Origin of the sequence: Bacillus sp. AF62, assembly GCF_050312695.1 — a bacterium.
GTDB lineage: Bacteria > Bacillota > Bacilli > Bacillales > Bacillaceae_G > Bacillus_A > Bacillus_A cereus.
Map to the genome: position 1 here is coordinate 1 of NZ_JBNPJZ010000069.1, position 57,671 is coordinate 57,671.

Consider the following 57,671-nt stretch of genomic DNA (forward strand, 5'->3'; position numbering starts at 1 on the left):
TTACTTGTATAATTATGTATCATAGAAAATATCCTTTTTTGTACAGATTATATCATAGATTCTAAACAGGTTCTTAGGTATTATCAATAAGAACCCAATTTAAAATTCTCTTGGATGCAAGAGAATTTTTTTATTGGGAATAGTAAGGGGGAGGGGAGGTGCATTACATATGGGAAAAGGTAGAAGTAATAATGCTGGTAAAAAGCAACCGAATTTTGATGATTCATCTAATTTTGCTAAACAAAGCCAACCGACAGAAAAGAAGAAGAAATAAGAACAGGAGCTCTCTTGATAAAGGGAGCTCCTGTTAAAAGTGGATTGACGTTTCACAATAACATATCAATGGATTAACCCAATAGCCATAAATACAAGGTTTTAATTTTTACGAAGGGCACCTAATTTAATATTATTGTCCCGCTTTTTTATACTTATTGACGCGTTAAATCCATTTGAGATGCTCCTTAATGGCGTTGGGCGTGACCTTAATTAAAATTTTTTAAACCTAATGGGACTTACCATTAAGAGGGCGAGGATTAAAGTAATCCATGCATTACTATATGAAAACAATGCCATACCAGCCAATGATAATCCTGCAGCTGGAATAGGTAATCCCTTAAAATATCCAATAGTTGGTTTAATACTAAATTTAGCTAATCTTAAAGCACCCATTGTTGGGAATAGGATAAATGCCAAAGAAGTTAAAATAGAAGGTGTTGCTATCGTATGAAATAAAAGCGCAGGAGCGACGCCGAAACTAACAATATCAGCTAAGGAATCCAATTCTACGCCAAACTCACTGTTCACTTTTAATTTTCTCGCAATTCTTCCATCAAGAAAATCTAAAACAGCTGAAAAGAAAATGAGAATGGAGGCTGTTCCTAAATATTCACTCATATTCAAGGTAATTGAGAAAACACCGCACAATAAATTTCCAATCGTAAATAAATTCGGTATAATTTTTACAAGCTGATTAAACAAGTTTGTTCCTCCTAAATTAATTAAACTTCACATTTCTGTAGCAATTTCTATATATTCTTCCGTTATTCTTAAAAATATATGACCACTGTATTACTGTAAGCTAATTAAATTTCGATAAGAGAAAAATTGATTTCTTAAATGTTCCACTGGTTTATAAAAATGTTTAATCATTTTCAGTACGCGTTATTGAATATTAGCACTTGATAGTTGATATTTCGAGTAGTTAGGGATTTTCCGGTTCTGGTGCAAAAAATTCAAGGTAATTAAAAATAATCTCTAAAAAGGAGACATAATGATACTATTATTTTAAAAAGGTTCGTGGTTGGTATCGAATATAAAAAATAGAATTTTTATACAAAAATCACCCGAAAGGGTGCCTTTTGTACCTCTTAAAATGACTGAAGATGTGTTTACTTGAGTTCATTAGGTAGTTAGAGGTTGATAGACTATCTTTAACGAAAATGTTGAGTAGTTCATCTTCATTATATATCAATTTAATAATGATTGGGGATTTAGAAAGTTCCATGGAAAGTACATATCAACCTGATTGGAAGATTGGAAATTTAATAACTAGTGATACATTTTCCTTAACGCAACATTTTGGTGCGCAAATGAAAATTTTTAAAGTCCACACAAATGGTACCCTAGAACGATTCCAAACAATAGAACCAGAACCAGAATTAAAATAAAATTTTTGCAGGATCAATTAAATTCATTCCTTGTTATGCAAACACATTTTCAGCGGAAATAACTTCTTCACTATTTTGCACTAGACAGACTTTGCAAAAAATGGTTAAATTTTCTGATCTTGAAATAATCCTTTCAAATTGCAATCCTACTTTTTCTACAAATTTTACTGCATCAACAATATTTATAGAAGTAAATGCTACAAAATTTTTTCAAATGAAATTTATAAAAGCTTGATAGGCAATACCAAGGGGAAAAGACCGTAGCTACCATATGTGCAGTCCATTTAGGAATATTTAAATTCAATACGGTATTGTACAAGATTCCATATACGATACAAATGATTAATACAAATGCAATGAATTGAAGCGCTAACAAAAATAGTGGTTGTTCCATCTATTCTCACTTTCTTTGTTTGATATATTAATATAATTTATTTAGAGGTGGAAGTTTTATTTCTATAAAGTTCCAAAAATGTGATATGAAAGGAATATTAGTAATCACAAGAATTGATGCAACTATAATGTAACTAAAAATAGTATTACAAAATCAGTAAAATAGTAAAGAAGGTCACCATTCACGGCGACCTTCTTTACTATGCGTTATAACCAAATAATTTTAAATCTTCTCCTGAATCTGAAATGATTTTCTCAAATCGTAATCCTACTTTTTCTAAAAGCTTTCCTGAGGCGATGTTATCTATAGAAGTAATTGCTACAATTCGTTTCATGCCGAGCTTTTGTACACCGTATTCGATTATCGCAGAAGCTGACTCGTAGCCATATCCTTTTGAACGGAATGTTTCTAAAAAGGCAAATCCAATATCAACGTCTTCTAATGAATCTCTTTTAATAAGGCCACACATACCAAGTGGAGTGAGATCTTCTTTTCGTTCTACTAAGTAAAGGCCAAATCCGAGTTTGTTATACATATCGATGGGACCGTTTACAATATAATTTTTTGCATCTTCTAAGTTTCTAACTCCTTTGTCACCGATAAACTGAATCCATGCAGGATCGTTTACTAACTCAAGAATAAAAGGAGCGTCTTTTATATCAAACCAACGAAGGTTAAGACGTTCGGTTTCAAGAACTATCAATTATTACACCACCTTTAAAAAGTTATAACAATTAGTATGGATTGTGTAAAACAAAAGTGCAACATATTTTAATGGGGCTTTGTTTGTTCACATAAAGTTCGTTTGTTTTGTATAGAGAGATATTTTATAATTAGGATTGATTGTAAAGAGTGAGATGCTTATACAATGACTCCTAGGTGACTAGGAGTTTTTACTATATAACTATCATTATTACTAAATATGACACACTACACATTCTACTCAAGGAGGTACATAATGAAGAAATTATATAATGCATCGTTTACGTATTTGATTATCGGTTTATTATCAGGGATTTTCGCTAGGGAGTATGGTAAGTATAAAGGGATTTTAGGATCTACTTTGTTAAATCTTTTGCATACACATACACTTGTACTTGGCTTTTTCTTCTTTTTAATTGCTTTAGGATTAGCAAAAGTATTCGCGTTTCATGAAGTGCAAGGGTTTAATAAGTGGTTTGTTTTACATAACATTGCATTAACATTAATGTTAGGTTCGCTAGCAGCGAGAGGGCTTCTTCAGTTAAATGGAGCTGACTTTAAAGGGCTAACTTATATTGTAGGATTTTCTCATTCGTTGATGGCAGTTACTTTAATTTGGTTTATGTTGTTAATAAAGAAATCGTTTAAAATGTAGTAAAAAAAGAACTTGTAGCGTGTGCTGCAGGTTCTTTTTTGTATGTTCAGATTTTAATAATCTCATTTTTCTAATTATTTTGTATAAAGATGGTATACTTGTTTTAAAATTAAAAAGGAGAGTTGATTATGGAAATAACAATTGAACATGTAGTAAATGAATTAAAAGGCATACTTCCTGAAGATCGAGTAGTAATAAATATGACAGTAAGAGAGTTACATAGTAAAGATGAATCTTACCACGTTAGTAGTTTACCTGATGTAGTTGTTTTTCCAAAAACGACCGGAGAAGTTAGCGCGATAATGAAAATAGCGAGTCAGCATGGGACAGCTGTCGTTCCATTTGGAGTAGGGTCCAGTTTAGAGGGACATGTAATCCCTTACGAAAAAGGAATTACAATGGACTTTTCTCTTATGAACAAAATACTTGAAATAAGAGAAAAGGATTTTCTTGTGAGAGTACAGCCAGGGGTGACGCGCTCTCAGCTTAATAAAGAATTGAAAAAGTATGGATTATTTTTTAGTGTAGACCCAGGAGCTGATGCAACGTTAGGAGGAATGGCTGCTACAAATGCGAGCGGAACGACAGCGGTAAAGTATGGGGTAATGCGTGATCAAGTTCGAGATTTAGAAGTCGTTCTTGCTGATGGAGTAGTAATACATACCGGGAATTTAGCGGCGAAGTCATCATCAGGTTATCATTTAAATGGTATTTTCGTAGGCTCAGAAGGAACACTTGGATGTTTCACGGAGTTAACTTTAAAAGTATACGGTATACCAGAACATGTTATGGCTGCGAGGGCATCGTTTCCAACTATAAATGATGCAGTAGAAGCTGTAATTAACATATTACAAGCAGGTATTCCAATTGCGAGAATTGAACTCGTTGATGAATTATCTATGAAACAAGTAAATCATTACAATGAAACAAGTTACAGAGAAGAACCGACACTGTTTTTAGAGTTTCACGGCAATGAAGCAGGGTTAAAGCAAGATATTGAATTTGCGAAAGAAATCGTTCTTGATCATAAATGTATAGAAATTGCGTTTGAGATGGAAACAGCAGCGAGAAATAAACTGTGGGATGCAAGACATAACTTAGCGTACTCTTACGTGCATAGTTATCCTGGTAAAAAGCTAATGAGTACAGACGTATGTGTGCCAATTTCGGAATTAGCTGGAGCAATTCAACATGCGAAAGAGGTATTAGATAAAGTAGGGCTTATTGGCGGTATTCTCGGTCATGTTGGGGATGGGAATTTCCATATACTCTTAATGATTGATACAAATGATAAAGAGGAAGTGAAGAAGGCAGACGAAATAAATGAAAGTATCGTTCAGTATGCTCTTAAACGAGGAGGAACGTGTACAGGAGAACATGGCGTTGGAATCGGAAAACGAAAGTATCAAGAAGAAGAGCATGGGGCAGCATTATTTGTAATGGAGAAAATAAAGAAAGCTCTTGATCCGCAAAATATTTTGAATCCGAATAAGGTGTTTCAATTAAAAGATAGGGGCTGATTGGATGAAAGTACTAGAAGCGATAAGTAATATAGCTGGAAAGTATTTTGCATTGTGGACCGGCTGCTGCACTCCCAAGTGTATTAGCGGCAGTATGGCATAACATTGCAGGGCCAATATTAGCAACCATCTGGTCAAAAAATGCAAAGAATGCAAAGAATACTTTTAGCGATGAAAATGTATTAATAAATATAGAAAAATAGGAATGATAAATAATGCAAAAACGTATTGTACATCTTGAAGGAATGGTTGTATTTTTAGCCACGATTTATATGTATTCGATATATGAGTTTAGTTGGATTATATTTTTTGTATTCCTTTTAGCGCCGGATCTATCAATGTTAGCATATGGGATTAATAATCACGTTGGTGCGAAAATATATAATGTATGTCACACATATATCATATCCATATTAATTGTTCTAATAGGTGTCTATTTTAAGATAGATACCGTTATTATGATTGGTTTAATATGGACAGCACATATTGGAATGGATCGAATGTTTGGATATGGGTTGAAATATGAGACGGATTTTAAGGATACCCATATTCAAAGATTATAATTGCTTTTGAGGAGAGGGATACGTTGAAACAGAGAATTACTATCGAAGAATATAACATCAAATGGGAAAGTGAATTTAATAAGCTACAAACTCTCATTAACGATGTGATGGAAGACAGCATTTTATCCATTGAACATGTTGGGAGTACATCTGTTAAAGGGCTTGCATCAAAACCAATACTAGATATTGATGTTGTAATAGAAGAGTACGAAATTTTTCATGAGGTAGTAAAAAAACTTGAGAAGATAGGGTACTATCATCAGTTAGAATGGAGCTTTAAAGGAAGAGAGGCGTTTGGAAGAAAGGATATGTTCGTTCCATGGAACGAGGGAAATACAGTTTGGATGGAACATCATTTATATGTGTGTGATAAAAATAGTGAAGAGTTGAGAAGGCATATAGCGTTTCGAGATTACCTTCGTGAACATACTGAAGTAGCTAATGAGTATGGAAACTTGAAGGAAGAGTTAGCAAGAGAGTCGAAAAATCGATTTAGTTATATTGAGGGTAAGACCGTATTTATTACAAATATATTAGAAAAAATAAACTAAAGCAGCATGGAATACATGCTGCCTATTGTTTTGAAATAGAAAGCTGCCATTATAAAACAAATGCAAACTGGCCCTGTTGATTGATGCGGTTACTAAATATAATAGGAAATAAAATAGAAAAGAGCGGAAAAGAGGGAGCTTATGTACATACCAAAATATTTCGCAATACAAGATGAAGAGATGAAGTACGAAATAATGGAACAAAATAGCTTTGCGACATTATTTTCTCAACATAACGGAGAACCATATGCAACGCACTTGCCGTTGTTATTAAATAGGGAGACCCTTACTTTACATGGTCACTTCGCACGGCCGAATGAACAGTGGAAAGATATTGGGACCCAGCAAGTACTAGCTATATTTCAAGGACCACATAGTTATATCTCTCCGTCATGGTATGAAACAAACAATGCAGTACCAACATGGAATTACGTTGCAGTGCATGTATACGGTGAATTAGAAATTGTTGAAGATGAGAAGACATTAGTAGATTCTCTTCAAGATTTAGTAAATAAATATGAAGATCCAGAGAGCACCTACTCACTTAATGATGTAGATCCAAATTATATGGGAGGATTAAGTAAGGGAATAGTTGGATTCAAAATAAAGATAAATAAAATAGAAGGAAAAGCGAAGTTAAGTCAAAATCATTCTGTAGAGAGACGAAATTTAGTTGTGGAGAAACTTGAGAAAGTTGGTAGTGAGGGGAGTAAGAGGATTGCGGAGTTGATGAGAAAATAAAGTCTACATGAAAGGAAAATATTCTAAATAAGCGTATTTAAAAAGACCTTCTTAATTGAAGGTCTTCCGTTTTTTAAAGTGCTTTTTCAGTTGTTGTTGAGTTGTAGTCTTTACTTACGTCAACGGATTGAACAAGGTCAGGTCTTTGGGGTGCCGGGAAATCCGCATGACCTGCTTGATATGTAAATGAACTATTTAGACCAATAGATACAATACTTAGTACAGATAATCCTAAAACGATAGAACTAATTTTTTTTATCATTTTAATGCCCCTTTCTCAAACGTTTTTTCTTTTGCTTGTAACGCTTTATGAAAATACTCACTTGCTTTTATATGGTTATTTTCATCGTAAAGTTTAACGGCTAACTTTTCTGAATATTCTTGAGTATAGTTATATAAAGATTCTTTGTCGAAATACGTAATTCCTTCAAGAATAATTTTTTCTAAGTCTTCAGTTGACTCGTTATTGTTAAGGGACTCTAAAATTTTAAAGTGAAGCATATATTCTTCATTGTTAAGTTCTGTACAAATTTTTAATCCTTTTTTAATAAATTCTGAAGCGATATTTATTTCACCAAGTTTAGAATGTTCTCTTGCTTGTAAGAAAATTGCTTTAAAATGTGTAGGCATTTTTGTTGTCACTTCAGATAAATGACGAATAGCTAATGTTGATAAGTTTTGATTAGCATATAGCCACCCTAAGTTATTACGTACTCTTAACAGTAATGATTCTTCATCCTGTTTCTGTAAAATGTTGATTGCCGAATTATATTTTTCCTCTGCTTGCTCGTATTGTTTTAAATATACAAATGCTGCGCCTAATACGCTTTCACAAGAGGCGACATTCTTTTCATACCCTACAGCTTTTATGAAGAATTCTTTCGCTTTGGTTGCATATTCAATAGCCTCAATTGGCTGGTAAAAATGATAATAGAAAATAGCCATTCGATAATTAAATTCCCCTTTTTCTAGATCATCAATGGCATTTACCAGTAGTCTCGCAGCTTTTTCATAATGTTCACTTGCTAAATTATAATTTGTTGTTAAAGTAGCATGAATTGCTTTAAATAAATGATAGTAGTAAGAAAGTTGGTGATTAGGTGAAATCGCGTAAGAATCTATCTTATTAAAACTGTCTTTTGTGATACTTAAACCATCAGTTAAAACTTTGAAACGAAAATTTAGTAGAGAATAGTATAATGCTAAGTTTTCATCTTCTTCAAAGTTTAGTTCCTTTTCCTCAATTTCATGCTTTAAGTTTGTCGCTTGGGACACATCTTGTTTTAGCATAGCCAAATACCAGTCATTAAATAATTTTGTAATTTGTTCATTACCTTGTAGTTGAACGTTCATGAAATCCCCTCACTTTTTGAATATTCTTATAAAATATAGTATCAAAAATAAAAATATTTAGAAATGATGTTTTATATTTCTCAATATTTGTTTAACAAGCTTACGAGTAAGTCTATTGGAATAGTATAGAATTTGTTTTGGATTAAAGAAATGGCATCGGGGGATGTGCATTTTAAAGTTTTAGTTGAGTGGGGGGATATAAAAAGGGTGCGTTCACACAATTTATATGAACGCACCTTTTTACATATTAAACAATCAAGTCCCACAAAAAGTACGATAAGGGCGATTCGTCGGTGCAGGCGGAATGCAGTATTCTTCTTGATCTGTAGAATACGCATAAGGATTTGATAAAGCTTCAAGGAGTTTCTCCAATACGCTATAGTCGTCATTTGTAACAGCTGCTTCTAGTGCTTCTTCTACACGGTGGTTCCTCGGGATGATTGATGGGTTATTATTTTTCATCATCTCGTAGGCGTTTTCTTTCGATTCTTCTTGTTTTTCTAATCGAGATTGCCACAGTTTGTACCAGTCTTTAAATTCAGGACTATCGAATAGAGGGGTATTTTCTAACGTATCAAGAGTTAATGAACGGAATGTATTAGTGTAATCTGCTTTATATTTCTCCATCATTTTTAAAAGTTGCTCAATAAGTGATTGATCTTGTTCTTCGTTGCTAAATAGTCCTAATTTCTTTTTCATTCCAAGGAACCAATTGTTTTCATACTGTACGCTAAATTTCGAAATTTCGTCTTGAGCGATTTTTAGTGCTTCTTCTTCATCTTCGTGCAGAATTGGTATTAAAGATTCTGCTAATCGGGCGAGGTCCCATGCGGCCATATATGGTTGATTTCCATATGCATAACGGCCTTGTGTGTCAATAGAGCTAAATACGGTTCCTTGGTCGTAATTGTCCATAAATGCACAAGGACCGTAATCAATTGTTTCGCCACTGATCGTTATATTGTCAGTGTTCATCACGCCGTGAATAAATCCAACAAGTTGCCATTTTGCGATAAGACTTGCTTGTTTTTTAATGACTTCTTGTAGTAATGCAGTATATCGGTTTTCATGGGATTCACTTTCTGGGTAATGTCTTTTTATCGTATAGTCAGCTAGCGATTTAAGGTCCTCTATTGCACCACGAGCTGCAGCATATTGAAATGTACCGACCCGTATATGACTACTAGCGACTCTAGTTAAAATTGCTCCAGGTAATTTTGTTTCACGATATGTTGGTTCCCCGGTTGTAACAACTGCTAAACTGCGAGTAGTCGGAATATCAAGTGCATACATTGCTTCACTAATAATATATTCACGTAGCATCGGACCGAGTGCAGCACGGCCATCTCCTCGGCGTGAATAGGGAGTAGGGCCAGAACCTTTCAGTTGAATATCGAAACGCTCACCTGAAGGAGTAATTTGTTCGCCAATTAAAAGAGCACGACCGTCGCCTAACATATTAAAATGTCCGAATTGATGACCAGCATATGCTTGAGCTAATGGATGAGCTCCTTCTGGAAGTCCATTGCCAGCGAAAATGGCAATTTCAGCTTCCTTTTTCAGTTCTTCAGGGGTTAAGCCAAGAGATATCGCTAATGAATGGTTTAGTTTAACTAACTCCGGTGAACTTACGGGAGTAGGGGGGATTTCTGTATAAAATGATTGTGGTAAAGTCGTATAACTATTATCTAAATTCCAACCTGTTTCATTATTTTTAGTCATTGTATCTCCTCCTTTTTGTATTTTAAATTATGTATTTGTACGTATATATTCTTTGTAAAGTTAACTAAAAGTATAATATAATATTTCCCCTTGCAATCTATTGTAAGGACTTCATTGCACTATGTCTATTTAACAGCAAATACAAAACTCCATTTTTAAAAAAAAGGAGTTTTTATTATTACTTAATTTTTACGATTATTTTCCCTTTTGCTCTTCCAGACTCTGAATATTCCATTGCTTTTTGCGCATCTTCAAAAGGAAAAACTCGATCGATTACAGGTTTGATTTGTCCAGCTTCAATATAGTTTGCAATAGTACGTAATTGATCCCCGCTTGGCTTCATAAATAAAAATGAATATTGAGCATTATGCTTTTTTTCAAGTGCAGTAAGTTTTTTGCTGGCTAATGAAAATAAGAGAGTTTTAAAGAATCCTGAACCAAATTCTTTACCGAAGCGAGCATTCGGCATACCTGAAACGGAAACAATGTTTCCTCCGCTTTTTATAATATTGAATGATTTTTCAAGTGTTGCACCGCCGATTGTATCAAATACCGCATCATAATTTTTTAGTATATCTTCAAATTTTTCTGTTTTGTAATTAATAATTTCATCTGCGCCAAGAGACGTTACTAAATTCGCACCAGCTTCACTAGCAGTCGTTGTAACAATGGCACCCATTATTTTTGCTAGCTGAATAGCGAAAGTACCAACACCACCGGATCCGGCGTGAATTAAAATCTTTTGTCCTTTTTGTAATTGCATGATGTCATGTAATGCTTGATATGATGTTAAGCCAACGAGTGGAATAGAAGCAGCTTCCTCAAAACTTAAATTTTTCGGTTTTAAAGCTATATCATCTTCATGAATGGCTATATACTCCGCGAAAGTACCAATCTTATTTTTTCTTGGACGAGCATATATTTCATCACCAACTTTAAAACGAGTTACTTTTGATCCAACCTTCGTGATGACACCGGCAAAGTCGTTACCAAGGATTAGGGGCATTTCATATTTCAGTAACATTTTTACTTTTCCTTCGCGTATTTTAAAATCAATTGGGTTAATACTAGCTGCATGAATTTCTGCGAGCACTTCATACTCATTAATTTCAGGAGTAGGTACCTCTGCCATACGCATTGGGACTTTTCCATATCTATCAATTATCATTGCTTTCATTTCTTATACCTCCAAGTTTTAATAAAAGTTTTGCAATAGCTTCTCAATATCTAATACAAGATTTTTTAATAAACCTAATTTTGTACGTATATCAATATAATAAAAATTCTTTGTACCTTCTTTTCTCATTAAAATAATGCCAGCTTCTCGTAAAATCTTAAGGTGATGTGATACTGCTGGACGGGAAAGATGTGTTTGCTTCGTGATTTCTCCTACACGTAATCCTGTTTGACATTCCGTTTCCATTAGCACTAATAAAATAGCTTGACGCGTTTCATCACCAATTGCCAATAATACTTTTTGAGAATCAATAAAATCTTTTTTTATAATATTTAATTGTTCTTGTTTATTCATTTCAATCACTTTGCCTCCAGGTAATTAGTCGAAAGGTTTAAGATGATGAACCATTACTTCGATACGGTAATGCTACATGATTGTTGTATGAGGTGCAATATTGAGAAAGAAAATCGAGACGAATGAATTTTTTATTGTTGAAAATTATAGGGAGATAGAAAAGGGATTGGAAGGATTACATAACACAATAGATGAGGTTTTAAAAACAAAAAATGATGTAACAATAAAATAAGCGGTCGTAACCTTGTATAATCCATAAGGTTACAATCGCTTATAATGTTTGTATTATTTTTGATTTTTACGATAGAACATGGTTCAACGTAAAGTACGTTCTTTTGTTTTACACTTTCATACAGACACAATTCAGGTGGATTATAGATGTATGAAAAAGTAAAAGGAATTTTGGGGCATAATCTATCTATATGATAATTCAAAATAAAATATAAGTCTATATTTTAATGTTTTTTTTGATTATATTTATGTCACTGAGCTCAGAACAATGATGTGGAGGGTAAATATATGAAATCGAATTATGTACCAGTTTTAATTGTTGGAGGGGGATTATCTGGGTTAGCGTCTGCGTTATTTCTTGCAAAACATAACATTGAGTACTTACTTATTGAAAGGCATCCGTCTACTGCCATTCATCCGAAAGCAGGCGGTCTTACTTTACGTACAATGGAGTTGTTTCGAGAATTAGGCTTGGAAAAAAGAATTAAATTGGCAGGTAAAGCATTAGAGAACTGCCGAGGAAGAATAGCAGTTCATACAATAGCTGAGGCGAATAAAGAAGAATTGGAACAAATGAGAGCGACGCAATACGGAAACGATGAAGAGTTACTTCAAAAAATAGAAAAGATTAGTCCATCAAAACAAACTGCTTGTTATCAAATTATTTTAGAAGAGATGATGTTACAAGAAGCGAAAACATTAGGCGGGCAACTATCTTTTTATCATGAATTAGTTTCATTTGAACAAAATGAAAACGGGGTAAAAGCAAAGATTCGAAATCGTGAAACAGAAAAAGAAAGTGTCATACATTGTGACTATGTAATTGCAGCAGATGGAGCGAAAAGTAAAATACGTGAGCAGTTAGGGATTAAAACTGAGGGGCGTGGAACCATTGGTGGCTATTATATGAATATTTATTTTGAAGCAGACTTAAGTGAGTTTATACAAGGAGACGCATTCGGTTTTTCTATGGTAGTTCATCCAGAGGTTCTTGGTGCACTGATTCCAGTAGATAACGTGAAAAAATGGATTTACCATGTAGCCTACGATCCATTAAAAGGAGAGGAACCAGAGGATTTCACGATGGAACGTTGTAAACAAATTATTGAAATAGCAATTGGAAGTACAAATGTTGAGTCAGAAATATTAAGTGTTTTACCGTGGGAAGCGGCCGAAAGTACAGCAATGAAATTTCAAGGAAATCGAGTCTTTCTAGTTGGAGATTCAGCACATATTATGCCGCCAACAGGCGGATTTGGTTCAAATACAGGAATACAAGATGCGCATAACTTAGCTTGGAAATTAGCGGCTGTTATAAAAGGGAAGGCAAAACCAAAATTGTTAGAAACATATCATGAAGAGAGACACTCTGTTGCAAAATTAACGACAGCTTATGCAAGTAGTTTACTGTTTCGTGCTGCGAAGAGAGAGGAAGGCAGTTTGAATAATATGGATGGTTTAGCTGTTACAGTTGGATATCAGTATTGTTCAGAGGCGATTATAGATAATTCAGTCACTCCACATAGAATGGATAGCATAGAGTTGAACGGAAGACCTGGAACGCGAGCGCCACATTTATGGGGAACGTATGAAGGAAAGGAAGTTTCTATATTAGACTTATTCGGTAACAGTTTTGTATTACTTACAAGAGTAGAAAATAGTTCTTGGGCTGAAGCAGCACATACTGTTTCAGCTAAATTAGGAATAAATATAAAAGGGTATCGTGTTGGCTTAAGTGGAGACTTTATTGCTCCAGAAGATATTTTTAGCAAATTATATGGTATAGGGAATGGAGGTGCTGTATTAATTAGACCAGATGGCTTTATCGGATGGCGTTCGGAAAAAACGGTAGTAAATCCAGATATAGTATTGGAAGAGGTAATGAGAAATTTATTATGTGATTTTTAAGTGAAAATAGAAGTATTGTCTTATATGGGACAATACTTCTATTTTTTTAGCTGACAAAATAAAAATTATGAAGTGAAAAGACATTATTATTATAAAAATATGTATTAATTCTCTTTCTTTTTTTGTTGTTAGAATGTTTTTAGTTTTTAGTTTTAAACGTTGGTAATTACTAGATTGAATCATTTTTTTATTGTATTATATTTCCTAGAGATTACATATTACACTAGGGAGTGGGACTACTTGACTATTGAACCTCTTATTTTATCAAATAAAGAAGTATATGTATTAACTGGTATATTTGACCATGAAACGATGATTGGAATTGAGAACCCCTTTGAAAATTGGTCAGATGAGGAAATAGACAAAGAATTGGATGTAATGTACGAGAATTGGACAAACGAAGAGCTACTCATAATAAAAGAAGATGAAACATTATGTGACAAACAACTTTTAGAATATTTTCGTATTTGTTTAACTACAGGATTTGTTATTGAAGTACAGGATTTGTTATTGAAGTACAGATAAGTAAAAACAGCGCTTTAGAAAAAAATATTTTCTATTTTAGTGAAAAAAAAGTTATACAAAATGTAATAACAGATGCTAACGGTGAAAAACAATGTACATTTAAAGAATGCGGGACACCAGAGGTAGCTTGGCAATTTATATATCAAGCATTACAGCCTAAAAATACTTTCTCTCGTCCAAATTATACATTTAAAATCCCTTCTTCTGCATATAAGGAAAACATTTTAAATCAATCAAACAAGCAATTAGTAGATTACTTAAAACTTTACTTAGATGATGAAGCTTCCTTAGAGTTAGCAAACATTATACATAATCGTGAAGAGTTAAATACTGTTCAAGTTCATTATTATATAAAAGACTCATGGTCTACAGACTGTATTCAGTTTTTATATAGTCAAAATCAATATTGGCTAATCCAAAAAGTTTTAGATAATGAGCAAACACAAACGAATTTTATTTGTCTTGACACCTTTACAATTACTGAAGAGATAAAGAAAATGGTACTTTATCTTAAATCATTAGGCGGTGAAACAAGGTGAGTGGCGAAATTAAGGTTACTCCTGACCATTTAAGGAAATTGTCTTCTAATATAGAACAAACAGCTCATGAGCTGTTTGAAACATATCAACGTATCAATCAGCAGTTATTTGATATTCCATTCCAGGTATCTGGAAGAGATGCTGTGTTGAATCAATCCCAATATGCAGGCTCAGTGTTAGCTACTATAACGACAGTTTTAAAAGAACAAAGTGATGCATTAAGAAAAATTGCTGATCGTTTTGAGAAGGTTGATCAACAAGAAGTTTCATTTGGGGAAGAAGCAATTGATATTAATTGGTTTGCACCGATGGGTGGCGATATTGATGATTGGAAAGATAACCCTACGGGATCTTTATTTACTTTACTTGGTACTGTAACTGAAGGTGCAGCTGCTTACAAGTTGGCAGCTTTACATAATAAAGGTTTGCGTGTAACACCTTACAAAAATAACAAAGGAAAAGAAATGGTAAGATTTCAAAATCGCACCGTACTAAAGGATAAAAATGGACTTAATGTGATAAGGCGTACAAAATTACCTTTAGCTGAAGTAAAGCAAATAGACGATGTAAAAAGACATGTTTTATCACCAAAAGAAATTCTGAAAGATTCATTGAAATTAAAAACAAATGCTTTAGGCTATGCAGCTGTAGGATGGGATGTAATTAATGATACAAAGGAAAATATTGAAAATAAAGCGTCAAAAACTAAGATAGCTGGTGATATTATTGGTGATGCAGCAATTGGGGTTGGTACAACTGCTGTAAGTGCCTTTGCGGGAGCCAAGCTAGGTGCAGCTGTTGGAACTGTTTTTGGCGGTCCAATCGGAACTGTTGCTGGAGCTTGTATTGGCTTTGGTGTTTCTATAGGAGCTAGTATAATAACAGATGGAATTAAGTTTAACAAAGGTGATTGGAATCATGATGGTAAACAGGATTCAATAAAAGATAGAGTTAAATCTGGAATCGGAGCAACTTTAGATAAAATTTTTTAGTTTTTAGGAGAGTAATATGGAAAAATACCACGGAAAAAGCACAGAACAAATTATTCAGAAATTGATGCCTGGCAGTGTAAGATCGAGTGTCGTTATGGTATGGGTAGTTATTAATTTTATGATTTTAACCCCATTTTTATTTCCTCCAACCTTTACTATATACTTATACGTGATTTTACCTTTTATTTCCATTTCTAATATATGGGGAGTATGGGTATTTTTTTATAAACCAAATGAGCCAAGGTTGGTACACATTTTATATAATGGATTTATGGGGCTAACTTTTTCTTTTGGAAGCTTTATAGTGATTCAAAAGATTGCATATACTTTTATTAAAATTGAAACACCTCTATTTTTTATTGTTACTTTTCTGCTTTACATTCTTACAATCTATAAATTGATTTCTATTGGAATGAAAAGTTTTTTAAGGCGATTAAACAATGAAGAAAATGAAAATATAAAAATTTCTCCAATTGTTTATTTATCAGGATTGGGATATGTTATTGGACAAATATGTATAGGTACATTATCACAAAACGGTTTAGCGACGGTCTTAATTTTAGTCTTTTCTTTATTGGCTGTTGTGTCTAGTATATATGGTATATATATATTTATATATATTGATTTAAAGAGATGGAAAACCAATCTAGATTCCTTAAATTCTTAAAAAAACAATTAATAAGGAGGAGGACATACAATGAATTCGCAACTTTTTCCTATAGGATCTATTGTAATTTTAAAAGAAGGTACAAAGAAACTTATGATTTTTGGGCGAAAACAAAAAGTAGCAACAGATGAGGTAAGAAAATTCGATTATATGGGATGTCCTTATCCAGAAGGCTATATTAATCCAGATTTCACTTATTTATTTAATCATGATGATATTCAAGAAGTTGTTTCAACTGGATATGAAGATCAGGAAGAGCGTACTTTCCAAAAAAATGTATTATCTAAAATAAAATAAGAAATAATGTAAAAAACTGTTTAAACAAGCAGTTTTTTTTACATTATTTCTTATTAGTGATGCAGCAAACGGATCTTTTATTGGAGTGGAATAAGCTTGGATGTTTTTATAGAAATTAATATAGAAACTGATGGAACCAAATTTAACAAAGGTGATTGGAATCATGATGGTAAACAGGATTCGATAAAAGATAGAGTTAAATCTGGAATCGGAGCAACTTTAGATAAAATTTTTTAGTTTTTAGGAGAGTAATATGGAAAAATACCACGGAAAAAGCACAGAACAAATTATTCAGAAATTGATGCCTGGCAGTGTAAGATCGAGTGTCGTTATGGTATGGGTAGTTATTAATTTTATGATTTTAACCCCATTTTTATTTCCTCCAACCTTTACTATATACTTATACGTGATTTTACCTTTTATTTCCATTGCTAATATATGGGGAGTATGGGTATTTTTTTATAAACCAAATGAGCCAAGGTTGGTACACATTTTATATAATGGATTTATGGGGCTAACTTTTTCTTTTGGAAGCTTTATAGTGATTCAAAAGATTGCATATACTTTTATTAAAATTGAAACACCTCTATTTTTTATTGTTACTTTTCTGCTTTAGATTCTTACAATCTATAAATTGATTTCTATTGGAATGAAAAGTTTTTTAAGGCGATTAAACAATGAAGAAAATGGAAATATAAAAATTTCTCCAATTGTTTATTTATCAGGATTGGGATATGTTATTGGACAAATATGTATAGGTACATTATCACAAAACGGTTTAGCGACGGTCTTAATTTTAGTCTTTTCTTTATTGGCTGTTGTGTTTAGTATATCTGGAGCGTATATATTCATATATATATTGATTTGAAGAGAGAGGAAATGGATGGGATGCATAATGGACAAATATAATGGCAACAACATAGTGGATTGTATACGAATATTAATACCATTTGATATAAGGAATGTTGTAGGGGCCTTTATGTGGGTTATCATGAATTTTATGCTACTTATCATTTTATTCATATTTCCACCGTTCAATATATACTCTTACGTAGCCTTACCATTTTATGTGATATGTAATCTATGGGGAATTTGGGTTTCTATTCATAAGCCTCGGCAGCCTCAATTGCAACATTTACTATATTCTGGATTTGTTGCTTTAAGTATTTCATTTTGTAGCTTCATAGCTGTACAAAAGTTAGCTTACGAATTCGTAGAAATAGAGTCACCTTTATTTTTTACTCTATCGCTTATTGCATATAGTTTAATTGTTTATAAATCTGAATTATTCTGGATTAAATATTTTACAGCCCGCTTAAGGGGGACAACTGATCAAGATGTAAAAATTCCTAAAATTGTATATTTTTCTGGTTTAGGTTATATGATTGGTCAAGTTATTATTGGGATTTTGAGCCAAAAAGCTATGGCGATTGTGCTAATCGTTATATTGTCATTTATTTCAGTTGTTTTCCTAGCGCTAAGTACACATTTGTATTTTTACTTTGATTTCAAAAAACAAGGTATTACTTCGCGACATTTAAAAAAATTACATTCTCAAAAGAAGCCTAGACTGTCAAGAAAGGAAAGGAGACAATCCACGGCTGCTTCGGGACATGTAAATATACCACATTCTCAAAAGAAACCTAAACTTACAAGAAAAGATATACGAAATTAAGAATTTGTAATTAAATAAAACCTAGGTTTACGTAAATATCACGTCAAATGATAATAGAATTTTATCTTGTATGAATGGAAATTAAAGAAGTTAGATAGGAATCAGGCTGTACAGAAAAATTCGATAGGTTCAAATACTAATTAGTATGAGATATATAACTTATACTGGTTAAAGCTTCGTCGTACTGAAAAAATAATATTCACAAATATTAATAGGTTTGGTATGATTAATTTCGACAAGTTAATCGAGGCCGGAGATATTTGAGATAAGCCATACATTTATTTAGGGATACAGAAGTGTCCTCTAAATAAATTATGGCTTTTTTTATTGATGAACTGTAATCAATAAGGAGTTACATGTGAATAGGAGGGATATGGAAAATAAATAGTATAGTAATAACATAGGGGAATTGTATTTGTAAGATTGGAATTTTCATATAAGCTTATAAAAATAATGAAAGTATATCTTCTATTTCGTGTAAATCTCATTAACTTGTTGAAATTTGCAACGTAGGAAGGGTTAGAAGGATGAGAAAAATTATTAGCGTTTTAGTTATTTTCTTTATGACGGGAAGTATCTTTGCTGGGGGAGCTGTTCATGCGAAAGCAGAAGGGAAGCATGAATGGAATACGAATAAGTTTTTAAATATTGCACATCGCGGAGCAAGTGGACATGCACCTGAGCACACTTTTGCTTCTTATGATTTAGTGAAAAAAATGAAAGCGGATTATTTAGAGTTAGATATTCAATTAACAAAGGATGGCCAATTACTTGCAATGCATGATACAGCGGTTGATCGCACTACAAATGGAACAGGCGAAGTACGTGATAAAACGTTAAGCGAAATAAAGAGTTTAGATGCAGGATCATGGTTTAATAAAGCGTACCCAGAAAAGGCTAAGCAAGAGTATGTTGGGCAAAAAGTTCCAACTCTTGAAGAAATTTTTCGAAAGTATGGAAGAAGTATGAAGTATTATATTGAAACAAAATCACCAGATGTGTATCCAGGAATGGAAGAGAAATTGTTGGCGTTGTTACAAAAATATAATTTAGTAGGTCAAAACATGTCTTCTAGCCGTGTTATGATTCAATCATTTAGTAAAGATAGTTTGAAAAAGATTCATAGTATGAATGAAAATATTCCGTTAGTTCAATTGCTTTGGTATTATCCAAATGAAAACAATGAAATTGTCGAATGGTCTGGCATTACACATGAACCGAAAAGTGTAACGAATGATGATTTTCAAGAAATTAAAAAGTATGCAGCTGGTATTGGACCAAACTTACGTAATGATAACGGAGAACTAATTATTGATGAGTCATATATGAAAATGGCTAGGAAAAATGGACTGTTAATTCACCCTTATACAATTAACGAGAAACCAGATATGAGATTGTTAATCAAATGGGGTGCTACAGGAATGTTTACAAATTATCCGGATCGATTACATAGTGTATTGAAGGAAAAATAAGTGGAAAAGGGTATACCAGTGTTTTAGGTATACCCTTTTAATTTAACTCCCCGATAAACAGAATCTCTTTTTCATAGCATTCATCTAAATCATAAATAATTTCTTGAAAGCGAAGTGTTTGGAAGGAATGATAAACTGAAATTTTCCATGTCTCCCAAAAATCAATTTCATTTGAAAGAAGAATCCATTTTTGAAATTCACTATTTCTATTAAAGAAATTATGAAAGTAGTCCTCATTTTTAAATATAATGATTTGCGAATCACACAAATTATTTATAGAAATCAAAACAACAACTCGATATGTATATGTATCGCTCGGTTTCATATTTATTAAATGATTTGCTTGATTTAATAAGGTTTGAATACATAATCGCTTTACTTTTCTAGGTGTTTTACGAGAGTCAATAAAAGCTTGCGAAACTGGCAATAGCATATTCCAATATTCATCGTTATAGAAAGTAGAAGGGAACGTTTTTGTATGTTCCTCAATTCGTTTTATCATAGTGTTTGTTTTTCGTTTCATACCACGTATTTTCTTTTCACGCATTGAGAGTCATCTCCATAAATTTTTGTAATGCAGCAGAGTGATATATATCTTTTCTAGTAATAAAAGTAGTAGGAACTTTTTTGAAGCTATTTGGCAAAGGGTTGAATGATATGTCATGTTGATGACCATTTAAAATAGACTTCATCATAATTGCTACGCCCATACCTGATTTTACACATGCGAGTATCGCTTCAATTGTTCCAAACTCTAATACTCGTTTAGGTGAAATTCCTTCTTCTTGAAGCCAATTTTCTAATAAATTTCTATAATAGCACCCGTGACTAAATGCAAGTAAATTCATGTCTCCTATGTCTTTAAAGGAAGATAAAGGCTTTTTGCTAATGAGAACTAATTCTTCTTCACGAAATATATTTGTATGAAGTTCAGCATGCTGAGTAGAGCCAGCTATAAACGCTCCATCCAGTTTTCGTTCCAATACAAGCCTAATCAATTGTTCCGTCGTATTTGATTCTAAAATCAATTCGACTTTTGGGTATTCCTCATAATAGGCCGTTAATATAGATGGAAGTCTTACAGCGGTTGTAGATTCTGTACATCCAATTTTTAAAGTGCCTCTTGGTTCGATCCCATTACTTTGAACTGCTTTAACAGACTGATTCATTAAGTGGATAATTTGTTTGGCGTATGTTAATAAAATCTCACCGTTAGAAGTTAAAGTTACACCTTTTCCGTTTCGGTAAAATAAAGGCACACCTAATTCGTTTTCTAGTTGTTTCATACGCATTGTCACGCCAGACTGTACATAGTTTAAATTTTTAGCTGCGTGAGATATGTTTTTTTCTTTCGTAACTTCGTAAAATACAGTTAAATCTTTTATATCCAAGTATCATCCCTCCAGAAAAGGTATCATTTTTTTTGATGGATCACATGATAAATCTTTATTTTATATGATATCAGAACTTTCATACAATGGAAGGGGATGGAGGGATTATTGTGTTAATGGAAGAAAGGGTGAATAGTACTTATAAGTGGGTTATGTTAATTTTTGCGACGGTTGCTCAAACTACAGCGACACTTATAACGTATGGTGTTGGAGCGTTTGCTTTATTTTGGAAAGAAGAATATGCACTTACGAATACGGAGATTGGATTGTTAGTAAGTGTTGTAAATATAGGACCGCTATTTTGTATGCTTTTTGTCGGGCGGCTACTTGATCAATACAATGAAAAGTTGTTAATTTCGATAAGTTCATTTTTACTAGGGGGTTCGTTTTTACTGACTAATATGGTCAATGGATTTAATGGGTTACTCTTTGTACTTTTATTAGTAGGAACGTTTTATAGTGTTTCGCAGCCAGGAGGAAGTAAGGTGATAATGAAGTGGTTCTCAAAAGAAAATCGCGGGTTAGCGATGGGGATTAGACAAGCCGGTATACCGATTGGTGGTACATTAGCGGGAGTATTGATCCCGTTTCTTACAATAAAATATAATATGGCCTATGCGGTAAATAGCATTGCATGCATTTGTATAATTGGAGGGTTTTTATTTTTTATATTTTATAAGGAACCATATATTCAAGAGAAAGTTAAACAAGAACGTAGTAAACTTTCTTTTTGGATGCAGTTAAAAGAAGTGATGTGTAAAAAAGAGTTGTATGCAATTTATATAACTGGCATTTGTATGATTTCATTGCAAATGGTGTTAGTTGCACATTTTATAAAATTTTTAGTATTGGAACAATCAATCACGCTAATTTTAGCTGGAAAAGTATTTTCCGTTATGTTCTTTTCTGGAATGGTTGGTAGGGTTATATTAGCAGCTACTAGTGATTTATTTTATAAGGGGAATAGGCGTACCCCCTTATTTATAACTGTTTGTATTTCTATTTTCTTCATTCTAATATTAGTAATGAGCATACATACAATAACGAATGTATTGTATGGCGTAAGTGCATTGTTAGGGTTCTTTTCAATTGGATGGTTTAGTCTTTTTATAACTGAAGTTGCGGAATCAGCAAGTGCAGAATCGGTAGGGATGACAGTGAGTTTTGCACTTACATTAAATCAAATTGCTATTATTGTTGCGCCTGCTTTATTTGGTTATATTGTAGATAAGAAGGGATATACGTACGCGTGGTTATGCATAGTTGTATTACTAACTATTTCAGCGGTTAGCTTATATAGGAAGTATAGAAAATGAAGGAATGTTAGCAATGTAAATTTTTTATGAAGAAAGTCTAAAGAAATGTTGAATGAGCGACATTTCTTTTTTATTTGTTGTATAATCAAAATGTAAATGAGATTCGTTTTCAATTTCGTTCATTACTTCTTTTGAAATTACCTGTAATTTTAGCCATAATTAGCTGTTTTTCTTTATCGTTATTTGCATGATTTATTTTATTTAAAAATTTTTCAGCATCATTTCCTTTTAATACCATAATCTGTTTTCCGTAATATTCAATTAATAACATGTTGTTTTTTATTATCCGATAATGAAACATTTTATCATCTAAACGATTGCGTTTATCGGTATTTTTCATATTACATCTCCATTCTTTTTAGTATGTAACAAATGTTACAAAAGAATTTGAAATTATAGTGTAATGCATCCGATTGTATGTTGGAAATTTTGCAAGAAAGAAATACAATAGAGAGTAGTAAAAATTGAAAATGAGAAAAAGGAATCTAGTTTTAACAGAGTGAATATTAAATAATATTATAATATACTTGATAATTAAAAGATATAAAATAGAATGGATGTACGTTAAGTGAAACTAGATAAAAGAGGGTTCCTAGTATGTTAAAGAAATGGTTAATCGTTTTCTTTATTTTTGCTGTTTTTTGTGGAAGTGTTGTTACACTAATACATGCAAATAAAGGAAAAAAATATGATACAAAGGCATTTTCTAATGTAAATAGTAAGCAAAAAGATGTTAAGCAGGAAGTTGATGCGAATGAGAAAAAGCGTTATGAAATTGCAGCTGGAAAACTAGATCAGTACTTAAAAGATAAAGGATTTAATGGGAGTGTTCTTGTAGCAAGTAAAGATCATGTCATTTTACGAAAAGGCTACGGTTATGCGAATGTGAAAGATCAAGTATTAACAACGCCAAGAACGAAATATCGCATTGGGTCTATTACGAAAACAGTTGTTGCAATATCTATTATGCAACTAAAAGAAAAAGGGAAGTTGAACATTGAAGACAATGTAAATAAATATATCCCATCGTTTCCAGCAGATAAAAATATTACGTTACGAAACTTGTTAACACATACGTCTGGATTACCAGAACAGGGACAAGGTAGTGTTGACGCAGCATCACGGTTAAAATTAGTAACGTGGATTGGGGCACAAACGTTACAATTTCCAGCAGGGACAGGCTGGAAATATACAGATTATAATTATATGGTGCTTGCATATATTGTAGAAAAAATATCGAATAAACCACTTGCTGAATATGTGAAAGAAAATATTTTGACTCCTGTTGGAATGCATGAATCTGGAATGGGCGCAACACTCCCAGAAGATATTTTCTTAGCAGAAGGGTATACGAAAAAAGATAATAAGTTAATAGCCACGCCTCGCTTAAAAATGAACTGGCTGTATGGCTGTGGTGAAATGTATACGACTGTTGAAGATATGAAAAAGTTAGATGAAGCTATTATGGATGGTAAACTACTTTCTAAACAGAGTATATCAGATATGTTTTCTGCATCACCTGCAAGAAAATATGGATTTAGTTTCTATATTTACCCAGATTATTATCATAACCACGGTGTATTAGCTGGCTGGAACACTTTTAATAATTTTAACTGGGATAAACGAACGTTTGTCATATTATTTTCTAACGTCCAAAATGGTATGAATGATGCATTTAATCAAGAATTTAGGAAAATGGCGAATGATTTAATAGAAGGAAAGTAATTATAAAAAAATCGGTATTGATATGTAATTATCAATACCGATTTTTTTATTTTGTAAAGTTTTACTTACTGAATAAAGTGAAACTTTAATCAGCAGGGCCCACCTAACTTCTTTGCTTTCGCTGAATTTTGAGGTGGGGGTCTTACTGCCCACAAATAGCGGAATAAATATGTGAAAAAGGTGATTGGCATTTGAATAAATCTAAATAGGTCGTTAAATGCTAAGTAATGCAAAGAACAATTGGTAATTTTTACATTGATAAAAAAGCTTGAGCTTCACACTATGTGAAGCTTTACAGTATTGGAGACAAGAACAGGAGGTTGAAAAAATGAAAAAAGCAATAAAGTTTTGTTTAATAGCTACATTATCTACAACGATTATTAGTGGATGCTCTTTTGAGGGTAACAATGAAAATGTTAAAGGGAAAGAAGGAGAAAAAGTAGAGGTACAGAAAAATGCTGGGAAATATACGATGCCAGATGAAAAAGATAAACATGAAGGTACATGGCTACAATGGCCACATGAATACACATATGGTGAAGAGTATAAGCAGGAAGTTGAACCTATTTGGGTTAAGATGGCAAGTGCTTTAACTGAGGGTGAGAAAGTCCACATTGTTGCATATGACCAGGAAGAAAAAGAAAGAATCAATAACCTTTTAACAGATGAAGGGTTAAATATGGAGAAGATTGATTTCTTTATCGCGCCTACTGATGATGTATGGGCAAGGGACAGTGGACCAATTTTTGTTTATGACAGCAATAAAAATCTCAAAATATTAGATCCAGCATTTAATGGTTGGGGGAAGAAAACACCTTATAAAAATGATGCTCAAATACGTAAGAATGTGAGTAAACAATCAGGAATTGAAAGAATTGATTGGGGGAAATTTGTCCTTGAAGGCGGCGCAATTGAATTAGACAGCAATGGGACTGCGTTATTAACTCGAAGTGCGGTAACGAATAAAAATAGAAATCCTGATTTATCAGAAAAGGAAATTGAAAAATATATAAGTGATCTTGGGGTATCAAACTTTATTTGGTTAGACGGAGTACCTAATTTAGATATTACGGACTTTCATATTGATGGATTTGCTAAATTCCATAATAAATCTACCATTGTAACGATGAAAGAAGATGACCTAGCTGAATGGGGTTTATCTAATAAAGATATGGATACATTGTTAGATGCCAAAAATGCTTCAGGACAGAAATATAAGTATGAATACTTGCCGCTTAGTAAAGAAAAGGTTGCTTTAGAGAATGGAAAAATTCTCGATTATAAGGGATCGTATATCAATTATTATATTGGGAATACAGTTGTATTAGTGCCTAATTATAATGATCCGAATGATAAAATCGCAAACGATACGATTCAGAAGTTATACCCAGATCGTAAAGTAGTCGGTATTGATGTGAGAGAGTTGTATAAAAACGGTGGTATGATTCATTGTGTGACACAACAACAACCAATTGCATTGAAGTAATTAATTGTAATTTCGTTGTGCTGCTATATAGACAAAATAGGTGAAATCTTATCTTTACCTATTTTGTCGTTCCTTATTATTTGTAAAAATAAAATTTAAATATAATGATAATCGAATTATAGTGTATGTTCGCTTTTCGTTTTATATGGTAAAGGAGAAAAATGTTTGTGTTAAAGAATTTTAAAATAGTGTTTTCGTATTTCCCTATCATTTTACAGTACATTTTAAATGTAGCTTTAATTTGCTTAGGAGTTGTTCTAAGTGTGTTTCTTATGAAAGAAGTCATTCAGTTTATACAAGAACTGAAATTGGATGGTAATGAATCTAGTTATCATTTAATTGATAGTATCGTCGTATTCTTTTTGTACTTTGAATTCATCGTAATGATTATAAAGTATTTTCAAATGAATTTTCATTTTCCATTACGATATTTTATATATATAGGTATAACAGCTATTGTGCGTCTCATCATTATAGATCACGATAGTCCGTTAGATTTATTGTTATATGCCTGTGCAATCTTTGTATTAATTAGTGCGTTGTTCATTGCGAATTCTAAAATGATGCGTCGGGATTTAGAATAGTGAACATTTGTTGTTGAATTAAATAAGATATTTTATCTTTTTGCAAAAAAGGAGTAACGGTATTGAAAGAAATAATCTTAACCAGCCTCATAATGATAGGGTTTATGATTCTATTATTTAATTGTATACTTTCGTGATTTAAAAGAATAAAAGGTTAATAGAGAAAGAGGTTTTTGTAAATATGGTTCATTACAATAATCAAAATAGTTTACATCAAATATTTACATTAAAAGGGACAATTATAAGAGATATTTTCCCACAAATCGTATTATATACGTGTATTTCAACGATAGTAGCTGTAATTAATTATTACTATACAGAAATAAATATAAATCAGACTCCTTGGGTAATCGTCGGAGGAGCTTTAGGATTACTATTAGTGTTTCGTACGAATACTGCCTATGATCGGTACTGGGAAGGTAGAAAGCTCTTTGGCACGATTGGTGCTTGTACTAGAAATTTAGCAATTAGTTTTTTATGTCATTGGGATTCTAAAGGGAAGAGTATGGAGCAGGAAAAAATAAAATTTTTACATTTATTAATTGCATTTCCAAAGTTAGCGAAAGGACACTTGAGAGAGGAAAAAGATCTATCTGAAGTGAAATCATTGCTTGCTGTCTGTTCTGAGAAGGAAAAAGCATTTTTGGTTGAGTCCAATCATTTACCGATTAGTATAGTTTTTATGTTGAAAACTATACTATCAAAAGGTTTGAAAACGGGGCAAATTCATCCAAATGCGATAATTAGTATGGAAACAGATTTGAATACGTTACTTACATCTGTGGGTGGATGTGATCGTATCAAAACAACACCTATTCCTTTTGCATATTTTGCTCATATAAAAATTTTATTGATTATATTTTGTGCGACTTTACCGATTGGTCTTGTTGATAGTCTCGGATGGTTTACAGTACTTGCGACTACGTTTATAAGTTTTGCATTCATAGGTATTGAAGCAATAGGGGTTGAAATTGAAGATCCCTTTGGTCAGGATCCAAATGATCTTCCGCTAGAAGGAATTTGTATAGGAGTAGAAGCACATTTAGTGAATTTATATAATCAAAACGATCTATTAGAAGTAATGGGTTTGAATCTTGATAAAAAAATCATTTAATCATTTATTGTTGTTTTAAAATAGGTTATTTAAAAAACTTGTCAAGAGTCAATTTAAGGCTTAACGTCAGCTTTATATTTTTTATATAAATATATAATATTTCTCCATGCTATAATCCATTCATGAAATATACGCGGTTCATGAGTTGTAATGAAAAGAGAAATGAATTGAGGAATAGTTGGCTTTGTGAAATCAGTTATGTAACTACTATTAAAAAGCGAGGTAAATAATATGGAACAAAAACATAATGGGATTATTTTTACTGCAATACCAGACGAATCGAATGAATATTATCAACCATTTTATGAAGACTTGATTTACTTTAATGAATGTTTAAATGAAAAGAAATCAATTGCAGATCAACTTATATCTTTATCTGTTGAAGAACAAGACTTTCATACGAGCTGTTTTGAGTATGATGATATTTGGCTAAGAGATGTTGCACCGGTTGTCACAAATCATCTAGTTAAATTTAAATATCGACCAAATTATTTGCCAGATGATCAAGGGCGATATTTAGATCAACAGTTTAATAAATGGTTGAAAAAGAATGACTTTGAATATGTGAAATCCCCATTAATATTAGATGGTGGTAATCTTATTTGGAATAAAAAAGATACCGTAATATTAACAGAACGTATATTTGATGATAACGATGATTGGACAGAAGAGGAAATTATTGAGCAGTTAGAATGGGATTTAGATGTGAGTCGAGTTATTATTATTCCTGCTGAAGAAGGGGATGTACTAGCACACGCAGACGGAATGGTTAAATTTATTGATGAACATACAATGTTTATTAGTGATTTTTTAGGGGATCATGAATTTAGATATAGTGTTCAAGAGATTATTCAAGAACAAATGCCAGAAGCTCAATTTATAGTTGTTCCTTCATCATATACAGAGAAAGGACAATATGATCAAGAGATAGCATCGGCAAAAGGGTTGTATATAAATATGTTAGAATCATGTGATGCTCTTTATGTTCCTAAGTTTGGACTAGCTAAAGATGAGGAAGTTTTACGATATATTCAACAGTATACGGAGAAGCAAGTTATTCAAATTCATGTAGGAGAAATATCAACAATGGGAGGCGCAATGAATTGTTTAACGTGGTATTGTCCAAGCCATTTGTTACCTTCAAAAATGAGAAGATTAAAAAATCAGAATGAAGATTTTTCAATGAAGAAGATTTTTGATTGGTTTTAATAAATAAGTAATGAAAAGAAAATCTATTCAAGGAGTATTGATATGTATACCATCGCTGAGTTTTCTCGGATTTGTAAAATGAGTACGCGGATGTTAAGACATTATGACAAAGAGGAGATATTAAAACCGGCATATGTGAATCCGGTTAATGGGTATAGGTATTATGAACAAGGGCAGCTAGAAGTAGCGTTGAAAATCAAAAAGTTAAGGGAGTATAAATTTCCTCTTCCAAAAATTAAAATTGTTTTGCAGTCATCAGATCAAGATTCGTTTGTTCAACATATACAATCACAAATTATCGAGTTGTCTCATGAAGTGAAGCAAAATTTACAGGTTATTTCAGAAATGAATGAAATGGTAAAGGTGAATAGTAGTCTAAATATTGCTCGTCATAGAAATTACGATATATTAATGGGAATGAGGAATGAAGTAACGATAATTACTCAAAGAGTAAAAATAGATATAGATGATATGGATGACTATTTTTATGACTTATATGAAGAGGTACAAAAAAATAATTTTCAAATAGTCGGTTCACCATCTGCAGTCTTTTATGATGAAGAATATATTCCAAGTAACAGTGATATTGAGTTAAGAATTCCGGTTATGCAGGGGAATGATGAAGACGTAGCACAAGAGTATGAAATGAAACAACTAAGTCCACATCATATCGTTACTACTATGCATTATGGAAGTTACGACTATATAGGTTACGCTTATATAGCGTTAGAAGAATGGATTGAAAGAAATGGGTATGTGATAATTAATTCGCCATATGAGGTTTATATAAAGGGACCTGAATGTGATTGTTTAGCAGAAGAGTATGTGACACAAATTTGTTTTTTAGTTACGAAAATAGAATGAGAATAAGGATTGACATTAACATTATGTCAATCCTTATTCTATGTATGAAAGCAATTTATCATAATAAAAAGGAGAGAGAATATGAGAAGAACAATCATGATTATTTGTCTGATTCTAAGTATGGTATGGATTTCCGCATGTACTTCTGGAGTAGGAGAAGGTGAGAGTGGTAGCGCTGTTCTACCTAATCAGCTACCTAAAAATGTAGTGTTTAAAAATGGTACAATCTATACTTCAAATGAAAAGCAAGACATCGTAGAGGCTGTAGCCGTTAAAGAGGGGAAAATTACATTTGTTGGTTCAAACAAGGATGTAGAGGAATTTATAAATGAAGATACGAAAGTGGTGGATTTACAAGGACGTTTTATCCTCCCTGGTTTTGTGGACAATCATAATCATATATTTGAAGCAAAATCACCAGCAGCAGGAAATTGTAGTGTCTCACCAGATGCTTCGCTACAAAAACAACGCTCGTATTTAAAGGCTTGTAAAAAAGGTGTGAAAGATGGCGAATGGATAAGTGGAACGGGATTTAGTTTGGAAGAGCTGTTAAAAGATATGGATGAAAAATCAGAACATCAAACCCCATTACAAGTTCTTGATGAGTTCTTTCCTAATAATCCAGTATTAATTATGGAAAGAACCTCTCACTCTGTATGGGTTAATTCAAAAGCACTGGAGTTAGCTGGAATAAATAGAGATACGAAGGATCCACAAGGTGGAAGGATTATTCGGGATTCCGAGACAGGAGAACCGTTTGGGATTCTTTATGATACAGCAGGAGATATCGTGATGGAAAAAGCATGGAACTCTCAACCAAATCTGTTTGAAAAAAATTATGAAGGTTTATTAGACGGTTTAGATGAGGTTGCAAAGAATGGTATTACTACAGTTGGTGATGGACGTCTTTATTGGAAGCGAGGCTGGTTAGACGTTTGGAATAAAGTAAATGACGAAAAAAAGCTAACGTCACGCGTAGTACTTCGACCATGGGTATATCCAAATTTAAATGAAGCAGAACAAATGGAGTATTTCAAAAAAATTAAGCGTGATGATGTGTCATCCCGTATGCTTATTAATCAAGTGAAAATGTATAGTGATGGAATTAGTATTAATAGCACTGCTAAAACACTAGAAAAATATAAATTTGAATGGTTTACAGGAACTCCGTATGGGTTGAACTATATTCCAGAAGAAAAAATGAAATGGTGGTTAACCGAATTAAATAAAATTGGTTACGGTGCACTTATTCATACAATTGGAGATGGTGGGGTAAGAGAGAGTTTAAATGCGATTGAAGCAGCGAAAAAAGAAGGCGCAAACCAGCCTTATACACTTACGCATGTGGAAATGGTAGAAGATAGTGATATAGATCGTTTTGCTAAGTTAGGTATTAGCGCTGATTTTCAAGTAGGTCATGATTTTGCGGAAGATCCAAAACAAAGCTGGGCAAGTACGTATTTTACAAATCAGCAAATGAAACGAATTATGCCGTTAGGGCGAATTTGGAAAACCGGTGCGAATGTATCACTTAGTAGTGATTGGGATGTAAACGAACTGAATCCACTTGTGACGATTTCAAATGCATTAAGCATTGATGAAAAGGGCTTGTCTGATGTATACGCAGCTATTGATGCCTATACAATTAAGTCAGCTAAAGCGCTAGGTCTTGATAACATTACAGGTTCGATTGAAGTAGGCAAATCAGCTGATATGGTATTACTAAATGAAGATATTACTAAAATGAGTGCCGATAAGATTCCGAATGCGAAAGTTTTAGTGACGGTTTTACAAGGAGAAGTAGTGTATCACAAGGAGAAATAAAGAGTCACCTTATAAAGTTGCTACAAGTAAATGAAGATATTCCTGTTGACCTTAACACGATGTCAAAGTATAGACTGTACGTACATTCATATAAGGGGTGAACACGTATGAGAAATATAGAAAATAGTTTGTTTTATATGCCTGCGGAATGGGAGAAGCATGAAGGTACATGGCTCCAATGGCCACATGATAAAACACATAGAGGTGAAGGTTACAGAGCTAAGTTAGATGATATTTGGACATCGATGGCAAAGGAGCTTCATTATGGAGAAAATGTCTATATTGTTGTATGTGATGAAGAAGAAAAAATACATGTCCAATCGAAGTTAATGGAAGCTAATGTAAATATGGATAAAATTGATTTCTTAATTCAAGAAACTGATGATATTTGGATAAGAGATAACGGACCAATCTTTGTAACGGATAAGGAAGGGAATCGCTGCCTAACGCACTGGATATTTAATGGTTGGGGAAATAAATATCCGTACGAAAAAGACGCTAATATTCCGAATAAAATAAGTGAAATGTATCGCATTCCAAAAGTTGAATCTAGTGTCTGTCTAGAGGGCGGGGGAATTGAGATAAACGGAAACGGGACCTTAATGGCGGCGAAAACGTCTATTATAAATGAAAATCGAAATCCCACACTAAGTCAGAAAGAAATTGAAATGGAGTTAACGAAATATTTAGGAGTAACGAATTTTATATGGATAACTGGTATACGCGGAGAAGATAATTATGATGAAGATACGGATTATCATATTGATGGCGCGGCACGGTTTGTAAATGAAAATACGATACTGTATGAATATGATCCTTTCGATGAAGGAGAGCCATACCTTTTGGAGGCATACGAAAAGCATTATCAAGAATTGCGGCAAGCGAAAAATATAGATGGAAAGCCATTTCAGCTCATTCCAGTACCAGTAACAAGACAAGTGGTAAAAGAAGCAGATTGTAAAGGATCGTACTTGAACTTTTACATTGGTAATGAAGTCGTATTGGTACCTATATACGGTGATGAACATGATAAATTAGGGTTTCAAATCATTGAAGGTCAATTTCCAGGGAGAAGAATTGTCGGTATATATGTTAACGAATTGTATGCATACGGTGGCATGATTCACTGTGTGACGCAGCAGCATATAAAATAATTCAAATAAAAAGCATGCAGAGCATATACTCTGCATGCTTTTTATAATGCTGAAAACTCCTCAACAAGTTGAGTGAATTGTTTCAATGCACTTTCAATTGGTTCTGGCGTTGTTAAATCGACGCCAGCTTTTTTCAATAGGTTTAGTGGGTAATCAGAACTTCCACCTTTCAGGAATTCAATATAATTTTTCTGAGCATTCGGATCACCGCTTAATAGTTTATCAGCGATTTGAATGGCAGATGCGAATCCAGTTGCATATTTGTATACGTAAAACGGGCGGTAGAAATGAGGGATTCTAGCCCATCCGTATTTTACTTCTTCATCAAATACAAGTGAATCACCGTTATATTCTTTAAATAGCTTTTCATAAATTTCACTGAATACTTGAGCATTTAATGGTTTACCTTGTTCAGCCATTTCATGTGTGATTTTTTCAAATTCTGCAAACATGATTTGTGTAAAGAAAGTGCCTTTAAATTTCTCAATAAAATGGTTAACTAAATGGTTACGTACGTTCGTTTCTTTTGCTTCTTTTAATAAATAGTGAATTAATAACACTTCATTTACTGTTGAAGCGACTTCTGCGACAAAGATAGAATAATGTGCAGAAATTCTTGGTTGGTATCCATGTGAATAGTGCGTATGCATACCGTGTCCGCATTCATGAGTAAGAGTGAACAGGCTGTTTAAATCATCGTGATGATTTAAAAGAATGAAAGGGTGAACACCATATACACCAAAGTTATAAGCACCAGAACGTTTTCCTGGTGTTTCCCTTACGTCTATATATCGTTTATCTTTAAAACTTTTTAATGTTTCAATATATTCTTCTCCTAAAGGAGCTAGTGATGCGATCATAATGTCAAATGCTTCACTATATGGGATGTCTTGTTTTGCACCTTCTACTAAATCGACGCCTAAGTCGTATTGTCTTAGTTCATCTACGTTTAATTTTTCTTTTCGAATTTCATTGTATGTATGTAATGTTTGAATGTTTTTTTTCGTTGTATCAATTAGGTTTTCATATACTTCTTTCGGAACCATATCGCCAAATAATGATTTCTCTAGCGCTGATGGATAGTTTCTTAGCTTCGAAACAGTAACATTATTTTTAATAGCAGCGGATAAAGTAGATGCGATGGAATTCTTTAACTGAACATATGGTTTGTAATATGCTTTATAAGCTTCTTTACGCTTTTCACGATTCGTATCTTCTATTAACTTTGCATACATTCCGCGTGTTAAGCTCACTTTTTCTCCATCGTCAGTCGTCACTTCACCAAATAATATATCTGCATTGTTTAACATACCAAATGTGTGCTGTGGAGAAGAAAGAGCTTCACCCATCTGTGATAAAATTGCTTCTTGGTCCTTATTCAATACGTGTTTTTTATAACGATATAATTCAAATAAGTCTTCTTTATAATATTGTAAGCCTTCTGTTTCTTCTATGTAAGAATGTAATGTGCTTTCGTCTATGCTAAGTAAGAAGGGGGAAAAGAAAGATTTCGCCCCACTTACTTTCACGTGTAATTGTGATACTTTATCGACAAGAGATTGCGCGTCAGTATCGCGTGTATCAAGGTCAGATTGTAATCGTGCATAAGCGAACATTAAAGATATTATGCTAGAAATTTCTTCACTCTTCGTTAAATAAGCTAATAAACTATTGCCATCGTGAATATTGCCATTAAACTCGTGTAATTCCTTCGTTAATACTTCAATTTTATGCAAATCACTTTCCCAATCTTCAATTGTATGGTAAATGTCTGTTAAATCCCATTTTTCTATATCAGCTACTTGTAATCGATCTTTAAGTTCTGTCATAATCATTTCCTTTCTAAACATGTAGTTATATTTCTATATAACTATGAAATACAACAAATTGCAAAAAATCCCTGCTGAAAATTGAAAAGCCTTGCTAAAATAACAAGGCTTACATACTTATAGTGTAATTCCGAATTGTGAATGTAAAAGGTTTGTATATTGCATGTCTGTAACGGTTTCTTTCGTTTTTTTACCATTTTTCGCTACTGTAAGGCTATCTTTCGTTAAAGAGGCATGCCCATCTTCAGTTAGTTTTACAATAAGAGGTACTTTATTAAAGGGTGATCCTTCATGTTCAACGATAATTTTTTGTGCTGTATTTGTTTTTTCTTCATCCACTTCTTCTATATAAAATGCATAGCCTAACGTCCAATCATCAGCAGAAGATTGATCCAAGAACTCATTGTTTTTCCGCATCTCTAAAATGTAGTTTCCCTTTTCGGTCATTTCTTTACGAATACGATAATCTCCTGTAACAGAGTGAATGACTTCACCTGAGAAAGGGACAGGGGCAAGAGGTAAGTATGATCCGAATCCTACTTCAATTAAATAAAGTTCATTATGATGTGTTAAAACGGTTGCGATATGGCCAGAATCAACAGCCCATATGGAGTTTGCAGCGTTATAAACTGTTCCTGAAACGAGATGAACATCGAATCCAGAATCTTTCAGGAAGTAATACATAGTAGGATTGAGTTCATAACAAAGACCGCCACGGTTATTTACTAAAATTTTCTCTTTCAAATTTTCTTTTGATATTTCTTTAAAATTCTTTTCGAGAATATTTAAGTTTTCAAAAGGAACAGTTTGTGCCATTGCGTACATAATGTTAGATAAATCTTCAAATGAAACTGTGTCTTTTTCTTCTATATATAATCGAGCGAAAAATTGTTTTTGAAAGTCTGTCATAGAAATCCCTCCGTTATGTTTTTATAGATAAATTGTAAACAATCTTGAATAGGATGTGAAATTAAAACTACGTTGAATATTTGAAGTGAGATTAAAAATAATGTGGGAGAGTGAGAGATTGCTACTTTACTAAAGGTGGAACGAATATTATAATAATTCTGATAAACTATGCAAGCGTTTTCTTGGAAGGGGATGGTCTACAGATGTTTAAAAGAATAACAATAGTCGGATTGTCAGTTGTTTTGTTTTTAACTGGTATATATGGGGAGAGTAAGGCATATGCAGATACAGTTAACAATGGAACGTTAATGCAGTATTTTGAGTGGTACGCTCCGAATGATGGGAATCATTGGAATCGTTTGCGTACTGATGCTGAAAATTTAGCGCAAAAAGGAATTACATCTGTTTGGATACCACCTGCATATAAAGGAACTACGCAAAATGACGTAGGATATGGAGCGTATGATTTATATGATTTGGGGGAATTCAATCAAAAGGGAACAGTGCGGACGAAATATGGGACGAAAGCACAATTGAAATCTGCAATTGACGCTTTACATAAGAAAAACATCGATGTATACGGTGATGTAGTTATGAATCATAAAGGTGGGGCTGATTATACGGAAACAGTCACAGCAGTTGAAGTAGACCCGAGCAATCGAAATGTTGAAGTATCAGGTGATTATGAAATTAGTGCGTGGACAGGCTTTAACTTTCCAGGGCGTGGAGATTCTTATTCTAATTTCAAATGGAAATGGTATCATTTTGACGGAACAGATTGGGATGAAGGAAAGAAATTAAACCGAATTTATAAATTTAGGGGCATAGGTAAAGCATGGGACTGGGAAGTGTCTAGCGAGAATGGGAATTATGATTATTTGATGTACGCGGATCTTGATTTTGATCATCCAGATGTTGCGAATGAAATGAAAAAATGGGGAACGTGGTATGCGAAGGAATTAAATTTAGATGGCTTTCGTTTAGATGCTGTTAAACATATTGATCATGAATATTTGCGCGATTGGGTAAATCATGTTAGACAGCAAACGGGGAAAGAAATGTTTACAGTAGCTGAATATTGGCAAAATGATATCCAGACTTTAAATAATTATTTAGCGAAGGTCAATTATAATCAATCTGTGTTCGATGCACCGCTGCATTATAATTTTCATTATGCTTCAACAGGAAATGGGAATTATGATATGAGAAATATTTTAAAAGGAACGGTAGTTGCGAATCATCCTACACTTGCGGTTACTCTAGTTGAAAATCATGATTCACAGCCTGGTCAGTCATTGGAATCTGTAGTGAGCCCTTGGTTCAAACCGTTGGCATATGCATTTATTTTAACGCGTGCAGAGGGATATCCTTCTGTTTTCTATGGTGATTACTATGGTACAAAAGGAAATAGTAACTATGAAATTCCAGCGTTAAAGGACAAAATTGATCCGATTTTGACGGCACGAAAAAACTTTGCATATGGTACGCAGCGGGATTATTTTGATCATCCAGATGTAATTGGCTGGACAAGAGAAGGTGATAGTATACATGCTAATTCTGGTTTAGCAACATTAATCTCTGATGGACCAGGAGGGACAAAGTGGATGGATGTCGGAAAGGATAACGCAGGGGAAGTATGGTACGATATTACGGGTAATCAAACAAATACTGTAACAATTAATAAGGACGGTTGGGGGCAGTTCCAAGTAAGTGGAGGATCAGTTTCCATATATGTTCAGCAGTAATTTGGTGATGAAAAAGGAGAGGTAGACTGAAATATAAGTTTTCCTCTTCTTTTTATATTGTTATCCTTCCTAAATCTTTATGTTTATAAATGAACTAGTCGGCTTTTGAAACACCAAGAGATGCATTGGAATAAATAATGTCATCTTATTCGTACTCGAGGAACATCTCCTTACTGTGATTGCTATAGAACTAAATATTAGTATGTTTTTAATGTGATTTTAATAGATATTATATTTGCTTTACGATAAAATTATTATAATGCAAAATTACACTATTATTATAAAATGATAGTTAATGGGTATTTTTATACTTGTGGTTATTAGTGTTTTCTAAAGCAAGATGATGAGTTTTTATTATTCAAGTTAGCGAAGACAGTTTGATGTAGCGCTTATTAGAAGAAGTTCTTTATATAAATCGTAATTTAAAATCCATGGGTACATTTCTGTATAGGTGGTAGTAGCAAAAGGAGAGGCAATATGAAAAGAACAATAATGAAATATAGCATAATGTTTAGTTTATTACTATTAACATCATGTGATATATCGGATGAAGAAATTGAACAAAAAGCACAAAGTTATACAAAATCGGAGTATGGTATGGCTGTTAAATTAAACGGAGTTGAAACTCTGGATAACGGAAAGGACTTCCTTGGTCCAAAGGGGCGGATAGTTACTGTGCAGCAAGTCGATGAACCGCACTTGCAATTTCAACTGTACTTCGAGGGGCAAATCTCTCCAGAAGTAAATAATGATAACTATGAAAAGAAAAAGGAAGTAAATAATTTACAAGGAAGATTTAATACATATTATGGAGAGAAAGGGAATAACAATATACTTACTTTTGATCAAATGCAGACTGGGGATAATGTTTCCGATAAAAATACTGAGGAACAAATAGCGAAGAAAAATTTGCAACAGTATTATACGGCAGTTTTTAAAAGTAATACTGTTTTAGATGTAAATAGTTCTGTACATATGGAAACATTAGCGGGGGTTGCAAGAAGTATTCAGGAATTTAATAAAACGATTGAAAATAGTAAAAGTAATGTAGAAGATATAACGATTCAGTTGCCAAATATTAATAAGAATGTACTACAAAATATTCCTGTAGATTATATAGTAACGGCTGAAGATGCGAAAAAGACCCTTGAGAAAAAGGTTGATTATATGAACATTTTACAGTCTGCAAGGAAATAGTTTGACACCTTTACTTCTTACAAAACATATAGTATGATGATTTCAATAAATTAGATTTCAATGACTATAATATAAATTAATGAGAGGTGCTTTTTGTGAGTGCGGTAGGTATTAAATAGGAAAAATTTAATGAAATAAATCGGATAAGACCAGGGGATTTTTATGTACACCATACCCCTAATTTTGTCATGCATTTATTTCAAAACCTATGAAGATACCTACAATACTTTATAAAGCGTGTAATAAGGGACTGCCATCTATTTTTTATGGCTTATTTCCTCATATGTTATTACACATGCCTTGTAAATGTAAAAGCTGCGGTATCCCCCGCAGCTTTTTTGTATATGTTTTTATTGTATAATTATGGAATTTTATATATGGCTCATTGGAATCTAATGAGTAGGTATCTTCATTTATGATAAAAATCAATCATAGTGAGGAGAAACAAAATGAATACGATGACTTTTGAAAAGTTACAATATAACGAATTAAAGGATATAGTGAAATCTTATTGTGTAAGTGGATTAGGTAAGGAATTATTAAACAAATTAAGGCCGAGTACGAGTATAAAAGTAGTGAGAAATCGCTTGAATGAAACGACAGAAGCACGAGCTATATTAGATGCAGAAGGGCATGTTCCTTTCTTCGGCATTTCTAATATTGCTAGTACAATTCAAAAATTAGAAAAAGGGATGATTTTAGATCCAGAAGAATTAGTAAGTGTTTCAGACTTTTTACGTGGGTGTAGAAAGATTAAAAAGTTTATGTTAGATAAAGAATTTTTTGCACCAGTATTAGCTTCTTATGCAAATTCAATGACTGAATATAAAAGTATTGAAGAGGAAATTAACTTTTCAATTAAAGGAAATAGTATTGATGTAGCTGCAAGTAAAGAGTTAAAACGAATTCGAAATAATATCGATTCTGTAGATGGGAAAATAAAAGAACGTTTAACGAAGTTTTTAAATAGTAGTGCAAATAAGAAATTCATTCAGGAATTCTTTATTAGTAAAAAGGATGACCGTTATACGATTCCAATTAAATCTTCCTATAAAAATCAAGTTGCTGGAAGTATTATTGAAGCCTCGGCAAAAGGTTCTACTGTATTTATAGAACCGCATACGGTTACGAAATTGAATGCAGAATTAGCAGGTTTGAAAGCAGAAGAAGCGGTTGAAGAGTATCAGATTTTAGCGACTTTATCAGGAATGGTGTTAGAAAACATTTATAGTATAAAGATTAACATGGAGCTAATTAGTCAGTATGATATGGTATTTGCGAAAGCGAAGTTTAGTAAATCGATTGATGGAATAGAACCGAAGTTAAACGATCATGGCTACATTCATTTAGTGAATTGTAAGCATCCGCTTTTAACAGGGCAAGTTGTACCGTTACATTTTAAAATTGGTCAAGAGTATCGTAGTTTAATTATTACAGGGCCGAATGCGGGCGGAAAGACAATTGTGTTAAAAACGATTGGATTGTTAACATTAGCTACAATGTCAGGTCTTCATATTGCAGGAGATAAAGGTACAGAAATCGCTATTTTCGAAAATGTATTCGTAGATATTGGTGATAATCAAAGTATTGAAAATGCACTAAGTACATTTTCGTCTCATATGAAAAATCTTTCTGAGATTATGAGGATGTCAAATAATAATACGTTACTTTTATTTGATGAAATAGGGAGCGGTACAGAACCAAATGAAGGTGCAGCACTTGCAATTTCTATTTTAGAAGAGTTGTACTTTGCGGGATGTATTACCGTTGCGAGTACGCATTACGGAGAAATTAAACGATTCTCAGAAATGCATGATGACTTTATGAATGCAGCGATGCAGTTTAATAGTGAAACGCTAGAGCCGCTTTATAAATTAGTTATCGGAAAATCAGGAGAAAGTAATGCACTTTGGATTGCGAATAAAATGAGCGTAAAAGAACATGTACTGAAAAGAGCGAAAGAGTATATGGGAAATAAAGAGTACGCTTTAGAAAAAGTGAATGAAAGTAAAATTAGAAAACCGAAATTTGTACAAGAAAAAAGAGAATCTCATTATGAGTACAAAATCGGCGATCGTGTTAATTTATTGGATCATGATGATTTTGGTATCATCTATAAGGAAAAAGATAATTTTTATAACGTTGTTGTATATTATAACGGTGAATTCGTTGAAGTAAATGTAAAACGTATTACTTTAGAAGTAGCAGCGAAGGAGTTATATCCAGAAGGATACGATTTAAATACACTATTTGTTGATTATAAAGAAAGAAAAATGCAACACGATATTGAGCGCGGATCGAAAAAAGCACTGCGTAAAATTCAAAAAGAAATAAGAAATAAGAAATAAGAAATAAGAAAGAATAGAGGATAAGTTAAAATGGTAACGATTAGACAAGAACAAAAAAATGATTATAGAAAAACAGAAGAAGTCGTAAAAGAAGCATTTTTAAAGGAAGAATTTAGTGATAAAACAGAACATGAACTTGTAAAACATATTAGAGAATGTGACGCGTTTGTTCCAGAGTTATCAATTGTTGCGGTAGATGAAGATATAGTTGGTCACATTATGTTATCGAAAATTGCGATAGAACAAGATGGAACTTCTGTAGAATCGTTAGCACTTGCACCAGTTTCAGTTGCTAGGGGTCATCAGAAAAAAGGAATTGGTGGAAAACTGATTGTAGCTGCATTAGAAAAAGCGAAAGAACTTGGATACGGATCAGTTGTAGTATTGGGACATCCAGAGTACTACCCGAAATTTGGTTTTAAGAAAGCAAGTGAGTGGAATATAAAAGCACCGTTTGAAGTGCCTGAAGAAGTATTTATGATAATGGGATTAACAGAAAATGCTCTTCGAGGTGTAAAAGGAATTGTACAATATTCGAGTGCTTTTGCTGAGTAGGAGTAACGGTTAAGAAATGTAATCATAAAAGATGCTATCTTTTTGTATGGATATACAGAAAGATAGCTTTTTTTTATTAAGTGGATCTACTGACGTATATTTTGCTCAATGAATAATTGAGGTGGTAAAATTGATATAGAAACGTAAAGGGAGAGAATGAAATGAATAAGCGAGAAACAGATAGCAATGAGAATGCAGTTACGTTATATGTTACAAGACACGGTAAAACAATATTAAATACGAATCATCGCGCGCAAGGTTGGGCTGATTCTCCATTAGTAGAAAAAGGTGTTGAAGTTGCCACAAATTTAGGAACAGGATTAAAAGATATTCATTTTATGAATGCGTATAGTAGTGATAGCGGCCGAGCGATTGAAACTGCTAATTTAGTATTAAAATATAGTGAGCAATCAAAATTAAAACTTGAGCAAAGAAAAGATTTGCGAGAATTAAATTTCGGTATTTTTGAAGGTGAAAAACTTGAGAATATGTGGGATGTGGTTGGAAAAGCTGCAGGCGTTGCATCACTAGAAGAACTTATGAAGTTTTCTATTCAAGAAGTGATTAATCTTATTAGAGTAGCAGATCCTACAAAACAGGCGGAAGATTGGGAATTATTTTCTACTCGTATAAAAGCTGAGATAGATAAAATTAGTAAAGAAGCTGCTGGAAATGGTGGCGGTAACGTTTTAGTTGTCGTTCATGGGCTTTTGATTACTACCTTAATAGAAATGTTAGACAGTAGCAAAACAAAACTTGGGGTGGAAAATGCTAGTGTGACGAAGATTGTATACCAAGATGGAACATATACAGTCGAGTCGGTTGGAGATATGAGTTATGTTGCAAAAGGGAAAGAAAGTGTGGAAATATAATTAAATCTCAAATAGAAATAAGAAAAGGAAGGTAGAGAAATCTAGCTTCCTTTTCATTTTGTGAATTATGGGATTAATAAAATCTTCCCTGTGCTTTTACGGCTCTCTAATAATTCATGAGCAAGAGCACCGTCTTGTAAAGAGAATGTAGTAGGATTTGAAATGTTTAATTTTCCAGTTGCGATCCAATCGAATAATTGAGTAGATCGTTTTTTACGTTCTTCATAAGTAGTAAGAACGTTCCAAAGGTCTCCGCCAGTTAAAGTTTTTGAAGTATCCATAAGCATACGCGGATCAACTGGCGCAGGATTACCACCAGCCATTCCGTAAAATACGACAGTACCGCCAATTTTAGTAGCGTTAAAACTTTCCCCTAATGTAGAACCTACTGATTCATACACAACATTTACTCCAGTTCCATTAGTCATTTCAAGTACTTTCATATGCCATGCTTCGGTATATAAAAATACGTGATCGGCACCAGCTAATGTAGCTATCTTTGCTTTTTCTTTTGATGATGTAAGACCAATTACTGTTCCGCCCTGTAGTTTAATCATTTGAATCAGAAGTTGACCAACGCCACCAGCCGCAGCATGGACTAAAGCTGTATCACCTTGTTTTATTTGATAGCTATCTTTCGTTAAATAATGTGCCGTTAGACCTTGTAATAAGACAGAAGCGGCTGTTTCAAAAGAAATAGAATCCGGAAGTAGGATGGCTTTTTCTGATGGAACGGCAACTAGTTCTGCATTTGCAAATGGGACGTCCGCAAATGCAATACGGTCTCCTAGGTTGATAGTAGTAACGTCAGCTCCTACTTTTTCAACAATTCCAGCTCCTTCATAACCTAATACATAAGGCGGATTGCCAGCAAGATGATAATCGCCGCGGCGTCTATAAATATCAGCGAAGTTTAATCCGATTGCTTTCGTGCGGACAAGAATTTCATTTGGACTTATGATTGGATCGTGTATTTCTTTATAGTGTAGAACATTAGCGTCTCCGAATGTTTCGAAACAAAGTGCTTTCATATGGAATACCTCCATTTATATTGTTTATAGATGCTCTTTATCATACAATATAAATATCAATAGACAAAGAGGATTATTTCGATGAAATCAATCGAAAATACCGATTGAAAAAGAAGGATGATAAATGGAGATAAAACAATTAATTACATTTAAAGTAGCGGCACATACTTTGAATTTTACACAAACTGCGAAGAAATTAAACTTTGCTCAATCGAGCGTGACAGCGCAAATTAAAACGTTAGAAGCTGAGCTTGGTACACCGTTATTTGAAAGATTAGGAAAACGTCTTTTCTTAACTGAAGCAGGTAGGAAGTTTCAACTATATGCCGACAAGATGATTGCACTCAGTAACGAAGCGAAAATGGCTGTGAAAGATGATGAAGAAATAGCAGGTACGTTAATAATTGGTGCACAAGAAAGTCAATGTACATACAGACTGCCTTCTATATTAAAGAAGTTTAAAGCACAATTTCCTCAAATAAAACTTATATTTAAACCAGCACACTCCAATAAAGATGCGAAGGAACAATTGATGGAGGGGAAAGTAGATCTTGCATTTATTTTGGACGAATGTAAAACAGAAGATGTTTTACATGTGGAACCACTTATGAAAGAAGAATTAAAAGTAGTAGCAGCTCCTACGCATCGTTTACTTGAACAACCTTCAGTTTCTATAAAAGATTTAGAGAGTGAAACACTTTTACTAACAGAATTAGGCTGCTCGTATCGGACTTTATTTGAAGAGCTATTTCGCGGGGAAGATGTATATCCAGCAAATAAAATTGAATTTGTTAGTGTTGAAGCAATTAAACAATGTGTTATTGCAGATTTAGGTATAGCCGTTTTACCAGCGATAGTAGTAGAAAAAGATATACGGGAAGGGACGTTAAAGGAGTTAATGTTAAACGAAACAATATCTCCAATTTATACACAAATTGCTTGGCATAAAGATAAATGGATGACAGCACCACTGCAGCAATTTATTGATGTAACGAGGGAGTTTTTTGTAACGAATTAAGTGGAGAAATATTTATTTTATATAAAAGAAAAAATGGCAATTTTGTATAAAGAACCGATGCTTGAATATAACAAGTATCGGTTCTTTTATGTTTTAAATATAGAATGCTATAAAATGTGTATTTCTCAACTTTTTTTCTTACAAGGATAAGTAAAATTCTTCGTATATTCCAATAATCATAAGGGAATTTACAACGTTTATACGTTTCTGTAAGATGCCTCTAGGAAGTGTGAAAGGAGGACTTACATAGCGGTATAGCTTGTCTTTAGTATACGTACTTATTGTGAGGAGGAATTTAAAATGTTTAAAAAGTTAATGAAAGTATGCGTGTTAAGTGCGGCAAGTATAGGTGTATTATTTAGTTTTCAAGGAAGTACATTTGCAGCTACTGATTTAAGTAGTTATTATGACGGGAAAAATCCAGCAACAACGAAAGTATACGGGGGAAGTACGACGTGTGATGCAGATGGATTTAATGCAAAATCTACAGCTGTATATGAAGGTAGTAAAAAAGTAGGGACAGTGTATTTACGTTACAGTAATAAATGTCATGCAGCATGGGCTAAGTTTGTTTTAGATCAACCAGCACCAGCTGTTTCGGGAGGAGTGTACGCGTACGCTGTTGTGAATAAATACAAAAATGGTGTATTCCAAAAATCAGTTACTTCTAATCAGGGGAACGGCACAATAAAAACAGGTCAAACGAGTACTTATACAGGAATGGTATTTGATTTAACTGCTGATTTCGGATACACAGCAGATGCTGAAGCAGTTACGTTTAATAACGGTTACGGGAAAACAGCACGTTATTAATAAAGGAGTGAAATGATATGAAACTTTTAAAAAAGACGAGTGCATGTTTATTGCTATCTTTACTCGTTGTAACTAGTATGTTTAGCACGACTAATAGCTATAAAGCATACGCAGAAGACCATTCATATGATGGGAAAAGTCCTTATTATAACAGCTGTGATCAATCTGCAGTAACGAAAGAAAAGAAGTGGATTGATTCAAATTCTTATGTGGAATTAAAATTTAGCACGACGTGTAAGACAGCGTGGGCAAAAGTTACTGTAACTCGCCTGGCAGTTTATAATAATGAAGCTGATGCAAGGATTGTTAGAAAAACAGATGGAAAGGCATACACTTGTGGAAGTGCTGGAGGAAATGGTGTTGTAAATAAAGGGCAAACATCATGCTATACGCCAATGGTATATGACTTAAATCCAAGAAAGGCGCAAGCACAGGGGAAACATGCAATACCAAATAGTGATGCTTATAATTATGCGGAGACTATTTGGTATTGATGAGGATATGGAGATTGTAAGATAGAATATTTTAAGAGCATGTTTTGATTGGATTTCAAAACATGCTCGTTTTGTATTCATTCTAATTTTTTCGGTAATCATGGACCATTGAATTAACTAAGGTCTGTATCAGGAGGATTGTATCCAAGATGACGAGCTATTGATACAATTTGTCCTTTATGATGAAACTCATGAGTCTCCGTATGAGTTAAAAGCCATAGCGGTGTTGTGCTCCAAGGTTCTTTTTGCCATTTCACTTCATTTGCTATTTTTTCAAGCCAACGATCATTGTATTCATCTAAAAAACGTTGTACAGTCTCATCTACTAATTTAAATCTAGCACGGACTTTCGCGACATCTGCATGCTCAATTTCGTAATCGCTAGCAAATGAAAAATCTGCTCTTTTTTGCTTGAATGCGAATGACCCAAGCCAGTATCGATAGCAATCGGCTACATGAATATGTGTCTTTATAATGCTACCGCTCCCGAAATTCGGAATAGTGCTATGTAATTTTTCTAGTGGGATTTCTTCCAAAAACGAAAATAGAGTTTCTCTTGTAGAGCTAATAAGATTATATTGTTGTTTTAAAATATGTAACATGCAAGTACACTCCTCTTTTATTTACATAGTAAGTAATTCTATATTTACGAGGAGTGAACCTTTTTATTATTTTTAATAAGCATATTAGATGTATTTCTTATTTGTTTCTGATAGATTAAACAAGGTGAAACTTTAATAAGTTGAACATTCTTAGTTCATAATAAATTGTACATCAAGAAGGGAAACGATAACATGAATAGACTAGTGGGTTTAAAACAATTTGAAATAACGCGCGGGGCGTTACTTAAATTTATGAAAACGTTAGATGATAAAACTGCGGATACGCAGCCAGAGGGTTTTAACAATACAATTCGTTGGCATATTGGACACGTGTTAACAGCAGCAGAAGTTTTCATGTTTGGAAAAGAATTTAAACAATTACCAACTGAATATCCAGGTATGTTTGGGTATGGATCACGACCATCTAAATGGAAAACAGAAGGACCATCGTTAGAAGTGTTAACGGCTCAATTAAAAGAACAAGCAAAACGTATTAACGAAATTCCAGCAGAAGCATTTGAAAATAAACTGCCAGAGCCATTCCTAGGATTGGAAACAGTAGGGGAGCTTTACGGTATGATGCTTTATCATGAAGCTGATCATATTGGGCAAATGAAAGCGATGGAACGTATTATTAAAGCTCTTTAGTCTTAATTGCATATAACAAGCAATACAGGTGTAATGTTAAATAATATATACAAAAAAGGTAGATAAATTATTATCTGCCTTTTTTGTATAACTTCTTGAAGGATTAGGGATTATCATCGTGATGCTGATGCTGATGCTGATGCTGATGCTGATGAAGAAGAATAAGAGAATGGTATAATTTTTATGGTGTGATTATTAATTATAGTATTCCTAAATATGGAATATACGTATAATGATAGAGAAGAACTAGAAATAGGGGTGAATACTATGATTACATTAGAGCAAAAATTGGAGCAATATAAACATACATATGTACAGTTAAAGGGAGAACTAAAATGGAAAACGAGTGATTCTCGAACAGGAATGATGATTGCTGCTATGTATGCAGGTAGTGATAAATTGTTTGATCTCGGACATTTTTTAGAAATTAGTAGTTATATTAAGAATCAGGTAGGGATGTTTTCATACTTAAAGTCTTATCATCGTTTTGTAGTGGCCGCAACATTAGATATTCACTTTACAGATTACAAGGAAGCTTTTCGGACGTTTTTAGATTTATATGAACAATTGGTCACTGGTGGCTTTAGCCGGAGTATATTTACTTATCTCGCAGCAGCTGTGCTTTTAACAGAAGAAAATGAACAGCATGGCACACATATTCAGCGTTCGATGCAAGTATATAAACGCATGAAAAAGGATCACCTCATTCTTACAAGTACAAATGATTATCCGCTCGCAGTTTTATTAGCAGGACAATCAGAGCATGTAGAAACACTTATGGACCGAGTGGAACGTCTTTATCAGAAACTAGCGACAGCTGGTTTGCGTAAAGGGAATGATCTTCAATTTTTGAGTCATATTCTTTCACTAAAGAAGGATGTCAGGGAAGAACTATTAGTTGCAAAATGTACAAATATATGGAGTTTGTTAAAGCAAGAAAAGGTAAAAGTAAAACAGATGCATTACCCAGCTATCGGGCTACTAGCGTTACTCGAGGACGGAGAAAAAGAGATTCATTCTATTCGAGCATTTATTGAAAAATTGCAGGGGGATAAATTGTTCCGTTGGCATACAGATACAACTATTCTTATTGCTATTCAACTGTTCGTAAGTCAGAAAGGTGAGGAAAGTAAAGCTACTAACACAGGTTTACAAACAATGATAGAAGTCCTCATACAAGCACAACAGGCAGCCATGATGGCAACGATTGCCGCTTCATCTGTAGCAACATCTTCAGCTAGTAGTAGTTCATAATGTGCAACTGCTTATGCTCTTGTAAAGTATAACTCCTTTAATAAGGTCGGTTTAAAAAATATTACTAAAAAAAGCCCATCACTCTCTAATGAGTGATGGGCTAACTGTTTTTACATAATCAGCATTATCTTTTTGATTCCTTCAAATGTTTGAGCTGCGTGACAATCATAATGCTAATAACAACGAGTAAAAACCATGAACTAATTTTGCTTAAGTGAACGAGACTCCATGCTTCCCGTTGATTTGGATATTGCCATGCTCCGAAAAATGTTGCGATGTTCTCTGCAATCCAAATGAAAAATCCGATAAGGAAAAAGGAGAGAACGAGTGGCATTTTATATGTAACGCCTTGTAATGAAAATTGTACAAATGTGCGAGAGAAAACAATGAATAGTAGTAAAGTTAATATCCATCTAAAATCGTATGTAAAGTGGTGTGTGAAAAAATTGAAGTAAATCATAGCTCCTAACGGCACGGCAAAAATAGCTTTCGGCCAATGATGCATTTTTAAATGCAACCTTCTCCACGCTTGACATATGTAACTCGCGACACTCGCATACATAAAACCGCTGTAAAGCGGAACTCCAAAAACCTTCGAATATGCCTCTTCGGGATAACTCCATGAACCGAAATGTACTTTATATATTTCTAGTAAAAGGCCGATGAGGTGGAAGATGGTAATTACTTTTAGTTCGTCTTTTGTTTCAAGACCAGTCTTGTACATAATCCACTGCATAAGAAGGCATACGATGAGTATGAAATCATAGCGGTATAACCCTGGGATTGAAACAATTTTTGAAAGGGCTAGTGTTAAGAAAATAATGACTGGGAATAAGCAAGATAATGCTTGTTCGTAAGTGAAATGTAGTAGTTGTTTTATATAGAACATTGTGTCACCTTCGATATTTTTATTTGAAAAATCAAAATAATCAATAAGTATACTACAATTTATAAAATAATCCAGTAGTCTATTTTGCATGTATTTGTAAGTTTTAGAAGGGAATTGTAATGAGTATTTTAATATTGTAGAAAAGTGAAAAAATAGTTTGCTATTTAAAAAAAGTGGGGATATAATATCTAAATGAAAATGATAATTATTATCAATAATAATTATAAATAAAAAATAATTACAAAAAACAACTGAATATAAAGGATGAAATGAAACATGTTACATAAGTCTACTGTACATGCTGGTAATAACCGCTGGATACATATTAAGTTCATATGTTTCATGAGCTTAACAATTTTATGTTTAATTGGATCTATATTTTTAGCCATTTCATTTGGTGCAAAGGATATTCATTTACAAACGGTGTGGACAGCGGTTTTGGATTACAATCCGAAATTAACGCAGCACCAAATTATTTATGAATTAAGGCTCCCGAGAGTAATTGGAGCAGCAGTTGTAGGGGCAGCTTTTGCGGTCGCTGGTGCTGTTATGCAAGGTGTAACACGAAATCCTTTAGCTGATGCAGGTGTACTCGGAATAAATGCAGGTGCGATGTTTGTAGTAGCACTTAGTTTTGCTTTTTTTCCGCATATGCCGTATTCCTATTTAATGATTGTTTCCTTTATTGGAGCAGTCTTAAGTACAGTACTTATTTTTGTTATTGGATCAGCAACATCAGGTGGGTTAACACCAATGAGGTTAACGATTGCTGGAGCTGTTATGGCAGCGCTTTTACATTCATTAAGTTCAGGTGTTGCGATTTATTATGATTTAAGCCAAGATTTAGCGTTTTGGTATGCTGGTGGTGTTGCAGGGGTTAAGTGGGAACACTTGAAATTTTTAGTCCCTATTATTCTTATAACGATTATTTTTGCAATAGTGTTAGGGAAATCTATTTCACTCATATCAATGGGGGATGATGTTGCTACAAATTTAGGAGTGAAAACGAACCGAACGAGAATACTAGGGATGATTATAGTAGTTATTCTAGCAGGTGTTTCTGTTTCAGCTGTTGGTTCTATTGGATTTGTAGGACTAGTTATCCCGCACATTGCTAGAAAATTAGTTGGTGTGAATTATAGACTCATTATTCCTATGTCAGCATTATTAGGAGCTATGTTATTAGTTGTAGCTGACCTAGGAGCTAGAACAGTAAATCCTCCTAAGGAACTTGCGATAGGGATTATGGTAGCTCTTGTTGGAGTTCCGTTCTTCCTCTATATAGCACGTAAAGTTGGGAGGGAGTTATAAGTGAAAGATCTTTTTAACACGGATAAAAAGAGAGCTATTACTGTAACTACAATATTCGGATGTGTAAGTATCGCTGTAATTTTAATCAGTCTAAATACAGGGACACTGAGTATAGAGCCACTTAAAGTAATTCAAACACTTTTTGGTTATGGTGATTTTGAGAGCGCAACCGTGCTATATGATTATCGTATGCCAAGAATTATAATCACAATGTTAGCTGGTATTGGCCTTGGGATTTCCGGTGCGATTTTGCAAGGATTATCCCGTAATGCACTTGCAGACCCTGGTATTCTTGGACTGCATTCAGGTGCATCTTTCGGGCTAATTATATTCGTTACATTCTTTCATTCTATTAATGAAAGTGCATCCATTTTAATACCGTTATTTACATTTAGCGGAGGAGTATTAGCTGCATTTCTTATTATTTTACTTGCGAGTGATCGGTCAAAAGGTTTACTTCCCATTAGACTTATTCTCGTTGGTATTGCAGTTTCAGCTGGTTTTAGTGCAATTTCGTTATTTTTCTCTCTCAAGTTAAATGATGAGACGTATACATTCGCTTCTAGATGGCTAGTTGGTAACGTGTGGGGAAGGGATTGGATTCATGTCCTTGCATTATTACCTTGGATTTTCATACTAACCCCTTATGCGTGGCTAAAATCTAAAACGTTAAATGCATTGTCACTAGGTGATAGTGTAGCGGCAGGACTTGGTGTTTCTGTTCAAAAAGAACGGTTATTACTTTTAGCTACAGCGGTTGGATTATCTTGCGCAAGTGTATCGATGGCAGGAGGGATTGGTTTTATCGGTTTAGTTGCTCCGCATATCGCAAGGAAGTTAGTAGGTACTACATATCAACACTTTCTTCCTTTAGCTGGCATTATCGGAATGATTATTTTAGTGCTAGCAGATACGATAGGTCGTTCTATATTTGAGCCAAACTCCATTCCAGCTGGTGTAGTAGTGGCAGCTTTAGGAGCACCGTATTTTCTTTATTTACTTACAAAAACAAAATAAATACTTCAAAGAGGAGAACATATGAAAAAGAAACTTACTATTTTATTTAGCATGATGTGTATTTTAGTATTAGCAGCATGTGGTCAAACGAAAGCTAATGAAGAGGCAACGAAAAAAACGGAAAAAAGTAATGATCCAAAAATCGCCTCTATGTCCATTCATTTAACAAATAATTTACTTGCATTAGGAATTACACCAGTAGGTTCTGTTATTGGTGGAGATTTAAAAGATTTCTTACCGCACGCTAAAGAGAAGTTGAAAGATACGAAGAAGCTTGGTGTTGTAACAGATCCGAATATGGAAGCGTTACTTCAATTAAAGCCAACGGACATTTATGTTGATGAAAAATATGCTGGTAAAGATGTAGCGAAATACGAAAAAATTGCAAAAACACATTCTTTCAATTTAGATGAAGGTACGTGGAGAGATCATTTAAAACAAGTTGGTAAACTTGTAAACCGTGAGAAAGAAGCAGATAAATATATTCAAGATTACGAAGAGCAATCAAAACGAGTAAAAAGTTTAATAGATAAAGAGCTAGGTAATAACGAAAAAGTAATGGCAATTCGCGTTACTGCAAAAGAATTACGTGTATTTAGTACAAAAAGACCGATGGGACCAATTTTATTCCAAGACTTAGGATTACAACCTGCAAATGGTGTAGAGAAAATTGATGGAAACCGTCCTTTCGAAGTCATTTCACAAGAAGTATTACCTGACTTTGATGCAGATGCTATTTTCGTTGTCGTTAACAGAGATGATAAAGCGAAAGCTGCATTTAAACAACTTCAAGAAACACCAATTTGGAAAGACTTAAAAGCTGTTAAAGGTAAGCACGTATACATTATTAATGACCAACCATGGCTTGACTATTCTGCTTTAGGTAACAAAATGGCAATGGATGAAGCGGAGAAAATGTTTACGAAATAATATAGTTTCGCTATTAGGAAAGGCCCTCTAAATTTGGAGGGCTTTTTATTATTGTTAGAATAAACGAAAAATTATACAATGAAGTTAATTTCGTGTAGAGGAGATGTGCCAATGTCAGCGCTTATTGTAAGTATCCCGTGTATAAAGCAGTTTATAGAATAAGGGGATAAATAGGCTAATAATTATCCCTGTTATTAAAAAAGGGGGAGTTTGAAATGACAATGAATCTTTTTCAAAATAAAAAGATTAAATTATCAGCTATTAGAGAAGCAGATGCTGAAGTAATGGCTATGTGGCAAGAAGATAGTGAGTATTTAAGGAATGTAGATACAGATGTAGCATTCCCGCAATCGATACAAGAAATAGCAAGTGATGGGCTATTAAAGGGACGGAGATCGAATAGTGTTTCTTTCATGTTAAGGACAGTTCAAGATGATCGCTTAATTGGTTTTGTTGCAATTCATGGCATAGAGTGGAATAACAGAACGGGTTTATTAGCCATTGGTATAGGAGATGCAAATGATAGAGGAAAGGGATATGGAAGAGAAGCAATCCATCTTATCTTAAAATATGCTTTCTATGAATTGAATTTACACCGCGTCGGTCTGGATGTGATTTCTTATAATAAAGCAGCCATTGCGTTGTATAAAAAGATAGGTTTTCAGATGGAAGGGTGTATGAGAGAAGCGGTTCAAAGAGATGGGAAGTGTTTTGATCGTATCATTATGGGGATATTGCGGGATGAATGGATAGGGTTGCAAGATTAGCGAATACATTCAATATTATATATGTAGTATGCAGGAGATATAATGATAATTGGCGAAAATTTACAGTGAACTGATTGAATTTATAAGGAGTTATGTAAAATGAATTTAGAAAAAGCAAAACCAGTAAATGAAGAGGTCGCTGAATTAAAGGAACTAATTAAAGAGTTACACGGAAGTGTACATCAACTGCAAAGCGAAGTGCAGCAACTAAGGCACGAAAGACCAGTTGTTGAAGTGAGAAAAGGTGTTCAATTATCACCAACAATTGTCGGACAAATTGGTGGTATGATTTTAGGTGGGTTAGCAATTATCGGTATATTTTGGTGATGAAAAAAGGTTTGCAGCATCGTGCTGCAAACCTTTTGGATTTGACGATATAATTTCATGCAATACAACTTTTACATTAAATAACGTAAATATATATAAGCATGTGATAACAAGAGTGCAACAATAGTTAATGGTAAACCAATTTTTAAGAAGTCCATATAAGAGAAAGCATGTCCTTCACGTTTTGCAATACCAGCAACGACTACGTTTGCAGATGCTCCGATTAGCGTTCCATTTCCTCCTAAGCAAGCTCCAAGAGATAACGCCCACCATAGTACTTCGATTTGCGGAGAATCGACAGATAGTCCGAGTCCTGTAGCTAAGTCTTGAATAAGAGGAATCATCGTAGCGACAAATGGGATGTTGTCGATTGTCGCAGATGCGATGCCAGATACCCATAAAATAAGTATAGCTGCGAATCCGATGTCACCGTTTGTTACGCCGATTACTTCTTTTGCAAGTGAAGAGATAAGTCCGATATCAATTAACCCGCCAACGAGAACAAATAGTCCGGCGAAGAAGAAAATGGTTACCCATTCAACGTGGGCAAATACATCTTCAATATCATGTTCTTTCACGCCGATTAACATAAGAAGTGTAGCGCCTGTCATCGCGATAACAGCAGCGTCTACATGAATAATCGAATGAAGTACGAAGCCTAAAATAGTTAGTCCTAAAATCGAAATAGATTTTAAAAGGAGGCTTTGATTTTTAATGTAATCTTTTTCGTTTAATGCCATTAGTTTTTCGATTTGTTCAGGTGTTGTTTTTAGTTTGTTACGATACATGAAGTAAATAATGCCAAGTGTCACGATAGAAATAATAATTACGATTGGAGCTAAGTTAAGTAAAAAGGCGTTAAAGTCTAAATGCTTGTTTGCTGATCCAATCATAATATTAGGTGGATCACCGATTAATGTTGCTGTTCCGCCTATATTTGAAAACAGCACTTCTGAAATCAAATAAGGAACAGGATTTACTTTTAAAATACGTGTAATGGATAATGTAACAGGAACGATTAATAAAACAGTCGTTACATTGTCCAAAAATGCTGATCCGACAGCAGTTAATAGGGATAGTAATAATAAAATGCGAATCGGTTTTCCGCCAGCTGCTTTTGCCGCTTTAATGGCCACAAATTCAAAGACGCCTGATTGACTCGTAATATGTACGAGAATCATCATCCCAATTAAAAGGGTAATCGTTTCCCATTGAATATGTGATGTGAAAGCAGTATGTAAATCTACAACTCCAAAAATAATCATAATAGCAGCACCGAATAGTGCGATTACAGCACGATTCAATTTCTCAGAAATAATAAATCCGTACGTGATTAAAAATACGGCAATTGCAAAATAATATTGCCAATTTGCTACTTCATGTGCTGATTGTTCCAATCATGTCACCTTCTTTAAATTATGTATTCAATTGTCGAAATGTATCTCGCTGCAATAATGCGGGATAAAATATATTGTAGCAAATTCAAAAAAGAAAGAAAACTATTTAACAAAGTGAAGGAAAAAATGTATTTTTTACATATCATATAAAAAATATAAAAAACACAGTGCAAATTATTAGGAAAAGTGAGCGTTGTCCTCTAATATAGAGATAGCAATTTACATTATTTTTGCGTAAAATGGTTTAAAGAGGTGAATTCCGATGGAAATAGTAAAAGATAGTTCTCTTATTCAAAATGAAATTGAACGTTTTGTAAATAAAGATGTATATATTCATTTAGAAACGACAAACGGAGCGTATGCATCACACATAAATGAAAAGATGATGACAGTTGGTGCTTTCATTCGAAATGCAATTATCCGTTTTGAACGCGGGAAGATAACTGGAACAAATCCATACCGAGTTGGTCTGAAAATGGATCACGGTTGGGTATATGCTGAAGGTATTACGCACTGGGAAGTAGACGATCAAGAGCGTTTATTATTAGCTGGACATGATAATTTAGGTCGTCTAGCAGTTGCACTTGAGTTAAGCTTAACACCATTTAAGTAAGAAGGAGGGAAACTTATGGAGAGACATGTACTTGTTGTATTTCCGCATCCAGATGATGAAGCATATGCTGCGGGAGGAACAATTCGCTTATTAACAGATCAAGGAGTACCTGTAACATATGCATGTGGTACTCTAGGACAAATGGGACGTAACATGGGTAAGAACGTATTCGCTAACCGTGAAACGATTCCACATATCCGTAAGAAAGAATTGAAAGATGCTTGTGAAGCGATGGGCATTAAAGATTTAAGAATGCTTGGCTTCCATGATAAAACGTTAGAATTTGAAGATGTTGATTTCGTTGCTGACAAAATTGAAGCAATCATTCAAGAAGTAAATCCATCTCGAATTATTACATTTTATCCAGAGCACGGTGTACATCCAGATCATAATGCATTTGGCCGCGCTGTCGTTCGCGCTGTATCACGTATGCCAAAAGAAGAGCGCCCAGTTATTCATGCTGTTGCGATTACGAAAAATCGTGAAGCAGTATTAGGAGAACCGGATGTTGTAAATAACATTAGTGAAGTATTTGATCATAAATTAACTGCATTAGGTGCGCACCGTTCACAAACAGAAGCAATGCTTGAAGACACGCATGCAAAAATAAAAAACAAAGATGCAGCAACATTAAAATGGCTGCATCTTGAACAGTTTTGGACTTATAAATGGGAGTAGGCTAGAAGGATACCTTCTAGTTGCTCTTACATAGAAAAAGCGCCGTCACTTGTGATGGCGCTTTTTCTTGTTGAAGACTATATATTTCTTAGGGTGCTTCAAAATTTTTAAATTAACGTGCAGTATAGCCTCCATCAACAAGAAGTGTTGTACCGTTAACAAAACTAGCATCATCACTTGCTAAAAATAAGACAGCTTTAGCAACTTCTTCTGGTGTTCCAAGTCTGCCTTGTGGATGAAGTGAAGCTAAATATTCTTTCTGTTGAGGGTTAACACTACCAAGTAAAGGGGTGTCAATATAACCAGGGCACACCGCATTAATACGTATTCCATATTGAGCGTAGGCAGTACATAAATTTTGAGTTAATAGTTTCACACCACCTTTTGCAGAGGAGTATGCTGTTGGGGTAGGTAATGAAACAAAACTATGAATCGAACCAGCGTTAACGATGACACCACCTGTACCTTGTTTAAGAAATTGTTCAATCGAATATTTATTAGAAAGGAATACCCCAGACAAATTAATATCAATAGTTCTTTTCCATTTTTCATAGGATAATTCGTTTGCCGGTGCATCATCAGCAACGCCGGCATTGGCATACATAATATCTAATTTACCGTATGTACTTACTGTCTCATGAATGAGCTGTTTAATATCTGCCTCTTTTGTTACATCAGTTTTAATAAATAACGTATTATAACCATGTGCATTCAATTCATCTGATAGTTCTTTTCCACGTTCAGAAAAGTCAGCAATAACTACTTTTGCACCTTCTTCGATAAAAAGACGAACAGTAGATTCGCCAATTCCACTTGCACCACCAGTTATGATTGCTACTTTGTCTTTTAATTTCATATAAACCTCTCCATTCATCAATGAATTTAAGTCGAATTTTTAAATCTTGTTACTAAACTATTAACCTTAAATAGTAAGTAGATAGAAGAAAAAGCTCGCGTTTACTTAATCGTGAGAGTGCTATTTTTCTTTAGTGTACTTTTTGATACAGTTATGGACGAAAATATTAATTTGGTCAATTTTATCATTAGATTGAATATTTGGTAAAGATCTCTCGAACAAAGCGAGTACGGATGCTGAAAAATTAAAATAAACATGCAGTATTATTTGTAGGGTAAGGAACAAGGGGGGAGAGAAGCATAACGAAAACTACTACTCTAGTTAAATAGGAAAAAGCCTTGCAGGGGGGCAAGGCTTTAAACAGGGTATTAAAAATTATTGATTTATTAAGAATAACTTCTTCTTGTGAATAAACTAATTTTAGCATGATAACTCATATGTATGTGTTACGAATTTGTGAATAAAAACTCAATGATAAAAGTATGAGTGAAAGGGAATAATGTATTTGAAATATGTATTATTACACAAAGTTCAGTTGAAATAGGGAGAAAAATAAAAAAGTGCAATGAGCAAAATGATTAAGAGACGAATTATACGAAAGGTCAGTGGAACGCCTAATATTTAATTTGTTTCACTATAATATTAATTCCGATGCTACAAAATTCAAGAGATGACTTATCAATATAAAAACAAAAAGTTCTCAGAATCTACGGCTTTAAAATCAAAAAAATTTAATCATTGGCATAAGGGAATTTTATATTGATTGGTCGAAGAAGGAGATTTGTATATTTAATTTCTTTTTGCATTTAATTCTTTAGAACTGATTTTTAATAATGTATATAAGAAGCGTATATTTTGAATTATTTAATAGAATAATATATATTTATATTGATTTAATGATTTTAGTTTGTTAAAAATGGGGAAATCGATATGAAGGTTAAATTTGCCGTAATAAAAGATGAGAATTTTGATTGTAGTTTATTGGAAACAAAATTATTGAAAACTTTTAAAGAAGTAGATTGTGAAGCAGATATTGTAAAGGTTGAGGATGAAATTTTTGAAAACAATGATGTACAAACGCATTTATCAGAAATAACCATTCATGTTACTGGAAAAAATATCGGATATAGATCCGTTTCAGCCAGTATATTTATTGTTCTAGAGAGTTTATCAATACAGCTATTTCGTATTAATATTAG

The 57,671-nt window shown here is 33.6% G+C and carries 58 protein-coding genes and 4 pseudogenes (1 of these 62 running past the window's edge); 44 read left to right on the forward strand and 18 right to left on the reverse strand.

The annotated features are described in order from the left end of the window. Positions 1 to 486: 486 nt before the first annotated feature. Positions 487 to 978, reverse strand: coding sequence for a CDP-diacylglycerol--serine O-phosphatidyltransferase (gene pssA, locus ACQRBL_RS16260; RefSeq protein ID WP_000483075.1), 492 nt, complete (start codon positions 976 to 978; stop codon positions 487 to 489). A gap of 500 nt (positions 979 to 1,478) precedes the next feature. Between pssA and ACQRBL_RS16265 the strand changes: the two genes are divergently transcribed. Further along, a complete protein-coding gene (locus ACQRBL_RS16265; protein WP_411995922.1) occupies positions 1,479 to 1,667 on the forward strand; it encodes a DUF5065 domain-containing protein in 189 nt (62 codons plus the stop codon). 210 nt (positions 1,668 to 1,877) lie between these two features. On the opposite strand, the pseudogene ACQRBL_RS16270 reads toward ACQRBL_RS16265, so the two are convergent. Both ACQRBL_RS16270 and ACQRBL_RS16275 read right to left on the reverse strand, forming a co-directional pair. Continuing rightward, positions 1,878 to 2,061: pseudogene (locus ACQRBL_RS16270) on the reverse strand (hypothetical protein). A gap of 199 nt (positions 2,062 to 2,260) precedes the next feature. Then, positions 2,261 to 2,764 (reverse strand): GNAT family N-acetyltransferase, encoded by a 504-nt coding sequence (locus ACQRBL_RS16275; RefSeq protein ID WP_017673140.1) that lies wholly within the window; start codon positions 2,762 to 2,764, stop codon positions 2,261 to 2,263. A gap of 255 nt (positions 2,765 to 3,019) precedes the next feature. Between ACQRBL_RS16275 and ACQRBL_RS16280 the strand changes: the two genes are divergently transcribed. The 6 genes from ACQRBL_RS16280 (at position 3,020) to ACQRBL_RS16305 (ending at position 6,793) form a co-directional block, all read left to right on the forward strand. Continuing rightward, positions 3,020 to 3,418: a DUF2871 family protein gene (locus ACQRBL_RS16280; protein WP_000737896.1), complete on the forward strand. Its 399-nt coding sequence runs from the start codon at positions 3,020 to 3,022 to the stop codon at positions 3,416 to 3,418. Between the two features lie 128 nt (positions 3,419 to 3,546). Continuing rightward, positions 3,547 to 4,938 carry an FAD-binding oxidoreductase gene (locus tag ACQRBL_RS16285; protein WP_097961363.1) on the forward strand — a complete coding sequence of 464 codons (1,392 nt, stop codon included), beginning with the start codon at positions 3,547 to 3,549 and terminating at the stop codon, positions 4,936 to 4,938. A gap of 47 nt (positions 4,939 to 4,985) precedes the next feature. Then, positions 4,986 to 5,141 (forward strand): bile acid transporter family protein, encoded by a 156-nt coding sequence (locus tag ACQRBL_RS16290; RefSeq protein ID WP_023522651.1) that lies wholly within the window; start codon positions 4,986 to 4,988, stop codon positions 5,139 to 5,141. 12 nt (positions 5,142 to 5,153) lie between these two features. Beyond that, positions 5,154 to 5,501, forward strand: coding sequence for a DUF4260 domain-containing protein (locus tag ACQRBL_RS16295; protein ID WP_023522650.1), 348 nt, complete (start codon positions 5,154 to 5,156; stop codon positions 5,499 to 5,501). A 23-nt stretch (positions 5,502 to 5,524) separates the two neighbouring features. Then, entirely contained in the window at positions 5,525 to 6,052 is a 528-nt protein-coding gene (locus ACQRBL_RS16300; protein WP_023522649.1) for a GrpB family protein, read from the forward strand. Positions 6,053 to 6,193: 141 nt separating this feature from the next. Then, entirely contained in the window at positions 6,194 to 6,793 is a 600-nt protein-coding gene (locus tag ACQRBL_RS16305) for an FMN-binding negative transcriptional regulator (RefSeq protein ID WP_016512491.1), read from the forward strand. 73 nt (positions 6,794 to 6,866) lie between these two features. Here the strand turns inward: ACQRBL_RS16305 and ACQRBL_RS16310 are convergent, their stop codons facing one another. From ACQRBL_RS16310 to ACQRBL_RS16330, 5 genes are all read right to left on the reverse strand, one after another. Then, entirely contained in the window at positions 6,867 to 7,055 is a 189-nt protein-coding gene (locus ACQRBL_RS16310) for a Phr family secreted Rap phosphatase inhibitor (RefSeq protein ID WP_023522648.1), read from the reverse strand. Beyond that, complete coding sequence (locus tag ACQRBL_RS16315) at positions 7,052 to 8,146, reverse strand: Rap family tetratricopeptide repeat protein (RefSeq protein ID WP_023522647.1); 1,095 nt, start codon at positions 8,144 to 8,146, stop codon at positions 7,052 to 7,054. The genes ACQRBL_RS16310 and ACQRBL_RS16315 overlap by 4 nt, the downstream gene beginning before the upstream one ends. Positions 8,147 to 8,401: 255 nt before the next feature. Continuing rightward, entirely contained in the window at positions 8,402 to 9,868 is a 1,467-nt protein-coding gene (locus ACQRBL_RS16320) for a protein adenylyltransferase SelO (RefSeq protein WP_023522646.1), read from the reverse strand. 178 nt (positions 9,869 to 10,046) lie between these two features. Continuing rightward, positions 10,047 to 11,045: an NADP-dependent oxidoreductase gene (locus tag ACQRBL_RS16325; protein ID WP_097920801.1), complete on the reverse strand. Its 999-nt coding sequence runs from the start codon at positions 11,043 to 11,045 to the stop codon at positions 10,047 to 10,049. 18 nt (positions 11,046 to 11,063) lie between these two features. Further along, positions 11,064 to 11,408: an ArsR/SmtB family transcription factor gene (locus ACQRBL_RS16330; RefSeq protein WP_000571870.1), complete on the reverse strand. Its 345-nt coding sequence runs from the start codon at positions 11,406 to 11,408 to the stop codon at positions 11,064 to 11,066. 91 nt (positions 11,409 to 11,499) lie between these two features. On the opposite strand from ACQRBL_RS16330, the gene ACQRBL_RS16335 reads away from it, so the two are divergent. From ACQRBL_RS16335 to ACQRBL_RS16380, 10 genes and pseudogenes are all read left to right on the forward strand, one after another. Then, a complete protein-coding gene (locus tag ACQRBL_RS16335) occupies positions 11,500 to 11,631 on the forward strand; it encodes a hypothetical protein (RefSeq protein WP_001227549.1) in 132 nt (43 codons plus the stop codon). 287 nt (positions 11,632 to 11,918) lie between these two features. Then, positions 11,919 to 13,538 (forward strand): FAD-dependent oxidoreductase, encoded by a 1,620-nt coding sequence (locus tag ACQRBL_RS16340; RefSeq protein ID WP_023522644.1) that lies wholly within the window; start codon positions 11,919 to 11,921, stop codon positions 13,536 to 13,538. A 240-nt stretch (positions 13,539 to 13,778) separates the two neighbouring features. Further along, positions 13,779 to 14,602, forward strand: a pseudogene (locus tag ACQRBL_RS16345) (hypothetical protein). After that, entirely contained in the window at positions 14,599 to 15,594 is a 996-nt protein-coding gene (locus ACQRBL_RS16350; protein ID WP_023522642.1) for a WXG100 family type VII secretion target, read from the forward strand. Before ACQRBL_RS16345 ends, ACQRBL_RS16350 begins: the two are co-directional and overlap by 4 nt. Before the next feature lie 16 nt (positions 15,595 to 15,610). Further along, the gene (locus ACQRBL_RS16355; RefSeq protein ID WP_411995873.1) at positions 15,611 to 16,261 is read left to right on the forward strand and encodes a hypothetical protein; all 651 of its coding nucleotides are present in this window, start codon (positions 15,611 to 15,613) and stop codon (positions 16,259 to 16,261) included. Between the two features lie 30 nt (positions 16,262 to 16,291). Beyond that, complete coding sequence (locus ACQRBL_RS16360) at positions 16,292 to 16,558, forward strand: DUF4176 domain-containing protein (protein ID WP_001088075.1); 267 nt, start codon at positions 16,292 to 16,294, stop codon at positions 16,556 to 16,558. Between the two features lie 117 nt (positions 16,559 to 16,675). Next, positions 16,676 to 16,795 (forward strand): annotated as a pseudogene (locus tag ACQRBL_RS16365) (type VII secretion protein); the annotation flags it as partial. Positions 16,796 to 16,811: 16 nt separating this feature from the next. Then, positions 16,812 to 17,467 (forward strand): annotated as a pseudogene (locus ACQRBL_RS16370) (hypothetical protein). Next, positions 17,442 to 18,233: a hypothetical protein gene (locus ACQRBL_RS16375; RefSeq protein WP_016512497.1), complete on the forward strand. Its 792-nt coding sequence runs from the start codon at positions 17,442 to 17,444 to the stop codon at positions 18,231 to 18,233. Before ACQRBL_RS16370 ends, ACQRBL_RS16375 begins: the two are co-directional and overlap by 26 nt. A gap of 527 nt (positions 18,234 to 18,760) precedes the next feature. Continuing rightward, positions 18,761 to 19,705, forward strand: coding sequence for a glycerophosphodiester phosphodiesterase (locus tag ACQRBL_RS16380; RefSeq protein WP_411995874.1), 945 nt, complete (start codon positions 18,761 to 18,763; stop codon positions 19,703 to 19,705). 37 nt (positions 19,706 to 19,742) lie between these two features. On the opposite strand, the gene ACQRBL_RS16385 is transcribed toward ACQRBL_RS16380, so the two are convergent. Together ACQRBL_RS16385 and ACQRBL_RS16390 are read right to left on the reverse strand one after the other, a co-directional pair. Next, a complete protein-coding gene (locus ACQRBL_RS16385) occupies positions 19,743 to 20,252 on the reverse strand; it encodes a DUF3916 domain-containing protein (protein WP_023522636.1) in 510 nt (169 codons plus the stop codon). Then, positions 20,245 to 21,096, reverse strand: coding sequence for a LysR family transcriptional regulator (locus ACQRBL_RS16390; protein ID WP_023522635.1), 852 nt, complete (start codon positions 21,094 to 21,096; stop codon positions 20,245 to 20,247). Before ACQRBL_RS16390 ends, ACQRBL_RS16385 begins: the two co-directional genes overlap by 8 nt. 86 nt (positions 21,097 to 21,182) lie before the next feature. On the opposite strand from ACQRBL_RS16390, the gene ACQRBL_RS16395 reads away from it, so the two are divergent. After that, positions 21,183 to 22,412, forward strand: a complete 1,230-nt coding sequence (locus ACQRBL_RS16395; RefSeq protein ID WP_141538376.1) for an MFS transporter — start codon at positions 21,183 to 21,185, stop codon at positions 22,410 to 22,412. A gap of 109 nt (positions 22,413 to 22,521) precedes the next feature. Here the strand turns inward: ACQRBL_RS16395 and ACQRBL_RS16400 are convergent, their stop codons facing one another. Further along, a complete protein-coding gene (locus ACQRBL_RS16400; RefSeq protein ID WP_023522633.1) occupies positions 22,522 to 22,752 on the reverse strand; it encodes a hypothetical protein in 231 nt (76 codons plus the stop codon). A gap of 257 nt (positions 22,753 to 23,009) precedes the next feature. On the opposite strand from ACQRBL_RS16400, the gene ACQRBL_RS16405 reads away from it, so the two are divergent. The 8 genes from ACQRBL_RS16405 to ACQRBL_RS16440 all read left to right on the forward strand — a co-directional run bounded on the left by ACQRBL_RS16405 (position 23,010) and on the right by ACQRBL_RS16440 (position 32,372). Beyond that, positions 23,010 to 24,137, forward strand: coding sequence for a serine hydrolase domain-containing protein (locus ACQRBL_RS16405; protein WP_000915205.1), 1,128 nt, complete (start codon positions 23,010 to 23,012; stop codon positions 24,135 to 24,137). Positions 24,138 to 24,465: 328 nt separating this feature from the next. Beyond that, complete coding sequence (locus tag ACQRBL_RS16410) at positions 24,466 to 25,623, forward strand: agmatine deiminase family protein (protein WP_411995875.1); 1,158 nt, start codon at positions 24,466 to 24,468, stop codon at positions 25,621 to 25,623. A 167-nt stretch (positions 25,624 to 25,790) separates the two neighbouring features. Continuing rightward, positions 25,791 to 26,207, forward strand: coding sequence for a phosphate-starvation-inducible protein PsiE (gene psiE / locus ACQRBL_RS16415; protein WP_411995876.1), 417 nt, complete (start codon positions 25,791 to 25,793; stop codon positions 26,205 to 26,207). A 181-nt stretch (positions 26,208 to 26,388) separates the two neighbouring features. After that, entirely contained in the window at positions 26,389 to 27,321 is a 933-nt protein-coding gene (locus tag ACQRBL_RS16420; RefSeq protein ID WP_000233822.1) for a bestrophin family protein, read from the forward strand. Positions 27,322 to 27,552: 231 nt separating this feature from the next. Further along, positions 27,553 to 28,530, forward strand: a complete 978-nt coding sequence (locus tag ACQRBL_RS16425; RefSeq protein WP_023522631.1) for an agmatine deiminase family protein — start codon at positions 27,553 to 27,555, stop codon at positions 28,528 to 28,530. A gap of 42 nt (positions 28,531 to 28,572) precedes the next feature. Next, positions 28,573 to 29,394 carry a MerR family transcriptional regulator gene (locus ACQRBL_RS16430; RefSeq protein WP_043924690.1) on the forward strand — a complete coding sequence of 274 codons (822 nt, stop codon included), beginning with the start codon at positions 28,573 to 28,575 and terminating at the stop codon, positions 29,392 to 29,394. Between the two features lie 81 nt (positions 29,395 to 29,475). Continuing rightward, a complete protein-coding gene (locus ACQRBL_RS16435; protein WP_411995877.1) occupies positions 29,476 to 31,218 on the forward strand; it encodes an amidohydrolase in 1,743 nt (580 codons plus the stop codon). Positions 31,219 to 31,325: 107 nt separating this feature from the next. Beyond that, on the forward strand, positions 31,326 to 32,372 hold the full coding sequence (locus ACQRBL_RS16440) for an agmatine deiminase family protein (protein ID WP_023522628.1): 1,047 nt from the start codon (positions 31,326 to 31,328) through the stop codon (positions 32,370 to 32,372). Between the two features lie 41 nt (positions 32,373 to 32,413). On the opposite strand, the gene pepF is transcribed toward ACQRBL_RS16440, so the two are convergent. Continuing rightward, on the reverse strand, positions 32,414 to 34,201 hold the full coding sequence (pepF, locus tag ACQRBL_RS16445) for an oligoendopeptidase F (protein ID WP_411995878.1): 1,788 nt from the start codon (positions 34,199 to 34,201) through the stop codon (positions 32,414 to 32,416). A gap of 117 nt (positions 34,202 to 34,318) precedes the next feature. Continuing rightward, positions 34,319 to 35,110: an arylamine N-acetyltransferase family protein gene (locus ACQRBL_RS16450; protein ID WP_078994406.1), complete on the reverse strand. Its 792-nt coding sequence runs from the start codon at positions 35,108 to 35,110 to the stop codon at positions 34,319 to 34,321. A gap of 203 nt (positions 35,111 to 35,313) precedes the next feature. Here ACQRBL_RS16450 and amyS point away from each other — a divergent pair, with 203 nt between their 5' ends. The 5 genes from amyS (at position 35,314) to ACQRBL_RS16475 (ending at position 41,827) form a co-directional block, all read left to right on the forward strand. Next, a complete protein-coding gene (amyS, locus tag ACQRBL_RS16455) occupies positions 35,314 to 36,855 on the forward strand; it encodes an alpha-amylase (RefSeq protein WP_411995879.1) in 1,542 nt (513 codons plus the stop codon). Positions 36,856 to 37,332: 477 nt separating this feature from the next. Next, positions 37,333 to 38,052, forward strand: a complete 720-nt coding sequence (locus ACQRBL_RS16460; RefSeq protein WP_109737418.1) for a hypothetical protein — start codon at positions 37,333 to 37,335, stop codon at positions 38,050 to 38,052. 449 nt (positions 38,053 to 38,501) lie between these two features. Continuing rightward, on the forward strand, positions 38,502 to 40,400 hold the full coding sequence (locus tag ACQRBL_RS16465; protein ID WP_411995880.1) for an endonuclease MutS2: 1,899 nt from the start codon (positions 38,502 to 38,504) through the stop codon (positions 40,398 to 40,400). Positions 40,401 to 40,430: 30 nt separating this feature from the next. After that, positions 40,431 to 40,955: a GNAT family N-acetyltransferase gene (locus tag ACQRBL_RS16470; RefSeq protein WP_411995881.1), complete on the forward strand. Its 525-nt coding sequence runs from the start codon at positions 40,431 to 40,433 to the stop codon at positions 40,953 to 40,955. 161 nt (positions 40,956 to 41,116) lie between these two features. Further along, on the forward strand, positions 41,117 to 41,827 hold the full coding sequence (locus tag ACQRBL_RS16475) for a histidine phosphatase family protein (RefSeq protein ID WP_065484611.1): 711 nt from the start codon (positions 41,117 to 41,119) through the stop codon (positions 41,825 to 41,827). Positions 41,828 to 41,892: 65 nt separating this feature from the next. Here ACQRBL_RS16475 and ACQRBL_RS16480 read toward each other — a convergent pair whose 3' ends face one another. Then, complete coding sequence (locus ACQRBL_RS16480) at positions 41,893 to 42,858, reverse strand: quinone oxidoreductase family protein (protein ID WP_065484608.1); 966 nt, start codon at positions 42,856 to 42,858, stop codon at positions 41,893 to 41,895. 124 nt (positions 42,859 to 42,982) lie between these two features. On the opposite strand from ACQRBL_RS16480, the gene ACQRBL_RS16485 reads away from it, so the two are divergent. The 3 genes from ACQRBL_RS16485 to ACQRBL_RS16495 all read left to right on the forward strand — a co-directional run bounded on the left by ACQRBL_RS16485 (position 42,983) and on the right by ACQRBL_RS16495 (position 45,183). Then, complete coding sequence (locus ACQRBL_RS16485; protein ID WP_023522618.1) at positions 42,983 to 43,876, forward strand: LysR family transcriptional regulator; 894 nt, start codon at positions 42,983 to 42,985, stop codon at positions 43,874 to 43,876. 300 nt (positions 43,877 to 44,176) lie between these two features. Next, positions 44,177 to 44,689: a YjfA family protein gene (locus ACQRBL_RS16490; RefSeq protein ID WP_000473732.1), complete on the forward strand. Its 513-nt coding sequence runs from the start codon at positions 44,177 to 44,179 to the stop codon at positions 44,687 to 44,689. Positions 44,690 to 44,706: 17 nt separating this feature from the next. Next, the gene (locus tag ACQRBL_RS16495; protein WP_411995882.1) at positions 44,707 to 45,183 is read left to right on the forward strand and encodes a DUF2690 domain-containing protein; all 477 of its coding nucleotides are present in this window, start codon (positions 44,707 to 44,709) and stop codon (positions 45,181 to 45,183) included. A gap of 113 nt (positions 45,184 to 45,296) precedes the next feature. On the opposite strand, the gene ACQRBL_RS16500 is transcribed toward ACQRBL_RS16495, so the two are convergent. Then, complete coding sequence (locus ACQRBL_RS16500) at positions 45,297 to 45,785, reverse strand: DinB family protein (protein WP_078994399.1); 489 nt, start codon at positions 45,783 to 45,785, stop codon at positions 45,297 to 45,299. 192 nt (positions 45,786 to 45,977) lie between these two features. Between ACQRBL_RS16500 and ACQRBL_RS16505 the strand changes: the two genes are divergently transcribed. Together ACQRBL_RS16505 and ACQRBL_RS16510 are read left to right on the forward strand one after the other, a co-directional pair. Further along, positions 45,978 to 46,433 (forward strand): DinB family protein, encoded by a 456-nt coding sequence (locus tag ACQRBL_RS16505; RefSeq protein WP_078994398.1) that lies wholly within the window; start codon positions 45,978 to 45,980, stop codon positions 46,431 to 46,433. Between the two features lie 216 nt (positions 46,434 to 46,649). Continuing rightward, positions 46,650 to 47,687: a DUF4003 domain-containing protein gene (locus ACQRBL_RS16510; protein WP_411995883.1), complete on the forward strand. Its 1,038-nt coding sequence runs from the start codon at positions 46,650 to 46,652 to the stop codon at positions 47,685 to 47,687. A gap of 124 nt (positions 47,688 to 47,811) precedes the next feature. Here the strand turns inward: ACQRBL_RS16510 and ACQRBL_RS16515 are convergent, their stop codons facing one another. Continuing rightward, complete coding sequence (locus ACQRBL_RS16515; RefSeq protein WP_000499377.1) at positions 47,812 to 48,576, reverse strand: DUF817 domain-containing protein; 765 nt, start codon at positions 48,574 to 48,576, stop codon at positions 47,812 to 47,814. 276 nt (positions 48,577 to 48,852) lie between these two features. Between ACQRBL_RS16515 and ACQRBL_RS16520 the strand changes: the two genes are divergently transcribed. The 5 genes from ACQRBL_RS16520 (at position 48,853) to ACQRBL_RS16540 (ending at position 52,928) form a co-directional block, all read left to right on the forward strand. After that, positions 48,853 to 49,887, forward strand: coding sequence for a FecCD family ABC transporter permease (locus ACQRBL_RS16520; protein ID WP_065484599.1), 1,035 nt, complete (start codon positions 48,853 to 48,855; stop codon positions 49,885 to 49,887). Then, positions 49,888 to 50,904: a FecCD family ABC transporter permease gene (locus ACQRBL_RS16525; protein WP_411995884.1), complete on the forward strand. Its 1,017-nt coding sequence runs from the start codon at positions 49,888 to 49,890 to the stop codon at positions 50,902 to 50,904. 21 nt (positions 50,905 to 50,925) lie between these two features. Next, positions 50,926 to 51,834, forward strand: coding sequence for an iron-hydroxamate ABC transporter substrate-binding protein (locus tag ACQRBL_RS16530; protein ID WP_078994395.1), 909 nt, complete (start codon positions 50,926 to 50,928; stop codon positions 51,832 to 51,834). Positions 51,835 to 52,049: 215 nt separating this feature from the next. Then, on the forward strand, positions 52,050 to 52,601 hold the full coding sequence (locus tag ACQRBL_RS16535; RefSeq protein WP_023522610.1) for a GNAT family N-acetyltransferase: 552 nt from the start codon (positions 52,050 to 52,052) through the stop codon (positions 52,599 to 52,601). 99 nt (positions 52,602 to 52,700) lie between these two features. Continuing rightward, positions 52,701 to 52,928, forward strand: a complete 228-nt coding sequence (locus ACQRBL_RS16540; RefSeq protein WP_001047304.1) for a hypothetical protein — start codon at positions 52,701 to 52,703, stop codon at positions 52,926 to 52,928. Positions 52,929 to 52,999: 71 nt separating this feature from the next. Here the strand turns inward: ACQRBL_RS16540 and ACQRBL_RS16545 are convergent, their stop codons facing one another. Continuing rightward, entirely contained in the window at positions 53,000 to 54,325 is a 1,326-nt protein-coding gene (locus tag ACQRBL_RS16545) for an ArsB/NhaD family transporter (RefSeq protein ID WP_023522608.1), read from the reverse strand. 262 nt (positions 54,326 to 54,587) lie between these two features. On the opposite strand from ACQRBL_RS16545, the gene ACQRBL_RS16550 reads away from it, so the two are divergent. After that, positions 54,588 to 54,938, forward strand: a complete 351-nt coding sequence (locus ACQRBL_RS16550; protein ID WP_000407045.1) for a YojF family protein — start codon at positions 54,588 to 54,590, stop codon at positions 54,936 to 54,938. Positions 54,939 to 54,953: 15 nt separating this feature from the next. Beyond that, positions 54,954 to 55,616 carry a bacillithiol biosynthesis deacetylase BshB2 gene (gene bshB2 / locus ACQRBL_RS16555; RefSeq protein ID WP_097995140.1) on the forward strand — a complete coding sequence of 221 codons (663 nt, stop codon included), beginning with the start codon at positions 54,954 to 54,956 and terminating at the stop codon, positions 55,614 to 55,616. A 112-nt stretch (positions 55,617 to 55,728) separates the two neighbouring features. Here the strand turns inward: bshB2 and ACQRBL_RS16560 are convergent, their stop codons facing one another. After that, the gene (locus ACQRBL_RS16560) at positions 55,729 to 56,472 is read right to left on the reverse strand and encodes an SDR family NAD(P)-dependent oxidoreductase (RefSeq protein ID WP_023522607.1); all 744 of its coding nucleotides are present in this window, start codon (positions 56,470 to 56,472) and stop codon (positions 55,729 to 55,731) included. A gap of 930 nt (positions 56,473 to 57,402) precedes the next feature. On the opposite strand from ACQRBL_RS16560, the gene ACQRBL_RS16565 reads away from it, so the two are divergent. After that, positions 57,403 to 57,671: the 5' portion of a hypothetical protein gene (locus ACQRBL_RS16565; RefSeq protein WP_000865006.1), read on the forward strand. Its footprint extends 10 nt past the window's final position; 269 of the gene's 279 nt are visible here — the first part of the coding sequence; it begins with the start codon at positions 57,403 to 57,405; the stop codon falls past the right edge of the window.

What these genes read in the sequence shown, in the direction of transcription:
- ACQRBL_RS16265 (WP_411995922.1), top strand. Translation starts at nt 1,479, where the DNA reads ATGATTGGGGATTTAGAAAGTTCCATGGAAAGTACATATCAACCTGAT.
- ACQRBL_RS16280 (WP_000737896.1), top strand. Translation starts at nt 3,020, where the DNA reads ATGAAGAAATTATATAATGCATCGTTTACGTATTTGATTATCGGTTTA.
- ACQRBL_RS16285 (WP_097961363.1), top strand. Translation starts at nt 3,547, where the DNA reads ATGGAAATAACAATTGAACATGTAGTAAATGAATTAAAAGGCATACTT.
- ACQRBL_RS16295 (WP_023522650.1), top strand. Translation starts at nt 5,154, where the DNA reads ATGCAAAAACGTATTGTACATCTTGAAGGAATGGTTGTATTTTTAGCC.
- ACQRBL_RS16305 (WP_016512491.1), top strand. Translation starts at nt 6,194, where the DNA reads ATGTACATACCAAAATATTTCGCAATACAAGATGAAGAGATGAAGTAC.
- ACQRBL_RS16310 (WP_023522648.1), bottom strand. Translation starts at nt 7,055, where the DNA reads ATGATAAAAAAAATTAGTTCTATCGTTTTAGGATTATCTGTACTAAGT.
- ACQRBL_RS16315 (WP_023522647.1), bottom strand. Translation starts at nt 8,146, where the DNA reads ATGAACGTTCAACTACAAGGTAATGAACAAATTACAAAATTATTTAAT.
- ACQRBL_RS16320 (WP_023522646.1), bottom strand. Translation starts at nt 9,868, where the DNA reads ATGACTAAAAATAATGAAACAGGTTGGAATTTAGATAATAGTTATACG.
- ACQRBL_RS16325 (WP_097920801.1), bottom strand. Translation starts at nt 11,045, where the DNA reads ATGAAAGCAATGATAATTGATAGATATGGAAAAGTCCCAATGCGTATG.
- ACQRBL_RS16340 (WP_023522644.1), top strand. Translation starts at nt 11,919, where the DNA reads ATGAAATCGAATTATGTACCAGTTTTAATTGTTGGAGGGGGATTATCT.
- ACQRBL_RS16355 (WP_411995873.1), top strand. Translation starts at nt 15,611, where the DNA reads ATGGAAAAATACCACGGAAAAAGCACAGAACAAATTATTCAGAAATTG.
- ACQRBL_RS16360 (WP_001088075.1), top strand. Translation starts at nt 16,292, where the DNA reads ATGAATTCGCAACTTTTTCCTATAGGATCTATTGTAATTTTAAAAGAA.
- ACQRBL_RS16375 (WP_016512497.1), top strand. Translation starts at nt 17,442, where the DNA reads ATGGGATGCATAATGGACAAATATAATGGCAACAACATAGTGGATTGT.
- ACQRBL_RS16380 (WP_411995874.1), top strand. Translation starts at nt 18,761, where the DNA reads ATGAGAAAAATTATTAGCGTTTTAGTTATTTTCTTTATGACGGGAAGT.
- ACQRBL_RS16385 (WP_023522636.1), bottom strand. Translation starts at nt 20,252, where the DNA reads ATGCGTGAAAAGAAAATACGTGGTATGAAACGAAAAACAAACACTATG.
- ACQRBL_RS16395 (WP_141538376.1), top strand. Translation starts at nt 21,183, where the DNA reads ATGGAAGGGGATGGAGGGATTATTGTGTTAATGGAAGAAAGGGTGAAT.
- ACQRBL_RS16400 (WP_023522633.1), bottom strand. Translation starts at nt 22,752, where the DNA reads ATGAAAAATACCGATAAACGCAATCGTTTAGATGATAAAATGTTTCAT.
- ACQRBL_RS16405 (WP_000915205.1), top strand. Translation starts at nt 23,010, where the DNA reads ATGTTAAAGAAATGGTTAATCGTTTTCTTTATTTTTGCTGTTTTTTGT.
- ACQRBL_RS16410 (WP_411995875.1), top strand. Translation starts at nt 24,466, where the DNA reads ATGAAAAAAGCAATAAAGTTTTGTTTAATAGCTACATTATCTACAACG.
- ACQRBL_RS16420 (WP_000233822.1), top strand. Translation starts at nt 26,389, where the DNA reads ATGGTTCATTACAATAATCAAAATAGTTTACATCAAATATTTACATTA.
- ACQRBL_RS16425 (WP_023522631.1), top strand. Translation starts at nt 27,553, where the DNA reads ATGGAACAAAAACATAATGGGATTATTTTTACTGCAATACCAGACGAA.
- ACQRBL_RS16430 (WP_043924690.1), top strand. Translation starts at nt 28,573, where the DNA reads ATGTATACCATCGCTGAGTTTTCTCGGATTTGTAAAATGAGTACGCGG.
- ACQRBL_RS16435 (WP_411995877.1), top strand. Translation starts at nt 29,476, where the DNA reads ATGAGAAGAACAATCATGATTATTTGTCTGATTCTAAGTATGGTATGG.
- ACQRBL_RS16440 (WP_023522628.1), top strand. Translation starts at nt 31,326, where the DNA reads ATGAGAAATATAGAAAATAGTTTGTTTTATATGCCTGCGGAATGGGAG.
- pepF (WP_411995878.1), bottom strand. Translation starts at nt 34,201, where the DNA reads ATGACAGAACTTAAAGATCGATTACAAGTAGCTGATATAGAAAAATGG.
- ACQRBL_RS16450 (WP_078994406.1), bottom strand. Translation starts at nt 35,110, where the DNA reads ATGACAGACTTTCAAAAACAATTTTTCGCTCGATTATATATAGAAGAA.
- amyS (WP_411995879.1), top strand. Translation starts at nt 35,314, where the DNA reads ATGTTTAAAAGAATAACAATAGTCGGATTGTCAGTTGTTTTGTTTTTA.
- ACQRBL_RS16460 (WP_109737418.1), top strand. Translation starts at nt 37,333, where the DNA reads ATGAAAAGAACAATAATGAAATATAGCATAATGTTTAGTTTATTACTA.
- ACQRBL_RS16465 (WP_411995880.1), top strand. Translation starts at nt 38,502, where the DNA reads ATGAATACGATGACTTTTGAAAAGTTACAATATAACGAATTAAAGGAT.
- ACQRBL_RS16470 (WP_411995881.1), top strand. Translation starts at nt 40,431, where the DNA reads ATGGTAACGATTAGACAAGAACAAAAAAATGATTATAGAAAAACAGAA.
- ACQRBL_RS16475 (WP_065484611.1), top strand. Translation starts at nt 41,117, where the DNA reads ATGAATAAGCGAGAAACAGATAGCAATGAGAATGCAGTTACGTTATAT.
- ACQRBL_RS16480 (WP_065484608.1), bottom strand. Translation starts at nt 42,858, where the DNA reads ATGAAAGCACTTTGTTTCGAAACATTCGGAGACGCTAATGTTCTACAC.
- ACQRBL_RS16485 (WP_023522618.1), top strand. Translation starts at nt 42,983, where the DNA reads ATGGAGATAAAACAATTAATTACATTTAAAGTAGCGGCACATACTTTG.
- ACQRBL_RS16490 (WP_000473732.1), top strand. Translation starts at nt 44,177, where the DNA reads ATGTTTAAAAAGTTAATGAAAGTATGCGTGTTAAGTGCGGCAAGTATA.
- ACQRBL_RS16495 (WP_411995882.1), top strand. Translation starts at nt 44,707, where the DNA reads ATGAAACTTTTAAAAAAGACGAGTGCATGTTTATTGCTATCTTTACTC.
- ACQRBL_RS16500 (WP_078994399.1), bottom strand. Translation starts at nt 45,785, where the DNA reads ATGTTACATATTTTAAAACAACAATATAATCTTATTAGCTCTACAAGA.
- ACQRBL_RS16505 (WP_078994398.1), top strand. Translation starts at nt 45,978, where the DNA reads ATGAATAGACTAGTGGGTTTAAAACAATTTGAAATAACGCGCGGGGCG.
- ACQRBL_RS16510 (WP_411995883.1), top strand. Translation starts at nt 46,650, where the DNA reads ATGGAATATACGTATAATGATAGAGAAGAACTAGAAATAGGGGTGAAT.
- ACQRBL_RS16515 (WP_000499377.1), bottom strand. Translation starts at nt 48,576, where the DNA reads ATGTTCTATATAAAACAACTACTACATTTCACTTACGAACAAGCATTA.
- ACQRBL_RS16520 (WP_065484599.1), top strand. Translation starts at nt 48,853, where the DNA reads ATGTTACATAAGTCTACTGTACATGCTGGTAATAACCGCTGGATACAT.
- ACQRBL_RS16530 (WP_078994395.1), top strand. Translation starts at nt 50,926, where the DNA reads ATGAAAAAGAAACTTACTATTTTATTTAGCATGATGTGTATTTTAGTA.
- ACQRBL_RS16535 (WP_023522610.1), top strand. Translation starts at nt 52,050, where the DNA reads ATGACAATGAATCTTTTTCAAAATAAAAAGATTAAATTATCAGCTATT.
- ACQRBL_RS16540 (WP_001047304.1), top strand. Translation starts at nt 52,701, where the DNA reads ATGAATTTAGAAAAAGCAAAACCAGTAAATGAAGAGGTCGCTGAATTA.
- ACQRBL_RS16550 (WP_000407045.1), top strand. Translation starts at nt 54,588, where the DNA reads ATGGAAATAGTAAAAGATAGTTCTCTTATTCAAAATGAAATTGAACGT.
- bshB2 (WP_097995140.1), top strand. Translation starts at nt 54,954, where the DNA reads ATGGAGAGACATGTACTTGTTGTATTTCCGCATCCAGATGATGAAGCA.
- ACQRBL_RS16560 (WP_023522607.1), bottom strand. Translation starts at nt 56,472, where the DNA reads ATGAAATTAAAAGACAAAGTAGCAATCATAACTGGTGGTGCAAGTGGA.